The following is a 56221-nucleotide window of genomic DNA, read 5'->3' as shown; positions in this document are numbered from 1 at the left end:
CCGCCACCGCTCTCTCACGGGGCATGCACACGATGCGCGCTGCCGGACAGAGACAACGAGAACGCGGGGAACTAGCGCATCCAACACCGTTCGGAATGCGCGCAGTTCCAGGACACGGGTCCAGGACTCACTCCTGCACACTGAGCCTCTTCGAGTTGGCCACCGATCGGGTGACGGGTCGTGAAGCGCAACGAGCGTGGCCCCCGAGCTGTTGATCGAGATGTCTGACGTCTCAATCACTCTGCTCGGGGGCCTCGTTGGTCATCCATCCTGCCGCACTCGACCTGCCGCACGCACTCGTGGAATGGGTGACCATGCTGATCGTCACCCGTGAGGGCAACTGGCGCTGCAAGCTCCGCCCATCACAGCGCGCGATGGTGGCACTGGTGTNTGAGCCTCTTCGAGTTGGCCACCGATCGGGTGACGGGTCGTGAAGCGCAACGAGCGTGGCCCCCGAGCTGTTGATCGAGATGTCTGACGTCTCAATCACTCTGCTCGGGGGCCTCGTTGGTCATCCATCCTGCCGCACTCGACCTGCCGCACGCACTCGTGGAATGGGTGACCATGCTGATCGTCACCCGTGAGGGCAACTGGCGCTGCAAGCTCCGCCCATCACAGCGCGCGATGGTGGCACTGGTGTACCTGCGCGAACACACCACTCTGGCGAAGATCGCTGCCGCGTTCGGGATCAGCGAGTCCACCGCGCATGCCTACACCACCGCGGTCGTGGACCTGCTCGCCGCCCGTGCACCGGGCCTGCTGAAGACGCTGCGTGAGCACGACCCCGACTTTGTCCTGCTCGACGGGACGCTCGCCGAATGCGACCGGGTCGGCGACGGCCGGGCGGACTACTCCCACAAGCACCGACGCCACGGCGTGAACGTACAGGTCCTCACCGATCCCGACGGCCGGCTGCTGTGGCTCTCGCCCGCCCTGCCGGGCCGCACCCACGACCTGACCGCCGCCCGCACCCGTCGGATCATCCGGATCTACGAGCGCCAGGAAGCGCCGATCGTGGCCGATCTCGCCTACCAGGCCTACCAGGGTGCCGGCCCGTGGCTGACCACGGGCATCAAAAACAGACCCCTACGGGAACTCACCACCACCGAGAAGACCCGCAACCGAGCTCTGGACGCAGCACGCGCACCCGTCGAACGCGGCGTCGCCCGCCTGAAGTCCTGGCGCATCTTCCGCAGGTCCCGCTGCAGCCCCAACCGCATAACGTCAATCGCCAAGGCCACGCGGTCCCATGGCGGGAAGTCGGCCGGCACCGCCCGCCACTTGATCCCGTTGTCCACCAGATAGCGGATCGCGTCCAGTATCGCCCGGTGGCAGTACGCCTCCGTTTGCCCGCCCCGGCCTCGCATCCAGCCCGGCACCGGCAGGAGTGGCCGGACCACGGCCCACTCCGCGTCCGTCATGTCCGAGGGATACCGCCGAACACGCTCCGGATGGTCGGCCGCATTCCCGAACCGGTGGGCGACGCAATCACACGACGGAGCAGCCGAGTTGAACTCCACCGGCGTGAGCACGTACAACTGCGGCAACAGGGTCTCCTGGATCTCGGTTGGCTTCGCAACCCCGAGCTACCAAGAGGCCCTGCCTTCATGCCCACGGCCGGCCGCGATCACCCGATCGAGACTCCCGTTCGATGCCCACCCCTCAAGGTCGGAACGACAACAGCTACTTAAGGCTCTGCGTGGCCTGGTTCAGACCTGTCACGGACAGGGCGGTTGCCGTTTCCTTGACCACAAAAGGGGGAGGGGCCCCGCGCAGTCGATGGCGGCAGGGACATCGCCCCCGGGAGGGGGAGGCCCGGGCCGGCTGCTGGAGGGGCGCATCCGGCCAGGTCGAGATCTCAGCCCTCGGGGATACGCATGCTTCAGCGAATGGCTGTAGGGGGTGACCCGAGGCCACGCCCTACCTACGGTCTGGCGCAGCTTCTGGGCGGCCCGTGGCACAGCTGCATCGTGCTTGAAAACGTCGAGGTTCGCTCTGCCCGTGTGGCGTCTGGGGCAGCTGCGCTACATCAGCAGCGGCCAGCGTTCTGGGGAGTCTTGTGCGCCGACCTCAGGTGCGCGGTGCCTGTACAGCGAGACGGGCTCTGGGGTGTTTTGAGATCGGGAAAAGACGTTTTGGGGCTCCGAAGCCTGCGCCCGTGACCTGCGGTTTTGGGATTTTAGACAGATCCCNCTGGGCGGCCCGTGGCACAGCTGCATCGTGCTTGAAAACGTCGAGGTTCGCTCTGCCCGTGTGGCGTCTGGGGCAGCTGCGCTACATCAGCAGCGGCCAGCGTTCTGGGGAGTCTTGTGCGCCGACCTCAGGTGCGCGGTGCCTGTACAGCGAGACGGGCTCTGGGGTGTTTTGAGATCGGGAAAAGACGTTTTGGGGCTCCGAAGCCTGCGCCCGTGACCTGCGGTTTTGGGATTTTAGACAGATCCCCCTCATGCGTTACAAGGGCAAGGGCTGTACTTGCTCCCACGACCTCTACGTCGCCGAAGGCAGAGTCTGCAAACGCCAACTAACCGATGACGGGAGGACGCACTACACCCCTCTGCTTGTCGAGGAACTCGAGTGCAGGGCGGGAAAGAAGATCCGCTTTTACCACCGCATCACCGTCGACTGCCCCGAGAAGACTCACACATTCCGGATCCGCGTCGACGAGACCGATGAAGATCGGCAGATCGACCCGAAGACGGGAAGACAGCGCTTCAATCGCACCGAGCACCTCCGCCAGGTACCCCCCGGAACCCCCGCCGCTCGTCGCCTCAAAGGCTTCCGCCAGGACAGCGAGTCCATCCACTCCCGCTTCGACCAGGCATACCCCCACGAGCGAGTCCCGGCATACGGCGCCCGGGGAGCGCTGCTGATCTACCTCGGCTACGCCTGGGTGGGCAACTCCATCACGCGCGCACTGAACGCGTTCCACTCCTGACGACCCCAGCAGGTCACCTAGAACGGCCACCCCAGCACCACAGCCCGAGAACCCCAGCAGGCCATACCCACCGTGCGACAAGCTCGTCACCCGCTACACTGGCGGCGGTGAGCAGCCCTCGATGGGCTGATCACTAACATGTCCCAAACACGTCAAAGACGGGCTGCTTGCGAGACACCGTTTTAGACACGTTTGTAGACAGATCCCCGCCTTCGTAGCTCAGGGGATAGAGCACCGCTCTCCTAAAGCGGGTGTCGCAGGTTCGAATCCTGCCGGGGGCACAACGCGTTACCACTCTGACCTGGGGTTTCTCTCCCCGGGCGGGGTGATCCTTTCGGCCTCGGACTCCCCGTCCGGGGCCGTTCGCGTGAGCGGTGGCGCGGGTGGCGTTGAGCACTGGAACCGACGTCAGGCGCCGTCCACGATCTCCCCGATCACGTGCGCCGCGATCCGGGCCATCACCGGATTCGACTCCCGGTAGTGGGCCAGCTCCAGCAGGGCGATGGACAGTGCCCAGCCCCTCCCCCGCGTCCAGGTGGCGTCGTCGGCCGCCACCGCCGTGCGGAACGTCTCCCTGGCTCCCGCCGTCAGCAGGTACCAGGCCGCGATCAGGTCGACGGCCGGGTCGGCCAGGCCTGTGCAGCCGAAGTCGATGACCGCGGTGAGGCGGCCGTCCGCGACCAGGACGTTGCCCGGCTGGAGGTCGCCGTGGACCCAGACGGGGGCGGCCGTGAAGGGTGGGGCGGTCAGGGAGTCCTTCCAAGCCGCGGCGACCGCCTCCGCGTCCACCACCCCGGCCAGGGCCGCCAGCGCCTCCCACGTCGCCGCGTCTCGGGAGGCCAGGGGTTCGCTGCGGTACGCGGGCGGGGCGTCCTCCGGGGCGGTCCGGCGGAGCGCCAGCACGCATTCCGCCAGGTCCGCCGCCAGGAGGTCGGAGGATGAAGAGGCGTCGCCGGGACGCGGGTTCGTGCCGTCCAGCCAGGTGCAGACCGACCAGGGGCGGGGGAACGCCTTGTCCGGGGTCCCCTGGGCGAGCGGGAGCGGTACGGGGAACGGCAGTTGCTCGGCCAGTCGTGGCAGCCAGCGGTGTTCCGTCGCCACATCCGCCGCGCTGCCCTCGGTACGGGGCAGCCGTACGGCCTTGTCCGCGCCCAGGCGGTAGATCGCGTTCGCCGTCCCGCTCGCGTCGACCGCCTCCACGGGCAGATCCGCCCAGTGCGGGAACTGGGCGGCGATCAGGCCGCGTACGAGCGACGGTTCAATGATCATGCGGCGATCGAAGCAGGTCGCCACCGGGCCGCACAACACATATCGCCCGCGGCTCTCCTCCCGCACCTCCTCGTCGCACGCCCGCCTGGGCCACCCCGCCCGAAATTCGGTGCGGTGCCGCGTATCCGTACGAGAGGATCTGCGGCCATGACATGTCCATCGCGAACCCTCATCCTCCCGCCCCAACTCACCGCCTCCGCAAGGCGGTTACGCACCACCGCGCTGCGGCGCGGGCTGCGGATCGTGGAGGCGACAGCCTCCGCCGTGTCGGAGGGGGCAGGGAGACCGGGGTGGGCGGCGGGCTCCGAGGGTGAAGCGCCCTCCGTGCATCTGCATGCCGGGCCCTCCTTCGCCGACGTCGTCGCCCCCGCGCTCGGCATCGCCCTCCTGGAAGCTCCCGCCGACTGGCTCGCCCGGCTCCCCCGAGCACTCACCCAGCGGGAGATCCGGGCGATGCCCATCGGCGAGGCGTACCGGCTGCGCCGACCCGCCTTCGTCAAGTCGCCGAACGACAAGAGCATTTCGGCGCTCGTGTACGCGGACGGGTCCCGGCTGCCCGGACCGGACGCCGTGGACCCGGCCACCGTGGTCCTGGTCAGCGACGTGATGACCTTCGCCGTCGAGTACCGGCTGTTCCTCCTCGACGGGGCCGTCCATACGGCCGCCCAGTACGCCGAGGCCGGCCGCCTCCGGCTCGGGCCGCCGGACCTTGCCGCGCTCGCCTTCGGGCGCGAAGTGCTCGCGGCCGCCGGGGACGGTCTGCCCTCGGCGATCGTCGTCGACGTCGGCCGGGACGACGAGGGGCGATGGGCGGTCATCGAGGCCAACGCGGCCTGGGCCAGCGGGTGTTACGAGGCCGACCCGGACCGCACCCTCGACACCGTCCTCCGCGCCGCCGGACCCGCCACGGACCTGTCGCCGCGCGACCGTGCCTTCGTCCGGTAGGCCCCCACGAGCCCGCACGCCCCGCACAGCCGTGCGCCCTCACGCCTGCGAGCCCGCACGCCCCTGCCCACGCGCACCCGTGCGGCCGCCCCCGCCCCCACCTCAGTTACACGACGCCCTCATCTGCGCCGCCGCATGATGCGCGCCGACCCGTCGCGCGTCGCCCCAGTCCCGGCCCCGGTCGATGAGCTGGACCGCGAAGACGTCCCCCTTGACCGGGTAGCTGCGTACCGGCACCTCGCTCCCCCGGTGTTCCGTCTGGAGCACCGCGAAACCCGTGTACGCGGAGTCCGCGTCGTCCGGGTCCGAAAGCACCCGGTAGACGGTCGGCTCCCCTGCCGCGTCGCGCGGGCGGCCGCTGTCGGGGACGAAGACGGTCAGCGCGCACTCGTTGAAGCCCCGGCCCAGGTGCCAGGACCAGGTGGCCGTGGAGCCCCGGTCCTCCGTCGGGCTGCCCGACATCGGGATCGCGCTGAACCGGCCGTCGCAGCCGTCGCCGTCGAAGCCGCCGTTCTCGACCGTGTACCAGCCGGCGTCCCCGCTCTCGAAGCGGCCGCGCTCCTTGTACGTACCCGTCGCACAGCCGGGGCCCGCCCACTGCGTGAAGCGGCCGCCGTCCGGTGCGGGATCCGACGAGGGGGCGTCCGGGGTGCCGGGGGCGTCCGTGCCCGGGCCGGGCACGATCCTCGTGGGGGCCGCGCCGCCGATCCGGTCCGGGACCGCGCCCGCCCGGCCCGCCGCGTCCGTACGGCTGCCGCCGCCGGCCGGGACCAGCAGTGAGGCGACGGTGACCAGGCCTCCGGCCGCCACCACGACGCCCGCCGCGAGCAACGCCTTGCGCCGGCGCGGCAGTGTGGAGAAGCGGCCCGCCAGCGTCTCGCGCGCGACCCAGGAACCGTCCGCCCCCGCCGTGCTGGAGGCCCCCGCCCCGCAGCCGGGGCAGATCATTCCGGGCAGCGGTCCCCGGCGCCCGCCGCCGCAGTGTTGGCACCTCGTGGACTTCATGGCAGAACACCTTGCCAGGGCGCCGCCCGCAGAGGGAGATCCCGCACCCGATGGCCCGTACACGAGATGGGCACAAACGGACGGACGAGGACCGGTCAGCTCAGCTCTTCGGGGCAGGGCGTGCCCGGCTGGAGCTGGTACGGGGCCGCCAGCCGGTACACGCCCGGGCGCGGCGCGAGCAGTTCGGTCCACTCGTCGCCGTACGGGCCCTCCTCGACCTTGTTCAGGCAGCCGTGGATGTTGAGGTACGTCTTCGGCGCGGTGTCGTCCAGCTGCGACCGCTCCTTCGACTCCTCGGTCTCCAGCGGGCGCTCCACGCTCTTGCCGTCCTCGTCGACGAGCGCGAGCCAGCGCGTGTACGGGATCCGGATCAGCACCCGGCCCGCCGACTTCACCGTGATCGTCAGCTCGTCCGCGCCCGCCCGCTCCACCGTCGCCGGCGGGTCGGCCAGCGGCACCGGGTCCAGTACCCGGAAGAGCTTCCAGTTCGCGTCGCCCCAGATCTGGCGCAGGTACGGCTGCCCCTGCTCGACCAGCTCCGCCTCCTGGACCGCCCCGTTGTCCGGCCGGTCCTTGGGCAGCACCACGTAGTGCACGGCCCAGCGGTCCAGCCACTCCCGGTAGTTCACCGGGTCGAGCGTGTCGTCGTAGAAGAGCGGGTTGCGCTTCATGTCCGCCTGGCGGTTCCAGCCGCGCGCCAGGTTGACGTACGGGGCGAGCGCCGATGACTCGCGGTGACTGCTCGCGGGCACCACCTCGACCCGGCCGCGCTCCGCCTCCACCTGCTGGAGCTGGTTGATCAGCGGGGCCAGTTCGCGGTTCCAGGACGCGGCGGGCGCGGTGCGGACGATGTCGTCGACGCCCTTGAAGCCGATCCAGAAGTTGAGGCCCACGAAGGCCAGGACCAGGGCGTACCAGCGGCGGCTGCGCGGCGCGGTGTACGGCAGGGCGGCGAGCAGCGCCACCCCGGCGAACAGCATCGCCATGCGCGTGATGTTCGACCCGATCTGCGAGTCGATGACGTACGTGAGCAGCGTCCCGAGCCCGTACACGGCGGCGGCGGTGCGGACCGTGCTCCAGTCGCGGGGTACGAGGACGAAGACCAGCACCGCGAAGAGGAACGGCAGCGACAGCGTCCCGAGCGACATCGGCTGCGTACCCGAGAAGGGGAACAGCCAGGCGGAGAGCCCCACCACGGCGACCGGCGCGAGGCCGATGGCGTACGCGCCGGGGCGTCGTTTGTGCAGGAACAGCGCCGCCGCGACGACGCCCAGGAAGAGTCCGGCGACCGGGCTGGACGCGGTCGCGAGCGCGGCGAGCGGGGCGGCGACGGCGGCCTTGGCCCACCGCTTGTACCGCCACCGGTAGGGCCAGCAGAACACCGCGGCGACCGCGCCGACCGCGAACATCATGCCGAGCCCGAACGTCACCCGGCCCGACAGCGCGTTGCACAGGAACGCGAAGACCCCGGCGAGCGAGCAGGCCAGCGGATTGCGGACGGCCGGGACCCGCACCAGGATCAGCGCGGTCAGCGCGGAGGAGACCGTGCCGACGATCATCATCGTCGTACGGACGCCGAGCAGCGACATCAGGTAGGGCGAGACCACGCTGTACGAGACGGGGTGCATGCCCCCGTACCAGGCCAGGTTGTACGCCGTGCCGGGGTGCCGGCCCACGAACTCGGCCCAGGCGTCCTGCGCGGCGATGTCGCCGCCGGTGTTGGCGAAGAAGAAGAACCAGAGGAGATGGAGCACGGCCGCGGCCGCCGTCGCGATGGTGACGGGGTGGCGCAGCAGCCTGCGGGCCCGGGCGCGCGGGGTCTCGGCTGAGTTCCCGCGCTCGCTCTCGGACGTGGTCGCGGCGGCGGCACCCTCGGCGGGAGGCTCGGGAACGCGGGGCGACGGCACGCGCACGTGCAGGGCGTCGCCCCCGGCACCGGCGGTCCCGTCCGCCTCGCGTCCGGGCTTCGGCTCCGCGGTGGTCACTACGGCTCTCCCCGTCCTCCGCCGGCCCCGTACCTCTGCGTACCTCTTGGTACGTCCTCAAGGACGCGTCCCGGCATCCTTGAGTTGTCCGGGGACGCTAACACGTACCTTCGGCACGCTTCTCTGTCATAAGCGGTGACCGGAGCGGTGGGTGCGGGGACCGCCCCCACCGCTCCGGTGGCCCTGCTTCCCGGCTCTCAGCCGATCCTGGTCAGCTTGTCGCCGAAGGCCGCCTCGGGCAGATCACTCTGGAGCACCACCGGCGCGGAGACCTTGCCGGTGCCGGTGCCCACGGTCACCGAGCCGACCTCGGTCCCGGCCTTCGCGGCGTGGGCGATGCCCTTGCCGTTGTCCGTGACCTTCAGCTCGACCTTCAGACCGGACCAGCCGACCGCCTTGAGGTTCTTGGTGGCGACCACCGGGGCCTGTCCGCCGAATCCGTTGTCCACGTACCCGACGACGTCGCCCTTCTTCACCACCGTCGCCGACGTGGCCGCCTCCTGCGTATCCTTGATCAGCTTCAGGCTGTTCTGGAGCGACAGCTCCAGGCTGTCGTAGACCCGGCCGGTCCCCGCCTGCTGGCCCATGACCGCTCCGTAGATCCACAGCATCTTGCCGTCGACCTTGGTGTTCGCGGACCAGAGCAGATTGCCGCCCGCCGGGGTGGAGGACCCGGTCTTGATGCCGCTCACGCCCGGCTGGAGCAGGAGGGTGTTGTTGTTGTAGATCTTGCCGTCTATGCCCTCGATCTCGACCTCGGGCATGTCCACGATCTCCCTGAAGACCTCGTTCCGCATGACCGCCTGCGCCAGCTTCAGCTGGTCGGTGGCGGTGGAGACGGTGGTCTTCTCCAGCCCGCTCGGGTCCGTGTACGTCGACCCCTTCATCCCGAGCTCCTCGGCCGCGTCGTTCATCTTGTCGATGAACGCGTCCTCGGAACCGGCGTCCCAGCGGGCGAGCAGCCGCGCCGCGTTGTTCCCCGAGGGGATCATCAGCAGCTGGAGCAGCTGGCGCTGGGTGAGCTCCTGCCCCTTGCTCAGCGGGGCCGTCGACTCGTCGGGCCGCTTGGACTCGTCCTCCGCCTTCTGGTCGACGGTGATCTTCTCGCCCTCCTCGTCACCCTTGAGGGGGTGTCCCTGGAGGATCACGTAGGCGGTCATGACCTTCGCGACGCTGGCGATCGGGGCCGGCTTCTGCGCACCCTCGGAGCCGAGCGACCCGACGCCGTCCACCATCACGGCCGACTGCCCCTGGCCCGGCCAGGACAGCTCCGTCCCGCCGCCCTCGAAGGTGTACGTCGGCTTCGCCGTGAGCTCCAGCGAGGGCTCCGGGAGCGGGCGCATCACCTGCACGATCGCAAAGATGATCAGCAGGAGGAGGACCAGCGGGGTCCAGATCTTGACCCGCCGGACCGCCGTACGGACCGGGGTCTCCGGCGGCGGCGGGGTGTTCGTCAGCTCGGCGAGCAGGTCGAGCGGCGGCTTCGGCGGCAGCGGCTGCTGCCGGGTCCGCTCGGCGACCGCCCAGGAGGGGGCGGCGGCGGCCGGTGAGCTTGCTTCCGGGGTGCGCGCGGGCGTCTCGGGTCCCGCCGTGGCCCCAGTCATGGACCCGGCTGTGGAACCGGCCGCGGGCTCGGGCTCCGGCTTGCGGGGCGCGGGGGCGGCGGTCCGTACGTCGTCGGAGCGCAGCGGCACGAAGGTGCTGGTGCGCTCGGCGTCACCCTCGGGCTTGGCCTCGGGCCCGCTCTTGCTCTTGCCCTTGGTCTCGTCTTCCGGGTCCGGCTTGCTCTGGGACTGGGGCTTGTCGTCGGGCTTGTCGTCGCGTCGCGGGAGCTTCAGCGCGGTCGTCGCCTGGTCGACCCGGACGGGCGGCTTGACCGCCTTGAAGATGGCGGTGGGCTGATCGATTCCTCGCAGGTCGGAGGCGTCGGAGGAGGAGGAGGAGGAGTCGGGCTCAGCGTCGGCGGCCTTGTCCGGCTCGGAGTCGGAGTCGGATTCCTTTGCGGCTTCGGGCTCGGGGTCGGGGTCGGTGTCGGGGGCCTTGTCCGGCTCGGAGTCAGCCTCCGGCTCGGCGTCGGCCTTCGGTTCGGGCTTCGACTCGTCGTCCTGGTCGGCCTCGGCCTTCGCCTCCGGCTCCTCGGCCGGCTTCGGCTCGGGCTCCGCCTTCGCGGCGGGCTCGGGCTCGGGCTCGGCGGCCTCCGCCTCCTCGGCCTCCTCCGCCTTCGGCTTGTCCTCGGCCGCGGCATCGACCCAGGCGGCCACCGCGGCACGCAGCCGGCCGTCCCCGTCCTCTTCCCCGGCCTCCGGCTTCCCGCCGGCCTCCGGCTCGTCCGCGGGAGCCTCGGACGCCTCCACGTCCGCGTCCGGGCCTGTGCGCCCCCCGGTGGCTCCCGCGCCCTCCGAAGGCGCGTCGGCGTCTCCAGAGGCCGCAGAGGCCGTCACAGACGCGCTCTCGGACTCGGTGTCGCTCTTGGCTTCGGGCTCGACGTCACTCTCAGACTCAGCATCGGCCTCGGGCTCGGGCTCACTCCCGGCAGCGTCCTCCGGCAGCCGGGGACGGAACACCGCGGTCGCCGTGTCCGACATGCCCCCCGAGTCCGCACCCGTACCCGAACCCGACCCCGTACGGGCATCCGCATCCGCACCGGAGTCCGCATCCGCACCCGTGTCCGCGCCGGGGTCACGGAACACGGCGAAGCGCGGGTCGCGTTCCTCCGCAGCCGTCCCCGACGACTTCCGCTGCTCCGTTTTGTCGGGGGACTCGCCCGCCACCGATGCCTCCTGATGCACTGCGGGGGCAACCCCCGCGCTGTCCGAACCATCTACCAGTGTCCTGTGTGAACCCCTGGCCGAGCTGCTAGACGAGAACGACATACCTACTGGTTCCCGCACAAAGCGACCAGGCGCTCTCGACAGATGAATGTGAGAGGGGTCACCCTGTCAGACATCCACGCGGGGAGGCATGGATGGGCAGGAGCCGCAGAACAATCCCGGAGGAGCTTCTGTTGCTCGCTCTGGACCCGACCACGGGTACCACAGCGCAGCCGCAGTCGCTCGACCTCGGCCTGGCCGGGGCACAGCTAGTGGAGCTGGCTCTGGCAGGACGGATAGCCCCTGACGGGGATCGTATCGCCGTGGTGATGCCACGGCCGACAGGAGATCCGACTCTGGACTCCGCACTGGAGCTGCTGCGCCGTCGTGGCAGCCCGGTCCGGGCGGTCCACTGGATCGGCGGGCCCCGGCTGGGGCTGCGTCAGATCTATCTCGCTCATCTGGAGCGGTGCGGCATGGTGCATGCCGTGGCGGGCCAGATGTGCGGGGTGCTGCCGACGACTCGCTACCAGGCGACGGACACGGCGATCAGCCGGGACATCAGGAACCGGCTGGACAGTGCGATCCGCACCGGCGTACCGCCGGACCCGCGGACCGCGGCGCTCGCCGCGCTGGCCCACGCGGTCGGACTCGGCAAGCACCTGTACCCCGGGAACGAGGGGCGCTCGTCGCGCTCCCGGCTCCGGGACCTGATCAGGCACGACCCGATGGGCGGACTCGTGGCGCACGCCGTGATGGACGTCCAGAACGGAGTGGCGGTCCAGCCACGCCGTTCGCAGCAGGCAGCGGGCGTTCCGTTGCAGCCGCAAGCACAGGCCCGGCGCGGGAGCATGGCGCACACCGCCGCGAGCTGACCGCACGGACCTGGGAACAGCACAGAACAGCACACCGCCGTACCGTCGTCAGTCGTCACCGACCCGGTCCGGGAGCCGCACCACGCACGGGGCAGCCGGTAGTCACCACCACCGGCTGCCCCGTGCGCTTGCGCGCCGCCCCGCGCACCGATGCGTACGCCCCCTGCCCCGCGTGTGGCCATTTCCCAGCGCGGCCGGGGCAAGGGGTGGCAATCTGCTGAGCAGTAGATACGCACAGCTACATAGCCGGAGGTGCCGTTTCCGTGCCGTCCAACGTCAATCCCACTGTCAGGCGACGCAGGTTGGGCCAGGAATTGCGCCGCCTGCGCGAACTCAAAGGCATGACGGCCGAGGAAGTGGCGGAGCGACTGCTGGTCTCGCAGTCGAAGATCAGCCGCCTGGAGAACGGCCGCCGCTCCATCAGCCAGCGCGATGTGCGCGACCTCTGCGGGGTCTACGAGGTCGAGGACCACCGCATCGTCGACTCGCTCATGCAGATGGCGAAGGACTCGCGCCAGCAGGGCTGGTGGCACGCCTTCGGCGACATCCCGTACAGCGTCTACATCGGCCTGGAGACCGACGCGGAGTCGCTGCGGGTGTACGAACCCCAGATGGTTCCGGGGCTGCTCCAGACCCGGGCGTACGCCGAGGCGCTGATCAGCGGCGCGCTGCCGGAGGCCCCGCCGTCGGACATCGAGAAGCGCGTCAACGTACGGTCGCGGCGGCAGGACCGGGTCAACGCGCCGGAGAATCCGCTGCGGCTGTGGGCCGTGATCGACGAGTCGGCGCTGCGCCGGGTGGTCGGCGACAAGCAGGTGATGATCGACCAGCTGGAACACCTCGTCGAGCAGTCGCATCTGCCGCATGTCACCGTGCAGGTCCTGCCGTTCGAGATGGGCGCGCACCCGGGCATCAACGGCCAGTACGCGATCCTGGAGTTCCCGGACGCCGCGGACTCCAGCGTCGTCTACATCGAGGGCGTCACGAGCGATCTCTATCTGGAGAAGGCGAACGACGTGCAGCGCTACAGCGTGATGTACGAGCACCTGCGGGCGCAGGCGCTGAACGTCGAGCAGACCCGGGAGTTCATCAGCAAGATCGCCAAGTCCTACACCAGCTGAACGTCGTACACCAGCTGAATCCGGACAGGGAGCGGGTGGCGGCGGAATGGTACACCGCCGCCCACGCACAACAGAAGGTCTAGTGGGGAAAGACCATCCGGTCGAGTGAACGGCCATCTCATGGACGGGGCTTGGCGAGTAGCGTCGATCACGCCAATCGGAATCAGGTTGGTGCGACTCCCCCAACTCTCTGAACCAACTCTCTGAACCGGAGTGAACATGGCAATTCTTCAGGGTGCTACGGACCAGTGGACGAAGTCGTCGTACTCCGGGGGCAACGGCGCGTGCGTCGAGGTCAAGTCCCCGGTCGCTCTGTCCATCGCCGTACGTGACTCGAAGGCCCCCGAGGGCCCCTCGCTCACCTTCGTCCCCGGTGCGTGGAACGCGTTCGTGCGCGATGTCGCCACGGGCTCGATCAACGCCTGATCAGCCGACACCGTTCACGTACCACCAACGTTCACGCACCACAGCGCCACCTGCACCACCTGCACCACCTGATGGAGCCCTCTCGACCGGTTCGCCGTCCTGGCCGAGGGGGCTCGGCACGATCCGGACGATCCGGTGTCACCGCAGCCGGTCGACGTAACGGTCCGTCCCCGGCACGGTCGGCACGAACGGGGCGACCAGCTCGACCCGCCCGAGGCCGGCCTCCGCGACCGCCGCGTCGAGGCCGGCGAAGCGGCTCGCCCAGCAGCTCCGCGGGTCCTCCTGGAGGAACCACAGCAGCGTCAGCCGGGTGTCGACCCCCTCGACCTGCTTCACGTACGTCATCCGGTCACCGGGCAGCGGCGTCGGCCGGAACACCGTGACCATGGCCGCGGGCGACCCCTTCAGCCGCTTCGGGAGATGGCGCGAACGCAGCCACTCCAGCAACTCCCCCCGTTGCTCGGGCCCTTCGGCGTCGACGACCTGGAGGACGAGGCCCGCGTACGGGTGGTCGAGAGCGTGGAAGTCCCGGGGGCCGGCGGCCCCGTCGCGGTAGACGGTGGCCTCATGGTCCTGGAAGGCCGTGAAGACGTGGGTCCGGTCCTGGTAGACGCGGCCGTCCCGGTTGAGCCGCTTGTTGATGGCAACGGTCCACTTCATGTGGTCGTCGTAGCGCCCCTCCGTCACCCAGTACGTCGACAGATAGCACCCCGCGCCCACCGGCTGGGCGACCGCCGACTTCTCCGGATAGCGCAGCTCCTGGAGGTCCTTGGTGGCCACCCAGCGGCGTCCGGCGAACATCCACGGCATGGCGGTCGCGCCCGCGTAGTAGTGGTCGTCCTCGTACCAGCGGTTGTACGCGTACTCATGGCCCGGATGCGGTTCGACCAGGGTGATCAGCGCGTGCCCGGGCCGGACCCCGTACGGCCCCGTCCCCGCCAGCTCCGCATACCGCTCACTTCCCGTTCCGGCGTCTTCGCCACCCGTTCCGGCGTTTTGGCTCATCAGGTCTCCCTTCCCCTTCCATCGACTCGCGGCCCCCTCTACCCTGACGGACCGTCAGATGAACTGCCAGAGCCGGGAGGCGTCGATGTTGCTCGCGGGGAAGACCGTCATCGTCTCGGGCGTCGGGCCGGGGCTCGGGCACCGGGTCGCGGAGACGGTCGTCCGGGACGGCGGGTGCGCGGTGCTCGGCGCGCGTACGGCGGCGAATCTGGCCAAGTCGGCGGCCGGGGTCGATCCGGAGGGCGGCCGCACGGCCTTCCTGCCCACCGACATCACGGACGAGGCGCAGTGCGAGGCGCTGGCCGCGCTGGCGGTGGAGCGGTTCGGGAGGATCGACGCGGTGGTCCATGTCGCCGCCTGGGACAGCTACTTCGGCGGGCTCCAGGACGCGGACTTCGCCACCTGGCAGTCGGTCATCGACGTGAACCTTCTCGGTACGCTCCGGATGACCCGGGCCTGCCTGCCCGCACTCAAGGAGCGGGGCGGCTCGGTGGTGGTGATCGGCACACAGTCGGCGGTGGCCGCACCCTCACAGGTGTGGCAGGCGGCGTACGCGGCGTCCAAGGGGGCGCTCACCTCGGCGATGTACTCGCTGGCGCGGGAGCTGGGCCCGGACCGGATCCGGGTCAACACGGTACTGCCGGGCTGGATGTGGGGGCCGCCGGTGCAGGCGTACGTCCGGTTCGCCGCCGACTCCGAAGGCGTACCGGAGTCCGAGGTGCTGGCCCGGCTCACCGGGCGGATGGCGCTGCCCGAGCTGGCCACGGACGGGGACGTGGCGGAGGCGGTTGCCTTCCTGGCCTCCGACCGGGCCCGGGCGATCACCGGTCAGTCACTGCTGGTCAACGCGGGCGAGCTGATGCGCTGACGTACTCGTACTCGTATACGGACACGAGGCACCCTCCCTCTCGACTTCTCGGCCGCACGGGACCCGCATCCCGTGCGGCCTTCGCGCATCGCCGCGCGCTCCCTGACTTCTCCGGCTTCTCCGGCTTCTCCGGACTTCTCTTCCGCACAGCCTGACGAAGTGCCCGCCCATCGTGTGGCCGCGGTCACGTCGGCGACAACGCCCCACAAGGTCAAGAACAAGTAAAATCGTTCGTCTTACTGACCTACGTTCACATCCATGACTAACCGACAGCCTTGACCGAGCCCTGCCGGAAGGGGTTCAATCCCCGAAGTCCCCGCTCCCGCAAGGGGACGCCGCTGAACGGCCGTACCGACGAAGTGCGTTCCCGTTCACAAGGCGGACCCCTGGAGGGGGACATGAACAGTCTCGACTGGGCTGTACTCATCGGCTACTTCGGCGTGATGGTCGCGATCGGACTCTGGTCGCACAAACGCGTGGACAACGTCAGCGACTTCTTCACGGCCGGCGGCAAGATGCCGTGGTGGCTGTCGGGCATCTCGCACCACATGTCCGGCTACAGCGCGGTGATGTTCACCGGTTACGCCGGCATCGCGTACCAGTACGGGGTCACGTCCTTCGTGACCTGGTCGCTGCCGATCGCCATCGGCATCTTCATCGGCGCGAAGCTCTTCGCGCCCCGGCTGAACCGGCTGCGCTCGCGACTCCGGGTCGCCTCGCCGCTGGAGTACCTCAAGAACCGCTACGACATCCGGACCCAACAGGCGCTCGCCTGGTCGGGGTTGCTGCTGAAGATCGTGGACGTCGGCGCCAAGTGGGCGGCCATCGCCACCCTGTTGTCCGTCTTCACCGGCCTCTCCATCTCCCAGGGCATCCTGATCACCGGGGTCGTCACCGGGATCTACTGCACGGTCGGCGGTCTGTGGGCGGACGCGCTCACCGAACTGGGCCAGTTCATCATCCAGTTGTTCGCCGGACTGGCGATGCTCTTCGCCGTGATGAGCAAGCTCGACGGCTTCTCCACCCTGTGGACGGTCTGGGACAAGCTCCCCGACGGGCACGCGGAGCCGACCGCCGGACCGTACACGGTGACGTTCCTGCTGGCGTTCCTGTTCATCAAGACCTTCGAGTACAACGGCGGCATGTGGAACCAGGCCCAGCGGTACATGGCGACCGACTCCGCTGCCTCCGCGACCCGTTCGGCGCGGCTCTCGGCGGTGCTGTGGTTCGTCTGGCCGCTGGTGCTGTTCTTCCCGATGTGGTGCGCGCCGCTGCTGGTCGACGCACAGAAGCCGGACGCCTCCGACAGCTACGCCCTGATGACCGAACAGCTGCTGCCGCACGGCCTGTTGGGCCTGGTCATCGTCGGCTTCTTCTCCCACACGATGGCCATGTGCTCATCGGACGCCAACGCCATCGCCGCTGTCTTCACCCGGGACATCGCCCCGGTCCTCTCGAAGACGGCGCGCGGCTGGAGCGAGCGGGCCGGGCTGATCGCGGCCCGCTGGACCACGGTGACCTTCCTGGCGCTGTCGATGGCGATCGCGACCCAGGTCAACTCGCCGACGTTCAAGGACATCATCACCGTCGTGATCAAGTGGGTCGCCGGGCTGATGGGCCCGATCGCGATCCCGTTCATGCTGGGCCTGCTGCGCCCGTTCCGGAAGTCCGGCCCGACGGCGGCGCTGATCAGCTGGGCGGCGGGCCTGATCGCGTTCTGGCTGGTCAACTACCCGGTCAACTGGGCCGTCGAGGGCGGGGTGCCGCTCCAGTACCAGGTGTCCGTACCGCTGGCGGTCTCGCTCGTGCTGTACGTCCTGATCGGCTTCGTGAAGCCGGAGGACACCCCGGAGCGGGACGCGGTGCTGGCGCGGATCAACGAGGGCGAAGGGGATGGGTACGGGGACGGGGAAGGCGGGGGCGGTACGGGGGCGGCCGCGACCGTCCCCGCCCAGGACGGCGGCCCGACGCCGGCGCCTCGGCCGCGCGGGTGAACCCGCCGACCCCCGCGCCCCGGCCGCGCGGCTAGCGGGCGGACCAGGGGGCCGGGCGGACCAGGGGCGGACCGGGAGGGCCAGGGGCGGACCGGGAGGGCCGGGAGGTCGGCAGGCCGCCCCTCAGCCCCGCGGGTAGCGGGCCAGCCAGCCCGGGGCGACGGCGGCCGGGCTGTGCAGGGCGGGGCCCTGGGTCATCTCCATCGCGAAGTCGTCGGCCAGTTCGAGGAGGGTGGCCCGCCCCTCCAGCTCCGCGAGCCAGGCCGGCGGCAGCGCGGTCTCCCCGTGCAGCGCGCCCAGCAGCGCCCCGCAGACCGACCCGGTGGCGCGGGAGGGCCCGCTGTGGTTCACCGCGAGCCGCAGCCCGTGCCGGATGTCCTCGCTGACCAGCGCGCAGTACACGGCGACCGCGAGGACCTCCTCGGCGGCGTCGCTCGCGCCCAGCGCCTCGATCAGGGCCGGCCCCGGGATGCCCTGGCGTACCGAGCCCAGCGCCTGCCGCAGCGCCTCGGTCACCGGCTCGTGCCCGGGGCGTTCGGCGAGCAGGGCCAGCGTGTGCTGCACGGCACCGTCCAGGCTCTCGCCGCGCGCGAGACCGTGTACGAGTACGGCGAAGGCTCCGGCGGACAGCTGGGCGGCGGGGTGGCCGTGGGACTGGGCAGCGCACTCGACGGCCAGTTGGAGCACGAGCCCCGGCTCCCAGCCGACGAGGAGCCCGAAGGGGGCGGACCGGGTGAGCGCGCCCGCGTCCCGGGCGGCGGGGTTCTTCGGCCGGTCGAGGGTGCCCATGACGGTGTCGCCGAAGCCGGCGAGGCATTCCCGGGCGGGGTCGCGGCGGGCGTAGAGCCATTCCTCGGCGGCCAGCCAGCCGTTGTCCTCACGCCGTTCGTCGGGCCCCCAGTCGTGCTGGGTGGCGGCCCAGCGCAGATGGGCCCGGTGCACATCGGTGGGCGGGTGCCAGGCGCCGGTGTCGCGGCGGACCTGGGCACGGATCAGACCGTCGACGGTGAACAGGGTGAGCTGGGTGAGGGCGGTGACGGCGCCGCGTCTGCCGTACGCGGGGACGTAGTCGGCGAGCCCTTCGACCCCGTGGGCGGCGCGGATCTCCTCCAGCACGAGCCCGCTGACCCCGGCCCCGAGCGCGTCCCCGACGGCCCCGCCGAGCAGGGCCCCGCGGACCCGGCTGCGGAAGTCCTGCTGCTCGGCCCGGCCCCAGACCGCCGTGGTCCCTGTGCTCACCCCGCCCCCTTCCCGTCACCGCTCCCGGCACCACGTGCGTCGGTGCGGGCCCTTTACGGGCGACCGCGCAAGCACTTTGACATGCACCCTGGCTTGGAGGCCAGGGATTCCGGCCTGGGTCGGCTGACCCTTCCGGTGGCTTCCTGCTTCATCGCGCTGTGCCGGGGCTTTCGCCCCGGTCCTACCGGCGCTCCACGAGGCGTTTAGCGTCTCCGCCTGTCCGGCGGCAACGATTCGGCGTCCTTCGAAGAGGACGTTGCAGGCTGCGTTGTGGTCGCGGTCGTGCACAGTGCCGCACTCACCACATGTCCACACGCGGACGTGCAGAGGCTTGGGCCCGTCCCTGAATCCGCAGACCGAGCAGATCTGTGAGGACGGGAAAGCACGGGCCACCTTGGCAAAGGTTCGGCCGTGCTTGACCGCCTTGTACTCCAGCATGCCGACGAACGCGGACCATCCAGCGTCGTGTACGGACTTGGCGAGCCGGGTGCGACCGAGACCGGACACCGCGAGGTCTTCCACATACACCGCTTGGTTGTCGCGAATGATCTGCGTGGACACCTTGTGATGCCAGTCCCGGCGCCGGTCCGCCACCTTGGCGTGCTGGCGAGCGACCTTGATACGGGCCTTGGCCCGGTTCTTCGACCCCTTGGCCTTACGGGACAGTTCCCGCTGAAGGCGCCTCAGCTTCTTCTCAGCCCTGCGCAGGAAGCGCGGGCTGTCGATCTTCGTCCCGTCGGACAGGACCGCGAAGGCGGAAAGCCCGAGGTCGATACCGGACTCCACCTCCACCAGATCGGGGAGGACATCCGGCTGGGTGTCCACGACGAAGCTGAGGAAGTACCTGCCGGAGCTGTCCTTGGTGACGGTCAGGGACGTGGGCGCGGCCGGGAGCGGACGGGACCACTTCACCTTGAGGTTGCCGATCTTGGCCACGTACACCGCGCCGTTCTCCGTCAAGGAGAAGGCGTTGGTGTTGAGGCGGATGGACTGCCGGGTGTCCTTCTTCGACTTGTAGCGGGGCGGACCGGCCCTCCGGCCCTGCCGCTTGCCGTTGAGGCTGTCGAAGAAGTTCTTGTAGGCGGTATCCAGATCCCGCAGGGACTGTTGGAGGACGACCGCTGATACGTCGGTGAGCCAGGCGCGTGACTCGGTGCGCTTGGCCTCAGTGATGCGAAGCCGAGACAGATCTGCCGACTTCACATAGGGCAGCCCGGCCGCGTGCGCTTCCTTCCGGTCGCGCAGGCAGTCGTTCCACACCACTCGGGCGCATCCGAACGCCTGGGCCAGCGCACGGCGCTGCGGGGCGTCCGGATAGGCCCGATAGTTGTAGCGGAGCTGCACAACCAAGATCCTACTGCGATTGGCCTTATGGGTGATCAGAACAACTACAGGCCTGGCAGGCGCGTGATCTCGGCGATGCATGTGCACTTGGTCTTCGTGACGAAGTATCGATACGGAGTCCTCGACGACGAGATACTGACTCGCTGCGAAAAGATCATGCGCAAGGTCTGTGCGGACTTCGAGGCGGAGCTGATGAAGTTCAGCGGCGAACACGATCATGTCCGCCTGCTGGTGCACTACCCGCCGAAGGTCGCCGTCTCGAAACTGGTCAACAGCCTCAAGGGCGTCTCTGCCCGCCGGATACGGCAGGAGTACACCGACCGAATCAGCCCCGCCGTGACCCGGGTACGTACGGGTATGTCGACGGACGTCCCGCAGGTCTTTTTGGGGCGGTGAGCGGTCAGCGGCCGGGGCGCTCCTGAAGACCGACTGCCGCCAGCACAGCGTCCGCCAGTTCCGCGACGGTACGCCCTCCGACGTCGACCCGGTCCAGGCCGAGCGCGTCGACGGCGTCCACCATCAGCGCCTGGTAGCGATCGGTACGGGCCAGGAACCGGTCGATGAGCAGCCGCTCCTCCTCCGTCGCTTCCTCGTACCGCCCCGCCGCCCGCACCCGGTCGCGTACGACCGTGTCGTCGGCGGTCAGCCACACAGCGGCCGTTCGGGGCACGGTCAGCCGGGCGAGCCGCTCGGGCCACAGCGCCGAGCCCTCCAGGACCAGGCCCGGTGCCCCGCCCCGCGCGCGGTCGGTGATCAGCTCCTCGATACGCGGCCAGAGCCGTTCGTAGTGGGCGAGGACGGAGGCGATGAGCTCGTCGGTGGTCAACGTCCCGTAGTGCTCGGCGACATGCGGCGGTACCTCGTGCTCCGGGGTCCGCCAGGGCCGTCCCGGGTGCCGGGCCAGACCGTCCGTGGAGCGGTGCTCGAACCCGAGCCGATCCGCCACCGCCTCGGCGACGGTCGACTTCCCGGTGTTCGAGGTCCCGCCGATCAGCACCACTCGCACATCGCGCATACCCGCGAACCTACTGCCCCGTGCGGGCCTCCAGCCGCTCCCGCTGCGCCCGGGCCCACGCGTACCCCGGGTCCAGCTCCAGCGCCCGGTCCAGGTCCGCCCGGGCCTCCGGCAACCGGCCCAGGGCCTCCAGGGCGAGGGCCCTGCTGCCGTGGGCCCAGGCGTAGTCGGGGTCCAGGGCGATCGCCCGGTCGTAGCAGGCCACGGCCTCCTCGTACCGGCCCGTCGCCCGGTACACCTCGCCCCGCTCCCCCTCCGTCCCGGCCCGCCCGGGGTTCAGCTCCTCGGCCCGGTCCAGGTCGGCGAGGGCGCCCACCGGGTCGCCCAGGACCGTGCGGACCCGGGACCGCCGCACCAGCGCCCAGGCGTACTCCGGCCACAGGGCGATCGCCCGGTCGAAGTCGTCGAGCGCCTGCTCGTGCCGGCCCAGGGCGTGGCGGACCAGGCCCCGGCTGCCCAGCGGCACGGCGTCGGACGGGTCCAGGGCGTGCGCCCGGTCCAGGACGGTCAGGGCCTCCTCCAGGCGGCCCATCTGCCGGTACGTCTCGCCCCGCTCCCGCACCGCCCAGGCCCAGGCGGGGGCGATCTCCTCGGCCCGGTCCAGGTCGGCGAGGGCTTCCTCGTGGCGGCCGAGGGAGCGCAGGATCACCGCCCGGCCCTGGTGGGCGCGTTCGCTGCGCGGGTCCACGGCGATGGCCCGCCCGTGGTCGGAGAGCGCGGCGTCCAGCTCCCCGGCCCGGAACCGGTCCCAGGCCCGCGCCACGAGGGCGGCCGCCCGGTCCCGGTCGGTCAGCTCGGCCCGGGTCAGCAGGAGCCCGAGGGCTGCGGTCGGTCGGGGGCCGTGGTCGGTTATGGCGGCGAGCAGGTCCCGGCCCCACTCCCGCAGTACGGCGTTGTCGGCATCCTCGCCCGCGTCCACCAAGGTCCGGGCCCAGTGCCGGGCGCGGGACGGCCGTTGGGCGAAGAGTTCGATCCCGGCGCGCAGGGCCTCGGGCAGCGCGGTGCGGGGTCGGGCGCACAGCCGGTGGTACAGCACGTCCAGGGCCGCCCGGCGCCAGGGCTGCGAGGCCCAGAGGCGTTCCGGGTCGATGCCCTCGGCCGCCGCGTCCCGGCGGGCGGCGAAGGCCTCGGCCAGCCGGTCGTGCGCCGCCTTCCACCGCCGCGGGGACCCGGTGCGCTGGAGGCGGAGCATGGGGGCCCGGACGACGGCGTGATAGCGGGAGCGCCCGCTGTACGGCTCGGCGACGAAGGGCAGTTCGAGCAGCCAGTCGTAGAGCCCGGGCACGGTGTGCGGCCCGTCCTGCGGTACGGCGACGGCGACCAGGTCCTCGTCGAACCGGCGGGGCAGCGCGCAGGCGAGCGCCGCCGCCCGGCGGGCCGGGTCGCTCTCCCCGGCCAGGAAGCGTTCGACGGCGGTCGCGTTGGCCTCACCGGCCGCGCCGGGGTTGGCGGCGAGCGTCGACACCAGGACCGGCAGCCCGCCGGAGAGCCGGAGCACTTCCCGTACGACGGGCTCCGCCACCACGCCGCGTTCATGCAGGAGTTGACGCGCCTCCTCCTCCGTGAACGGCCCCAGCGGCACGTCGGCGACGAGCCGGCCCCGGTCGCCCCAGTGCGCGGGGTCGAGGCGGCGCTGGCCGGCCAGGGTGAGGACGAGGTTGGCGGGCAGTTCGCCGTACCGCCCGGGGGTGAACAGGTCGGCCAGCCACCGGTCCAGCTGGGGTGCGGTGCGCTCGTAGGTGTCCAGGAACAGGGCGATCCAGGGCACGGCGTCCGCGACCCGGTCAAGCTCGGCGACGAACACCGGGGTGAGCACCTGGACCGGTTCCGCCAGCAGCCGGGCCTCCTCCAACTGCCGGGCCCGCCCGCCGAACACCGCCCGCAGCCCGCCCGCGCCCCGCGCCACGACCGCCGGGTCGATGCCCCCGGCCAGCGCCCCGACGACCGGTATCGCCCCGGCCGCGAGCAGCCCGGCCTGCGCGGCGGCGAGCGCCCCGGGCGAAGGCCCCGCACCCTCGTTGTCCGCCGCAAGCCGGCCGGCCATGTCGTGGAGTGCCCGCCGGTACGTGCCGAGCAGCCGGTCCAGCGCCTTGAGCGGATGCCCCTGCTCGGCGAACTGCGCGGCGAACGCGGCGAGTACGTCCGGTACGGAGTCGGCACTCTCGTCGGCCGACGCGGTCAGCGCCCCGAACTCCCCTGCGGCCTGGCGCCATTCCCGTACGAGCGAGGTCTTGCCGACCCCGGCGTTGCCCCGCACATGAAAGACGAACCGGTGCCGGGGATCTTCGGGCGGCAGCGTGAAGTTGGCGCGGAACAGCCCGAGTTCGGCCTCCCGTCCGACGAAGGCGGCACGACGCCGGCTTTCGACGATCTGCTGGAGGGAGAGGCGGCGGGGGCTGGACGGAGGCATGGGGCCAGTCTGTCAGCGGCCGTCGCCCTACGGGAGCCACCGCCGTCCGTCATCGGCCGTCGGCGTCCGGCAGCCGCAGCCCCCGGCTGTGCGCGACGAGCAGCACGTCCCGCAGGGACAGGACGGCCTGCGTCAGCGCGAACCGTACGGCGACCTCACCGGCCGCCTGGTCCGCCAGCACTTCCTGCGCGCCTTCCAGCACGACGTTGCCGCACTCGATCTGCTCCTCCTCCATGTCGTCGGCGAGCCGGGAGAGCCTGCTGTTCGGGTCGCCGGTGCTGAGGTAGCAGGGCTTGCCTTCGACGGACCTCCAGGGGAGGAGGCAGAGTTGCGTGGGGTCGGTCATGTCGGCGTCCTTTGAGCGTGAGGGGGGGTGCGTGACCCTGACGGGTGGCAGTTACCGTTCGTGCCTCCATCGTCACGGCCGCCGCCCTACGCTCGACAGAGGCACGCGATTGCCTGTGCACAGGACAACGGCGAGGGGTCGGGGATGACCGAAGTCGCGGAAGTGGAAGTGGAAGCGGAGTCGGGGCGCGCGGCGCTGGGGCGCGCTCTGAAGTACTTACGGGAGAAGGCGGGGCTGTCGCTCGGCCAGCTCGCGGAGAAGACCCGCTACGACAAGAGCTACCTGTCACGCCTGGAGTCGGGGAAACGGCTGTCCAAGCTGGCGGTGATGGAGGACCTGGACCGGTTCTACGAGACGGGCGGGCTGCTGGTCGAGCTGTGGAAGGTGGCGCGGCGGGAGGTCTTCAAGGACAAGTACAAGGAGTTCATGCGGCTGGAGTTCACGGCCCGCATCATGCACAAGTACGCCCTCGGCATTCCTGGTCTTTTGCAGACCGAGGACGTGGCGAGGGCGCTGTTGTCCGGCGACCAGGAAACGGAGAGCGAGGCAGAGTCGGTCGAGGAGCAGGTGATAGCGCGCCTGGGCCGTCAGCAACTACTCTTCCGTAATCCGGCTCCGACCGTCCGCATCATCATGGACGAGTACGGGTTGCGCCGTCAGGTGGGCGACGCGAAGGTGTGGGAAGCCCAGTTGGAGCATCTGATCAAGATCGCAGAACTGCCGATGGTCACACTTCAGGTGCTGCCATTCTCGTCCGGGGCCCATCACCTGATGAATGGCTCCCTTACGCTCCTGTGGCAGGAGGACGGGAGTGCCGTTGCCTACGTGGAAGGCAACCAGTGCTCCGAGTTGCTGGAAGATCCGGCCGACGTCACGCGCGCCCGGCTGTCCTACGATCGGGCACGGGATCGGTCGCTGCCCCCGCCCGACTCCATCGCGTTCATCAGGGGCGTCCTGAAGGAGTTCAGAGGATCATGAAGCGTACGCCCGACCTCTCCACCGCGACTTGGCGCAAGTCCAGCTTCAGCGACGGCGGCGACAACAACTGCATCGAGGTCGCCGACGGCTACCCCGGCGTCGTTCCCGTACGCGACAGCAAGACCCCCGCAGGCCCCGCACTCCTCATCACCGCCCCCGCCTGGACGGCCTTCGTGGAGTTCGCGGCGGAGCGCTGACCTCACCCCCGTACACCACAGGGCCCGCGCCCACGTCCTCACCGGACAGGGGCGCGGGCCCTCGTGCCTACTCAACCGCCCCTGAGTACCGGCGCTCATGATCACGCGCCGACCGCTCCCTAGCGTGGCCGGCATGGACACGGAAGAAGCAGCCGCCACCGCAACAGACGCCTCGCCCGTCGCGAGCGCGCGGGGGTTCTACGGCTGCACGATCGCCCTGATCGCCTTCTTCACGCTGATCGCGCTGGGAGCTCATGCGTTGGCCGAGTTCGAGAAGGGCCTCGACGGCGACGGGCAGTTGGAGCAGCCCGGCCTTTCGGGCAGCGTGTCCCAGCCGCTCGGTCCCGGTACGACGGCCCGGTACGAGGACGGGCTGCGGGTCACGGTCAGCCGCCCCGAGCGACACGACGACGGCACCTACGGCACCACCGTGACCTTCAAGAACGGCACCGGCGACCAACTGCGCCTCGACGATGAGGCGTTCTCCGGCGCGCTCGACGTCCGGCCCGGCGAGTCCGGCCAGGACTACGCCCCCGGCGACCACGTGCGCTGGCTGAACTGGAAAGAGGTCGCCTCCGCCCTCGCGCCGCCGATCCCCGAGGGCGAGGAGCGCACCGTCCCGGTCCGCCTGAAGCCGGAGCGGAAGGGTGCCCCGGTCACGCTGGAGGTCACCCCTCCGCACCCCGGCTACCGCGAGACGGCCTACTTCCAGCTCACTCTGGGCTGAGCCCTCAGGCCCTGATTTCGCGTCTCGCCCCAGGCACTTGAGGGTCCGGATGCGCGGACGGCGGCGGAGGGCGTGCCTTCCCGCGTACGCTGCCCCGGTGAACAGCACCGGAGGGAACGGGCGGCCGGCGGTGACTGGCCGTCCGTTCCGGCATACGGGGGCGACCGCCGCCGCAGCCGCCTCCCGATCCATCGGCGACGAGCACCTGCTCGCCCTCACCCGGAACCTCACGTCGGAATCGGCGAAGGACCGGGAGCGGGCGTGCGAGACGATCTGCGACTGGGTGCGGTCCTTCGACCGCCGGGAGGCCCGGACCCTGGCCTCGCTCCTCGCCTCGGCCGCCGCCCTGGAGCAAGACGCGGACTGCCTGGAGAGCGAGCTGAACGCCCTGGGCGAGCTCTCGGCAACGGGTCTCTTCGACGCCGAGGACATTGCCGCCCTGCGCCGCCTGCCGCGCGAGTCCATACGCCCGGCGGACGTCGAGCACCTGGACTACCTGATGGAGGAGTACTTCCCGCAGCAGCGCGAGGACCCCACCACGGTCACGCGCCGCCCACCCCCTTCCTCAGGACCTCGATGACGCTCGCGTAGCTGCTGGATCCGTGGCCCGCGTCCCGGGTGCGTTCCATGGTGGCCTTGAGGAGTTCGGGCAGGGCGTTGTCGAGGCCGAGCAGCGCGGCGTCGTAGAGGGAGGCCAGGCCGGGCTCGGTGCCCAGGTGCAGGGGGCCTCCCAAGGCCTCCAGGGCCGGGCGGTGGGCGTAGAGGACGGTCCGCGAGCCGCTGTAGAGGAACATCATCTCGGGGCTGCCGACGCCCGGCGGAGTGGTCATGATCGCGCCGTCGAGGTAGTCGACGGAGTGCGAACGGGCCCACGCGGCGGCTTCCTGGGCATGCCCGGGGGAGCCGGAGGTGAGGTTCACCAGGGACTTGCCCGCGAGGGAGTCCGCGACGGCGTCGAGGGTGGCGTGCAGGGCGTCGTGGTCCAGTACGCACACGATGATCGGGGGGGCAGGCCGCGACGGCCTCCTCGGGTATCGCGGCCTGCCGCGCGCTCCGGTTGACCAGCGGCGCCTTGTCGGCCGAACGGTGGTCGGGTGGCCCCGCTCCAGCAGGGTGGCGGCCAGCGCCGATCCCATCTGCCCCAGGTCGCCAGGATCGGCGGGCTGAGCGGCCTCGGCACCGCGAACAACCTCCGCCACCGCCTCCTCAAGCAGGCCGGGGTGTCGCCGAGCGACTACCGACGCGCTTTCCCACCCGCGTAACGGCCCTTCTGCAACCTTCACGCCCAGGGATCGAAGGGGATCCCGGCGGGCTTGGAGTTGTTGAGGAGGTTGCGGAACCGGTCGTCCTTGTCGGTGACCTTGATGGTCGCGGCCCCGAAGTCCGCGTTCATGAGCTTGTCACGCAACTCCGTGCTCGGGAAGCCGTTCCAGTCGACGATCGGCGGGTAGCGCCAGTTGCCGTAGTGGTTCTCCGGCGGCTCGTCGTTGCCGTTGGCGAGGCGGAAGAAGTGCGTGCTCAGACCGTCCTTGTGGTAGACGGCCTTGGGGTGCGAGCCGTCGAACCGCACCTGCGAGCGCGGGTAGGTCTTGACGGTGCTGTGCTGGGTGGTCGAGACGTAATCCACTTGGTTGGACGCCTGGTTGACCCAGGAGATGACGTGCTCGAAGTCGTGCCGGTGCCCGCCGAGCCCACTGCCGTGGACGGCCTGGTCCTTCTCGAAGTAGCTCGCGTACACGATGCCGCACCAGCCGTTGTTGCACTTCGAGCGGGCGTACGTCTGGGAGTTGTCCAGGTCCCACTGGTCCCGGCAACTGCCGTTGATCGCGCCGGTCGTCTTGAGCCCCGGAGCGAGGGTGCCGTCCGGGCCGATGGCGGGGGTGGCGTAGCAGCCGTCACCGTCGTAGTCGTAGGCGGGCGAGAAGGTCTGCTCGTAACCACCGGCGTTCTGGGGGAGACTGCCCGGCGGGTCGGCGTGGGCGGCGGATGCGGTGCCCAGCACGAGGATGCCTGCGGCGGCGAGGACGGTGGCGGTGCGGGGGAAATCCGGCATCGGCGGAGTTCGCATGACTTGTATCGCTCCTGACTCGGCAGCACGTCACGACAGGTGTGACTCCCGCAAGAATTGCCCGGGCCATGACAGAAAGAAACGGAAGACCGTCCCCCACCAGAACGGCGCAGGCGGCACGCTTGCCATCGAGTGCGCTCGAAGTCCTACAGTGCGCGCACGGATCCGGATCCGGTCCCACCCACCCGCACCCACCAGGGAGCTCGACCATGCTCTACCGCACACTCGGCGGCACCGGCATCGAGGTCAGCGCGCACTGTCTCGGCACGATGATGTTCGGCTCGGTCGGCAACCCCGATCACGCCGACTCCGTACGCGTCATCCACGCCGCCCTCGACGCGGGCATCAACTTCGTCGACACCGCGGACATGTACTCCGCCGGTGAGTCCGAGACCATCGTCGGCAAGGCGCTGAAGGGGCGTCGCGACGACGTCGTCCTCGCCACCAAGGTCCACTTCCCGATGGGCGAAGGGCCCAACCGGGGCGGGAACTCCCGGCGTTGGATCGTCAAGGAGGTCGAGGAGAGCCTGCGCCGCCTCGGCACCGACTGGATCGACCTCTACCAGGTCCACCGCCCCGACCACGCCACGGACATCGAGGAGACCCTCTCCGCGCTGACCGACCTCGTGCGGGCGGGGAAGATCCGCGCCTTCGGCTGTTCTACGTTCCCGGCCGAGGAGATCGTGGAGTCGCACGTCGTCGCCGAGCGGCGCGGCCTCGGGCGGTTCCGGACCGAGCAGCCGCCGTACTCGATCCTCGCGCGGGGCATCGAGCGGGCCGTCCTGCCGACCTGCCGGCGGTACGGGATGGGCGTGCTGACCTGGTCCCCGCTGGCCTCCGGCTTCCTGACCGGCAAGTACCGCAAGGGCGGGGCCATCGACCTGACCAGCGGACGGGCGGCTCTGCACCCGCAACGGTTCGACCCGGACGCCCCGCTGACCGCCGCCAAGCTGGACGTCGTCGAACAGCTCGTCGCCGTGGCCGACAGCATCGGGGCCACCCTGCCCGAGCTGGCGGTCGCCTTCCCGCTCGCCCACCCCGCCGTCACCTCGGTCATCATCGGCCCGCGCACGATGGAGCAGTTGGAGGGGCTACTGAAGGGCGCCTCGCTCACGCTGGACGACGAGACACTCGACCGTATCGACGCGATCGTCGCACCGGGCACCAACGTCTACCCGCCGGACGGGGTGTGGACCCCGCCCTCCCTCACCGATGTCGGCCTGCGCAGGCGGCCGGTGGGCGAACGCGCGGCGGCGTAGGCCCAGCTGGAACCACGACGTCTACGGGGCCTCGGCGGTGGCCGGCTTTCTCGCCAGGAAGCCGGCCACCGGCCGCTTCTCGCCCACATCCGGCGCTTGCAGCGTCTGCGCCGTGATCGCGAAGCCCACCCGCTCCAGCAGCCCGGCGATCCGGTCCGCGGGCAGCCGGTAGCTGTCGAAGGGGGCAGGGTCGCCGTCGCCGTAGCCGTACGTACGCCGCTGGTGCTCCTCCTCACCGACCCGGGTGACGAGGAGCAGGTGCCCGCCGGGTGCCAGGGCGCGGTAGAACTCCCCGTACACCTGCGGCAGTTCAGCCGGGGGCAGGTGATGGGTGGAATAGAACGCCAGGATGCCGCCGAGTTCGCCGTCGCCGGCCGCCAGTGCGGACATCGGACCGACGTCGAAGCGCAGGTCCGGGTGGGCTGCATGGGCCAGTTCGATCATCTTCGGTGACAGGTCGACCCCGAAGGCGGAGACGCCGAGTCCGGTCAGGTACGCGGTCACCTTGCCCGGTCCGCAGCCCACGTCCGCCGTCGGGCCGAGACCGGACGACGTCACGAGCTCGGCGAAGGCCGACAGGACGGCGCGCGACACCGGGTCCAGCGAGCCGGGGTCCTTCACGAAGCGGGCGTAGTCGGCGGCGACGGTGTCGTAGGACTGCCGGATCGCCGCCAGGTGCGCGCCCGTACCCTCATCCAGGGGAGTGTGGTTCATCACCCCCTGACGTTACGTCGGCCACGGGGCGGGCGGCTACGGTGACTTGGTCGTCCACATGCAGAACCGCCTTCCCATCGCGGCCCGCCTCTCCCTCGCCGTCCTCCTCCTCGCCTGCGTCTCGGCCTGCGGGGGTGCGGAGGAGTACACCGTCCCGAGCAAGGCCTGCGGCCGGGACGTCAGCAAGGACGAGCTGGGAGCCCTCTTGCCCAGCGGCGCGGAGCTGCGCGAGAAGCCTTCGGTGTCCGACAAGTCGTTCTCCTGCCAGATCTACGTCGATGGCCTGATGCAATTCGCCTTCACCGAGCATTCCGGGCAACGGGAGTTCGACGTGCCGGCGTACGCGAAGAGCGGGAGGCTCGGGGGCTTCGACCAGCTCAGGGCCTCGGACGTCAGTGACAACGCCGTGGTCTCCCACACGCGGTCCGTGGTGATGGCCCCGTGCCCGAAGGCCGGGAGGAGCTACATCCTCGACCTGGAGCTGCCAGGCGCCGAGGATGACCACAGCCGCGACATCGAGCGGTTCATCCGGTCTTACCTGCCGACCGGGCTCGCCGCCATGGGCTGCTGAGCGGGGAGGGGGCCGGGTCGCCCCGCCCCCTCCCCTCCCTCAGGTCGGCAGCACCGGCAGCAGCTCCGGCAGGTGGCCGTCCGACGCCGTGGCCGCCGCGACGCGTTCGGCCGGGACCTCGCCGTAGAGCGTCGTACGGGGGCGGGACGGGCGGCCCGCCAGGTCGGCGATGGCCTTCAGGTCCTGGATCGAGCGGTACGAGCCGTAACTCGACCCGGCCATCCGGGAGATGGTCTCCTCCATCAGCGTGCCGCCCAGGTCGTTCGCGCCCGAGCGGAGCATCTCCGCCGCGCCCTCCGTACCCAACTTCACCCAGCTCGTCTGGATGTTGGTGATGTGCGGGTGGAGGAGGAGCCGCGCCATCGCCGTCACCGCACGGTTGTCGCGGTCCGTCGGGCCGGGGCGGGCGATGCCGGCCAGGTAGACCGGGGCGTTGGTGTGGATGAAGGGGAGCGTGACGAATTCCGTCAAGCCGCCTGTTTCCTGCTGGAGTTGAGCCAGCGTGCGGAAGTGGCCGAGCCAGTGGCGGGGCTGGTCGACATGCCCGTACATCATCGTCGAGGACGAGCGCAGGCCCACCTCGTGCGCCGTCCTGATGACCTCCAGCCAGGTGGCCGTGGGCAGTTTGCCCTTCGTGAGGACCCAGCGGACCTCGTCGTCCAGGATCTCCGCCGCCGTACCGGGGATCGAGTCAAGTCCCGCTTCCTTGGCGGCCGTCAGCCAGTCGCGGATCGACATGCCGGTGCGGGTCGCGCCGTTGACGACCTCCATGGGCGAGAAGGCGTGGACGTGCATGCCGGGCGTCCGCTCCTTCACCGCCCTCGCGATGTCGAAGTACGCCGTGCCGGGCAGGTCCGGGTGGATACCGCCCTGCATGCAGACCTCGACCGCGCCGACGTCCCACGCCTGCGCCGCCCGGTCCGCGACCTGGTCCAGGGAGAGGGTGTACGCGTCGGCGTCCGTACGCCGCTGGGCGAAGGCGCAGAAGCGGCAGCCGGTGTAGCAGACGTTGGTGAAGTTGATGTTCCGCGTGACGATGTACGTGACGTCGTCGCCGACCACGTCCCGGCGCAGCGCGTCCGCGATCCGGCACAGCTCGTCCAGCGCCGGGCCGTCCGCGTGGAGCAGGGCGAGAGCCTGGTCGTCGGTGAGCTTCGTCGGGTCGTCGGCGGCCTGGCTCAGCGCCTGGCGTACGTCGGCGTCGAGGCGGGACGGGACCATGCCGGGGGCCGCCGCCTCGCGGAGCGCCTCCCAGTCGCCGTACACCTCGTCGAAGTCGTTGCGGCGGTCGCCCGTGCGGCCCTCGGTGTCGATGGTGGCGTGCAGGTCGGTGCGGCCGGAGGAGGTGAAGCCCTCGTCCGGCTCCTGCCAGGGCAGGCCGGTGGGGCTGGCCCCCTCGCGGGCGAGGCCCGTCTCCGGGTCGGCCAAGGCGCGGACGTGCGGGAGGAGCCGGGGGTCGAGCCAGGGCTCGCCGCGCTGGATGAACTCCGGGTAGATGGTGAGGCGTTCGCGGAGCTGGAAGCCCGAGTCCGCCGTCTTCTGCGCCAGTTCGTCGATGTGCGGCCAGGGGCGCTCCGGGTTGACGTGGTCGGGGGTCAGCGGCGACACCCCGCCCCAGTCGTCGATGCCCGCGCCGATGAGCAGCGCGTACTCGGCGTCCACCAGGTTCGGCGGGGCCTGGATCCGGGCGGACGGGCCGAGGATGTGCCGGGCCACCGCGATGGCGGCCGCCAGCTCCTCCAGCTCCGCGTCGGGCATGCCGCGCATCGCCGTGTCCGGCTTGGCGCGGAAGTTCTGCACGATGACTTCCTGGATGCCGTGGTAGGCGCGGGCCGTCTTCCGCAGCTCGAAGAGGGAGTCGGCGCGCTCCTCGTACGACTCGCCGATCCCGATCAGGATGCCGGTGGTGAAGGGGACGTTGGAGCGCCCCGCGTCCTCCAGGACCCGCAGCCGTACGGCCGGTTCCTTGTCCGGGGAGCCGTGGTGCGGGCCGCCCGGCTCGGACCACAGGCGGGTCGCCGTCGTCTCCAGCATCATCCCCATCGAGGGGGCGACGGGCTTCAGCCGCTGGAGGTCGGTCCAGGTCATGACGCCCGGGTTGAGGTGGGGCAGCAGGCCCGTCTCCTCCAGGACCCGGATCGCCATGGCGCGTACGTATGCGAGCGTGTCGTCGTACCCCTCCGCCTCCAGCCACTCCCGCGCCTCCGGCCACCGGTCCTCGGGGCGGTCGCCGAGCGTGAACAGGGCCTCCTTGCAGCCCATCGCCGCACCCTCGCGGGCGATCTTCAGCACCTCGTCGGGGGAGAGGAACATCCCGTGGCCCGCGCGGCGCAGCTTTCCGGGGACGGTGACGAAGGTGCAGTAGTGGCACCGGTCGCGGCAGAGGCGGGTGAGCGGGATGAAGACCTTGCGGGAGTACGTGATCACGCCCGGCCGGCCCGCCGCCTCCAGGCCCGCGTTCCGGACCCGGGCGGCGGACGCGGCCAGATCCTTCAGATCGTCGCCGCGCGCCTGGAGCAGGACGGCGGCCTCGGTCACATCGAGGGCGACACCGTCACGGGCCCGTTTGAGCGCGCGCCGCATGGCGTTGGAGGTGGGACGTCCGCGCTGAGGATCGGGATCGGGATCGGTCATGAACCGAGCATACGAGCGAGGCGCGCGTCCCGGACCAGGGCCCGGGACCTGTATGCGCAGGCCGCGGGGTGCTCCTGGTCACTCGTGCGGGCCGACTCACCCGGACGTTCCCCCGTTGACGGGGTCCGCGCGCCTAAGGTCGGAACGATGATGGAAACGATCGTCCTCGACATCGGCGAAACCCTCGTACGCGACGACCGGCACTGGGCGTCCTGGGCCGACTGGCTCGGCGTACCGCCGCACACGCTCGGCGCGCTGGTGGGCGCGGCCGTCGCCCAGGGCCGCGAGGCCACGGACGCGCTGCGGATCCTGCGGCCCGGCATGGACGTCGAGGAGGCCTACCGCGCGCGGGTCGCCGCCGGGCGCGGTGAGCACCTCGACGAGTCGGACCTCTACCAGGATGTCCGGCCCGCGCTGGGCGAACTGCGGGCCGCGGGCGTGCGGGTCGTGGTGGCGGGCGACGGGACGGTCCGGGCCGGGGAGCTGCTGCGGGCGCTGGACCTGCCCGCCGATCTGGTGGTCACCTCGGACGAGTGGGGCGTACGGAAGCCGGACCCGGAGTTCTTCGCGCGGGTGGCCGAGGCGTCGGGCTCGGCCCCGGAGGCGACGCTGTACGTGGGCGACCACCCGGCCGACGACCTGTTCCCGGCCGCCGCGGCGGGGCTGCGGACGGCGCATCTGCGGCGGGGGCCGTACGGGCACTGGTGGGCGGACCACCCGGACGTGGTGGAGACGGCGGACTTCCGTATCGACGCGTTGACGGAACTGGTGGGGTTGGTGGCCTCTTCCGCCTCCGCCGCCTCCGCCGCCGGTGTCGCGTCCGAGGCGGAGGCGACGGGGGTGCGGCGGGGGGCGTTGCGGTCGGTGCGATGACCCCGCCCAGCCTGGCCGGCGGGACCTCCCGCGTCACGGGGGCGTCCACCTGCCCGTCCGGGGTCACCACCAGCCTGTCCGGCGTTTGAGGACGGGACCCTTGCCTGGGAGGGCGTGAGGACAGACAGGGGCCTGGGGCTCGGCACCCCGTTGCGTCACCCAGGCCCACCTGGACGGTTCCGTCCTCAAACGCCGGACGGGCTGGGGTGGCCGCCCGACGGTTCCGTCCTCAAACGCCGGACGGGCTGGGGTGGTCGCCCCGGACGAGTTGGAAAGGGTCGCCCCGGAAGAGGCTCACCCGGACGGGCTGGGGTGGTCGCCCTGGAAGAGGGTCTCCTCTCGGCGGGCCAGTAGCGTCATCAGGACCGCCGCCCCCGCGCACACCGCCCCCACCACCCACACCGTCACGTACCCGCCCTCGCTCGGCTCCCCCGTGGCGCCCCCGGCGAACGCGCCCAGGAGTGAGGCGAAGACGCCGCCCGCCACCGCGCCGCCCAGGGTCTTCACGTTGTTGTAGAGCGCGGCGGCGATCCCCGTGCGCGCGGGCTCCGTGGCCTCCACGATCACCGTCGGCATGGCCCCCAGCGCCAGCCCGATGCCGAGGCCCAGGAAGGCCGAGCCCACCGCCATCTGCCCCACCGAGCCGTGCAGCACCGCGAACTGGAGGAAGCTCAGCGCCACCAGGCCGAACGCGCCCATCAACGTGGGGCGGTAGCCGATCCGGCGGGCGACCGCGGCCGTGCCCAGGGAACCGATGACGCTGCCGACCGACGCGGGCAGCAGGACCAGGGAGATCGCCAGCGCGCCGAGCCCGAACCCGTACCCCGTCACGTCCGGATCCGCCGCGTAGAACGTGGAGTTGGGGGCCTGGCTGCCGAAGAAGAAGACGCCGAAGAGGAAAGCCGCCGCGTAGAACGGGGCCGTACGGCGGTCGGCCAACGCCCGGACGTCGACCAGCGGTTCCGCGCTGCGCAGTTCCACCAGCACCCACACCACCAGGAGCGCCGCCCCGAGCAGGACCGGGCCCAGCACTCGCGCCGTGAGCCAGGAGCCGCCCTCCGCGCCGCCGACCCCGCCGAGCAGGGAGAGCATCGCGGCGCTGAGCAGTGTCACGCCCGCCCAGTCGACCCGGCCGCCGGCCCGGCCCTCCGACTCCGGTACGGCGATGAAGGAGATCGGCACGCAGACCACCGCGAGCACCGCCGGGACCAGGAGCGTCAGGCGCAGATCGCCGAACGCGGAGTCGACGAGGCCCATGACCACGCCCCCGGCCATCGCGCCCAGCGTCAGCGCCCCGACCAGGCGGGCGATCGCCCGGCGCGCGTCGGCGACCGGGAGCCGGTCCCGTACGAGGGCGATCTCCAGGGGCAGCAGAGCGGCGATCGGGCCCTGGAGCAGCCGGCCCAGGAGCAGCACCTCGTAACCGGGGGCGAGGGCGACCACCACCGTGCCGGCCGCGATCAGCGCCAGCGCGATCCGGAGCATCCGGCGGTGCCCGTACAGGTCGCCGAGCCGGCCGAACAGCGGGACGCACACGGCGGCGGCCAACAGCTGGACGGAGACCACCCAGTTGAGGTCGGCCGAGCCGATGCCCAGATGGTCGGCGAGGTCCGGCAGCAGCGGGGCCAGGCCGACCTGGAGGAAGCCGCTCATCACCTCGAAGAAGATCAGCAGACCGACGACGGCGGTGACGGAACGGGGCGCGGCGGGCGGCGGGGCGGAGGCGGCCGGCCCGGGGGCGGGGGCGGTGGCGGTCATGGGCGGGCGGGCTCCTCTTCGGTCAGCGGTGTGGGCAGCGGTACGGGCGGGGAGACTGCGGCCAGGCGGCGCAGGGCCGGGCCCGCGAGCAGGGCCGCCGCGTGGGGCAGCGCGCCGTCGTCGTACACCGCCTGCGGGGAGTGGTTCATCGGGGCGGTGGCCGGGTCGGTGCCCGGCGGGCAAGCGCCGAGCCCGACGAACGCGCCGGGCACCTCGCGCAGCACGAAGGAGAAGTCCTCGGACCCGGCCATCGGCTTCGGGGCCTCGAAGGCGTGGTCGGCGCCGAGGATGTCGCGGGCGGTGGCGAGGGCGAAGGCGGCCTCGTCCGTGTGGTTGACAGTCGGCGGGTACTGCTCGACGTAGTCGATCTCCGCGCGCACCCCGTGGGCAGCGGCCACCCCGTGCACGGTCCGCTCGAAGGCGGCGCGGACGGTGGCGTGGGAGGTGTCGGAGAAGGTACGGACCGTCGCGTCGAAATGCGCGGTGGCGGGGATGACGTTGGCGGCGGTGCCCGCGTGGAGCCGGCCCACGGTGACGACGGCCGGGTCGAAGATGTCGATCTCGCGGGTGACGAGGGTCTGGAGCGCGGTGACCATGGCGCACATCGCGGGCACCGGGTCGGTCGCGGAGTGCGGGGACGAACCGTGCCCGCCCCGGCCGTGCACGGTGACGTGGACCGCGTCGGAGGCGGCGAGCATCGGGCCGGGGCGGGTGGCGGCGAAGCCGGTCGGGGCCCCGGTGGCGACGACGTGCAGGGCGTACGCGGCGACGACCCGCTCCCTCGCCGCGTCGAGGACCCCCTCGTCGATCATGATCTTCGCGCCGCCCTGGCCCTCCTCGCCGGGCTGGAACATGAACACCACGTCCCCGGCCAGCTCCTCGCGCCGGGCCGCCAGCAGCCGGGCGGCGCCGACGAGGCCGGTGGTGTGGAGGTCGTGGCCGCAGGCGTGCATACGGCCGTCGAGGACGGAGGCGTACGGCAGTCCGGTCTCCTCCTGGACGGGCAGCGCGTCCATGTCGCCGCGCAGCAGGACGGCGGGGCCCGGGCGGCCGCCGCGCAGCACGGCGGTGACGGAGCTCAGGCCCGTACCGAGGGTGATCTCCAGGCCGAGGCCCTCCAGGGCGGCGAGGACCTTGGCCTGCGTACGGGGGAGATCGAGGCCGAGTTCCGGCTCGCGGTGCAGGGCGTGGCGCAGGACGGTGAGGGCGGGGGCGAGAGCGTGGGCGTCGTGCAGCAAGGACATGGGCGTATGGTGCGGAGCACCCCCCTCACCTCATGATCGTCCGCAGGGAAGGTGCACGGATGGCACGCTCGGCGCAGGAATCCGCCATCGAGGCCGCCGCTGCCGGTGGTCCGGAGCCCGTTCTCGACGAGCTGGACTACCTCCTCATCACCGCGCTCCAGACCTCGCCCCGCGCGGAGTGGCAGCAGATCGGGAAGGTCCTCGGGGTCGACGCCTCGACCGCCGCCCGCCGCTGGAACCGGCTCACCGAGGCCGGGCACGCCTGGCTGAGCTGCTACACGGTGGCGGTGGGGCCCGCCGTGCCGATCGTCGCGTTCATCGAGGTGGACTGCGCGGCGGGCGCCCTGCACGATGTGGCGGTCGAGATCGCGGACGATCCGCACCTGATCACCGTCGACCATGTCACCGGCTCCCGGGACCTGATCCTCACGGCGGCCTTCCCCGACCAGGCCGCCCTCGCCCGGTACGTCGGCTTCCGGCTCGACACGCTGCCCGGGGTCGCCGCCACCCGCTCCCAGATCGCGACCGCCGTCCACGCGGAGGGCAGCCGGTGGCGGCTCGACCGGCTGGACCCGGACGGCCGGTCCGAGCTGACCCGGGGCCGCCCGCACCCGGCGCCCCGGCGCGGTCTGCCGTCGCCGGACGAGCTGGACACCCGGCTGTGCATGCTGCTCGCCGAGGACTGCCGTCAGCCGGCCGCCCGCCTCGCGGAACGTACGGGGGTGAGCGCGAGCACGGTCCGGCGGCGGCTGGAACGCATGCACCGCGAGGACGCCCTCGTCTACCGCTGCGAGGTCGCCCGCTACCTCTCCGGCTGGCCGGTCTCCGTCACGATGTGGGGCATCGCCCCGCCCGGGGAGACCGCCCGGATCGCCTCGCAGCTGATCGGCCTGCGCGAGATGCGGCTGTGCGCCTCGCTGTCGGGCCCGTACAACCTGCTGCTCACAGTCTGGCTGCGGTCGGCGGAGGACATCGCGACGTTCGAGGCCCGGCTCGGCGCCCGGTTCCCCGAACTCGCCATCGCCGACCGGGCGGTGACCCTGTGGCCGCTGAAGCTGGCGGGCCAGATCCTGGATCCGAAGGGCCGCCACCTGCGGGGCGTACCGGTGCGGTTCTGGGAGGACCCGGTGGCGGAGCGGGCGGAGGGGGAGCTGCTGGAGCGGCTGCGCGGCCCTTCCGGTCGACCGCACAACCCTTCCAGCCCGTCCGCCGCTTGAGGACGGAACCGTCCAGGTGGCCCTGGGTGACATAGCGGGGTGCCGAGCCCCAGGACCCTGTGAGCTTCACGCCCTCCGGGGCAAGGGTTCCGTCCTCAAACGCCGGACGGGCTGAAGTGGGCGCCCCCTAATCCCCCAGCACCGCTTGCATCACACTCTTCGCGATCGGGGCGCCCAGCCGGCCGCCCGAGATGTCCGAGCGGGAGATGTCCATGTCCGTCGGGTCGATGAACACGGCGACCGCGACCGAGCGGCCGTCGTCCTTCTTGCCGTAGCTGACGAACCAGCCGTACGGGACCTCGTCGCGGACGTTCACGCCGCGCTGGGCGGTGCCCGTCTTGCCGCCGACCGTGACACCGTCGATCAGGGCGCGCTGGGCGCTGCCCTCCTTCGCGGTGTGCTCCATCATCTCCTGGACCTTCTTCGCCGTCTCCGGCGAGACGGCCTGGCTCATCTCCATCGGCTCGTTCTTCTCCAGCGTGGAGAGGTCCGGGCCGCGCAGCTCGTCGACGATGTAGGGCTGCATCAGCTTGCCGTCGTTGGCGAGGGCCGCCGTGACCATCGCCATCTGCATCGGGGTGCTGGTCAGGCTGCCCTGGCCCATGCCGGTGAGGGCCGTGCCGGGCTTGTCGAGCTTCGGCGGGTAGAGGCTCTTCGTGGCGAGCATGTCGCCGAACTCCTCCGCGTACACGTCCTCGTTGAAGCCGAACTTCTCCGCCGTCTCCCGCATCCGGTCCTCGCCCAGCTCGGCGGCCGCGTCGAGGAAGACGTTGTTGCAGGAGTACTGCATGGCGGTCTTCATCGACGCCTTGCTGCACACCGCGTCGCCCGCCTCGCTGCCGATCTTGTTCGTGGAGAGCGGCAGCGGGTACGGCGAGACGGCGTCCGTCCTGGCGTCCACGTCGGTGACGACACCGTGCTCCAGCGCCGCCGCGGCCGTGAGGATCTTGAAGGTCGAGCCGGGCGGGTACGTCTCACGCAGCGGGCGGTTGGCCAGCGGCTTGGCCTTCTTCTTCTCCAGTGCCGTGAAGCGGTCGCTCTCCTTGAACGAGATACCGGCGAAGACCTCGGGGTTGTACGAGGGCGTCGAGACCAGGGCCAGCACCTTCCCCGTGCTCGGATCCAGGGCGACGACCGCGCCCCGGGCGCCCAGGTCGGTCAGCCCCTGGTAGCCGGCCTTCTGCGCCTTGGCGTCGATCGTCGTGATCACGTCGCCGCCGCGCCGGGGCTGCCCCGTCAGGACGTCCTTGGCGTGCCGGAAGGCGAACCGGTCGTCCTGGCCGCTGAGGATGCTGTCGTACGTCCGCTCCAGCAGCGAGGTGCCCCGGGCCTGGGAGGCGTACCCGGTGACGGGCGCGTACATCGGACCGTCCTTGTAGGTCCGGCGGAACGCGTAGTCGCGGCTGTCGGTCTCCTTCGAGCCGGTGACCGCCTTGCCGCCGACGATGATGTCGCCGCGCGGGGTGGAGAACCGCTCGAACCGCACCCGGGCGTTGTGCTCGTGCTGGGCCAGCTCCTGACGGTCGACGTGCTGGAGCCAGTTCGCCCGCAGGAGCAGGGCCAGCACCAGCAGCCCGCAGAAGATGGCTATGTGCCGCAACGGCCTGTTCATTCGACTCCCCACCCGGGCGGGCCTCCGGCCCGCGTTGTGCGATCCCCGGTGAGTAAGGATGCCTTGTCCGCGGGTCCGGTTGCACCGATGGCCCCGGAGGGCCCCTTCTCAGAGGTACGCGGCGTACGCGTCCAGGGTCCGCAGCACCTCCGGTTCGTCCGCCGGGGGCAGCTGGAGCACGACCTCCTCGATGCCCAGCTCCGCGTAGTGGGCGAGCTTCCCGGGGCTCGGCTGAACCGCGTACGGCACCACCTGGAGGCTCTTCGGATCGCGCCCGGCCTCCTCCCACGCCGCCCGCAGCTTCGGCAGGGACTCCGTGAGACCCCCGCCCCCGATGGGCAGCCAGCCGTCCGCGTACTCCGCGATGTGCGCGAACAGCTTCGGGCCCGCCCCGCCGCCGATCAGCGTGCGCGGGCCGTTGACCGGGCCGCGCGGCCGCTGGAACGGCTTCGGGTGCGCCTCGCTCGCCTGCACCGACCCGAACGCGCCCGCGTACCCGGCCGGCTCGTCCGCCCACAGGGCCCGCATCAGCGCCATCCGGTCCCGGACCCGGTCCCGGCGCGTCGCCCACTCCACCCCGTGGTCGGCGGCCTCCTCGACGTTCCAGCCGTAGCCGACGCCGAGCGTGAACCGGCCGCCGGAGAGATGGTCCAGGGTGGCCGCCTGCTTGGCCAGGTCGATCGGGTCGTGCTGGGCGACCAGCGTGATGCCGGTGCCCAGGGCCAGGCGCTCGGTGACGGCGGCGGCCTGGCCGAGGGCGACGAACGGGTCCAGCGTGCGGCCGTACTCGCGGGGCAGGTCACCGCCCATCGGGTACGGCGTGCGGCGGCTCACCGGGATGTGCGTGTGCTCGGGCAGATACAGCCCGCCGAACCCCCGCTGCTCCAGCTCGCGGGCGAGCCTGACCGGGGTCACCGTCTCGTCGGTGAGGAAGATCGTGGTGGAAATCCGCATCGAAGCCACCTCCGTGACACCTCCGTGGTCGCCGTCGTTCCTACGGCGTCTTGTTACGTCGTCCTTCTGTACGTCGTCCGTGCGAAGCGCCAACGTAAGCCGTATGTCGGCGAAATCCGAGACCGTGACGGCCATGAACACCTCGACGAACACCGCGATGAACACCGCGATGAACACCGCCATGAACCGGCGCGGCCTCCTCGCCGCGACCGCCGCCACCGGCTTAACGTTGGCCCCCGTGAGCTTCGCCCGAGCCGAGGACCGCCCCGGGTCCGGCCCCGACGGCCCCCACCGCACCCGGACCGTACGCGGGACCCTGCCCGTCGGATCGCCCGACTATGTGTACCTTCCGGTCGAAGTCCCGCGCGGCGTGGCCGAGTTCGCCGTCTCCTACGCGTACGGCAAACCGCCCGTCCCGCCCGGCACGCAGGGCAACGCGCTCGACATCGGCCTCTTCGACGAACGCGGTACGGCCCTGGGCGGGCGCGGTTTCCGGGGCTGGTCCGGCGGGGCGCGCACCTCGTTCTTCGTCCGGGCCGACGACGCGACCCCCGGCTATCTCCCCGGCCCCGTACGCCCCGGAACCTGGCACATCGCCCTGGCCCCCTACACCGTCGCCCCCGAGGGCCTCCCGTACGAGGTGACCGTCACCCTCCGCTTCGGCGAACCGGCCCCCGCCCGCACCCCGGTCCACCCGCCCGAGCGGGCCAAGGGGCGCGGCCGGGCCTGGTACCGGGGCGACTGCCACGTCCACTCCGTCCACTCCGACGGGCGGCGCACCCCGGCCGAGGTCGCCGCCGCGGCGCGGGCCGCCGGGCTCGACTTCATCAACAGCAGCGAGCACAACACCACCTCCGCGCACGCCGCGTGGGAGGGGCTGTGGGGCGACGACCTGCTGATCCTGACCGGCGAGGAGATCACCACCCGCAACGGGCACGTCCTGGCCGTCGGCACCGACCCGGGCGTCTTCGTCGACTGGCGCTACCGGGCCCGCGACCACCGCTTCGGCCGGTACGCGCACCAGGTGCGGCGGGCCGGCGGGCTCGTCGTGCCCGCCCATCCGCACGCTACCTGCATCGGCTGCAACTGGAAGTTCGGCCTCGCGGAGGCGGACGCGGTCGAGGTGTGGAACGGGCCCTGGACCCCGGACGACGAGGTCGCCCTCGCCGAGTGGGACAACGCGCTGGTGACCGCCGTACGGAACGCGGACGACGGCGGCGACCGGCCGGGGCGCTGGCTCCCCGCGATGGGCAACAGCGACGCCCACCGCGAGCCGGACCAGGTCGGCCACCCGCAGACCGTCGTCCTGGCCGAGTCCCTGTCGCGGCGGGCGATCCTCGCGGGCATCCGGGCGGGCCGCTCCTACCTCGCCGAGTCCGCCGCCCTGACCCTGTCCTTCGCGGTGACGGACGGGCGGGGCGGGCACGCGGGCATCGGCGAGCGGCTGCGGGCGGCGGCGGACGCTCCCGTGACCGTACGGCTGGAGGTGTCGGGTGCGTCCGCCGACTGCACGGTGCGCCTGGTCACCGATCAGGGGGTCCTGCTGACCACCCCGCTGCCCGCGGCGGGCGCGGGCGTGGTGGAGTGGCGTACGACTCCCGCCCACGCGGCGTACGTGCGCGCCGAGGTCCGGCACGCACCGGCCGTTCCCGGGCTGCCGGGCGCGTTCGCGGCGCTCACCAATCCGGTCTTCCTCGACGCGAAGGCCGGTACGGCGGGCTGAGAGGCGGGAAGGGACGAAGCGCGCTCGGCGGGAGAGGCCGGGCGAAGAGGCCGGTGGAGAGGAGCGGGCATGGGACCGGGAGTGGGGCCGGGGCTGGGGTACTTCCTGCTGCCGGCGGGCGGCGCGCTGAGCCTGACCGGGGTGTTCACCGGCAACGGCACGCTGATCAGCCTGAGCTGGATCATGTGGGTGCTCGGGATCCTGCTGGTCCTGGGGAACCGTTACCGCCGCCCCGCCGATCCGCGCGCGCTGGCGGCCGCGGCCGCCGCCGGGGACGCGCGGGCGGTACGGGGGCTGCGGACGCTGGCCCTGACCGCGCGGGCCGAGGGGCGCCCCGACACGGCCGAGCGGCTGCTGCGGCAGGCCGTGAAGGCCGGTGACGTGGAGTCGATGTGGGAGCTGGGCCGCCTGGTCGAGCAGCGCGAGGGCCTGGCGGCGGCGGAGCCGTGGTTCCGGATGGCGGCGGAGCGCGGGCACGCGGTGGCCAAGCGGCTGTTCCGCCCGGGCGGCGCGCTGCACCCGGACGGGGCGGACCCGGCTCCGTAACTCCGTTGCGCCAGAACGACGTTACGCCGTTACGCCGTTACGCCGACGACTCCGTTACGCCAGTCCCAGCGCCGTCCTCGTCAGGAACGCGAGCCGGGCCGTCTTCTCCGGCTTCTGGATCTCCGGGCCCAGCTCGAACCCGATCCGGACCATCCGGGCGATCGCCTTCTCGTTGCGGGCGTCGGGCTCCACGATGACCCGCAGGTGGGCCGGGTCGCTGAAGACGTAGGCGATGAACGCGGTGAGCAGGGCCTCCGTGTACCCCTTCACCTCCCCTTCGCCCTCGGCGGGCCCGATCAGCAGGTGGACGCCGAAGTCCCCGGGCTGTACGTCGTAGCACTCGCCGACCGGGTCGGCGTCCGGCTCGTACGTCTGGAAGAGCGCGGCCGGGACCCCGTCGAGCAGAGCGAGGTAGGCGTGGTGCGTGGGCAGCGAGTCGACGAACTCGTAGATCTCGCGGACCTGTTCGCGGGTGTGGTCGGCCATGCCCCAGAAGCGGGACCGCTCTTCGGTGACCCAGCCGTGCAGCAGCTCGGCGTCGGCCGCCGGGACGACCGGGACCAGGCGGACGGTCCCGAAGCCCTCGATCTTCTGCTCGTGAACGGCCGGGCGGAGTGCGGGGGCGATGGGTTCGTCAGTGGTCATGGCGGGGTTCTCCTCGGGATGGTGCGTCGTGCGGTGAAGCGTCGTGCGGTGCAGCAGGTTCCAGTCCGTGACGACCGGGGCGAGTTCGCCGCGTACCCACAGGGGCGTCTGGTCGCGGTGGTGGGCGGACCCGGGGATGCCGGACGCGCCGAACGGGACCGCCCACCGGCTGTCCTCGCGGCGGGCCAGGTCCCAGACATACCGGGCGGCCGGGCCCCGGGCGAACAGGTCGGTGACGCCGGGGACGCTGGAGGTGGACAGCACGCAGTCGTGGTCGCCCGCGACGCCCGGCCGGATCGCCTCCTCGTCGGGCGTGACGCCCGGAAGGGCCTGCCAGGGGGACAGCCGGTGCAGCTCGCCCCACGGGGCGGGCGGGGTCTCCTCGGCCGCCGCCGCGACGGCCTCGGCCGAGGCGGCGACGAGCGCCAACCGGTCCTCGTACGGCAGGAGTCCGACGGTGAGCAGGCTCTCCAGGGCGTAGCCGATCCGGGGGACGGCGGCGAGCCAGGGGCGGAAGAGGGCGGGGTAGGCGGCCGAACGCCAGGGGTCGTCCTCGCCCGTGACGCCCTTCAGCGCGGGGTGGGCGGCCAGCCGGTGGACGACGTCGGTGCGCAGGCGGGCGTAGAGGGTCGCGTCGGTGCTGTCCGCGTCCATGTGGCGGTCCCAGCGCAGCAGCCGGTCCCGGAGACGTTCGGCGGCGGGGCCGAGGCCGGGGGCCCAGGCGAGCAGGGACAGCAGTCGGCGGGAAGAGGCGAGGCGGGTGTCGGTGTGGACGGCGGCCTGGGCGTCGGGGGTCCAGCCGGTGCCCGCGCCGAGCAACTCCCGTATCCGGCGGGCCCGGTGAGGGGGTGCGAACTCGACGCCGAGCGGGGCGGCGAGGCCGCGCTCGTTGGCCATGACCGCGATTCCGCCCGAGCCGTCGGAGCCGTCCACCTCGGTACGGGGCAGGGGGACGGCCTCGCCCTCGCGCCAGGCGTACGCCGGGTCCTCGGCGGGAACGACCCGCAGCCGGTTGGCGTACGGGCGCACGGGGACGTACCCGGCGACCCGGTGGAGGGTGTCCCCGGCGGTGTCGGCGGCCAGGACCACGTTGACGGGTTCGACCCAGCGGTCGAGGGCGGTGTCGACGTCGCCGACCGTACGGGCCCGGAGCAGCGCGGGCAGCACGTCGAAGCCGAGCTCGCCGGTGACACGGGGCGGGTAGCGGAGGCTGATGAAAGGGCCGTCAGCGGCCTCGCCGGGCCGGGAGCGGGTGCCATCGGCCGACAGGAGCGCACGGGCCGCCTCACCGTCGGCCACGTCCCCGATGATCACCGGCCCCCGGTCCGTCTCGATCACCTCGACCCGCTCCGGCTCCGCCCCCGCCACCTCGATCGTCTCGGTGTGGGCGTGGGCCCGGTACCAGCCGTCCGGGCCGAGCGCCTCCACTCCGCCGTCCGGCGTGCGGTGCAACCGCTCCCGGTAGAGGTCCTGGTAGTCGGCCATGGCGTTGGTGATCGCCCAGGCGACATGGCCGGTGTGGCCGAAGTGGGCGATGCCGGGGATGCCCGGGACGGCGAGGCCGACGACGTCGAACTCGGGGCAGGCGAGGCGGATCTGCTGGTAGACGCCGGGGTTCTCGATGAAGCGGTGCGGGTCGCCCGCGACGAGCGGGGCTCCGGTGGCGGTGCGGGCGCCGGTGAGCAGCCAGCCGTTGCTGCCCGCCGTGCCGGGGCCGTCGGTGGCGAAGAGGGTCATCCGGTCCTCGCCGAGCCGGCGGGCCACCTCTTCGCGCCAGAGTTTGGTCGGGAACCCCGCGAACAGGATGTGGGTGGAGAGCCAGACGCCCAGCGGGGTCCAGGGCTCCCAGCGGCCGGGCGCGAGGCCCACGGCGGCGAACTCGGGTGCCCGCTCGGCCCCTTCGGCAAGGCCCTCGTTGACGCCGTCGACGTACGCCGTCACCCAGGCGGCGGTCTCCGGCGCGAGGTGGTCGAAGCAGCGGCGGGCGGTGTCGGCGATCCGGGCCCGCCGGACGAACCGGTCCCAGTCGACGGCTTCCGCGCCGAGGTGGGAGGCGCTGGTACCGAGCACCCGGTGCCGTTCGGTCTCCAGCTGCCAGGCCCGGTCGAGGGCGGTGGCGTGACCCTGGGCGCGGGCCAGCGCGAGGGCGTCGGCGGCCCGCAGATGGGGGATTCCCCAGTCGTCCCGGAAGAGTTCGTAGCCCACGGCCCCCTGCGCCCGATCGGGTCTCTCGCCAGGTCTCTCGCTGTCGACGTCAGCGGTCATCGCTCTGCCCATCCCCTGTTCCCGGTGGTTTTCAGCCACTCCCCAGCCCCCGAGATTTAGGTTAGCCTAACCTAAAGAGACCCTTTGGGCAGTGGGCCGGGGCGGCAGGAGAGGGTGGGGAGCACCGTGGGACATGGCTGGGAAGGCGTCGTTCTCAAACTGTTCCGGGGACGGGATTTCACGTTCACCGTGACCGGTGCCGAGCAAGTCACCGACCGCTTCCGCCGGGTGCACCTGACGGACGGCGGGCTGCTCGCCGCGACCGGCGGGGCGCACCCCACGATGTGGGTGCGGCTCTGGTTCGAGAAGTCCGGCAAACCGCATCAGCGCGCCTACACCCTCGTCGACCCGGACCCCGAGGCCGGAACCTTCAGTCTGGAATTCGCCCTTCACGAGGGCCCCGCCTGCGACTGGGCGAAGACGGCCGAGGCGGGCGACACGATCGACGCGACGCTCCAGGGCACCGGCTTCACGCTGCCCGACCCCGCGCCGAAGCGGCTCTTCGTGATCGGTGACGCGGCGGCGCTGCCCGCGATCAACTCCCTGCTCGACGCGATCCCGTCGACCCCGGCGACGATCTGGTTCGAGACCGCGCACGAGGAGGACCGGAAACTGCCGTTCCGCCTCGACGAGGCCCACCACACCCTGCACCACGTGGAGCGCCGCGAGGCGGGCGCACACCTGGTCGCCGAGGTGAAGGCGGCCCTGCCGGAGGCGCTGGGCGCGGACCACTCGGACGCGTACGTCTGGGTCGCCTGCGACACGTCGACGACCCGGACCCTGTCGACGTACCTCCGCAAGGAGCTGGGCCTGCCCAAGGACCGGGTGAACGCGCTGGGTTACTGGCGGCCGTAAGACCCGGGAGGCCACCACGGAGCGGCCCCGGCGAGCAAGAACGCCGGGGCCTTTGCGCACCCGTGAACCGCAGCGACTACGCGTCCGTGGACCGCAGCGACCTGCGCAGCAGCACCCCGCCGATCCCCACCAGGCTCGGGAAGCCGCTCTTCGGCATGGCGACCGTGCCCACCGCGCCGACGGCGGCCAGGACGACGCCCGCCGCGCGCTGGGCCGGCAGGTCCCCGTGCTCCTCGGCCGAGCGCAGCAGCCGGCCGCCGAGCCACAGCGTGGGGGTGGCGGCCAGAAACCAGAAAGCGGCGGCCCGGTCGCCCCGGTCGGGGACGGAGCCGAGGACGGGCCCCCGCCCGATGTCGGCGAACACATCGCGGTAGATCACCGCCCCGATCGCGCCATGAGCGATTCCGACCACCTGGAGCAGGCGTCCCGCCGAAGCTCGTGTCATGACCTCATCGTACGAGCGGACCGCCCGCGACCGAGGCCCCGCCCCGCCGCGCCCTCAGTCCTCGACCACCAGCGCCGGGGTCTCCTTCGTCAGTACCTCGCCCCGGAAGAACGCCGGGCTGCGGCGCTCCATCGCGACCATCAGGACCACGCCGAGGAGCAGCAGCCCCACCCCGATGACGAACACCGAGCCGACGCCGAACACCGAGGAGCCGGAGCCGTACGCCGGGTCCCACATGTCGTAGAGGGTCTTGGCGAAGACGGCGGCGAGCAGGATGCCGCCGAGCAGCGGGAAGAGGCCCTTGAAGACCAGGTCCCGGGCGGAGCGGGTCAGTTCGGCCCGGAAGTACCAGGCGCAGGCGAAGGCGGTCAGCGCGTAGTAGAAGCAGATCATGAGGCCGAGCGCGTAGATGGTGTCGATCAGCACGTGCTCGCTGACCAGCGTCATCACGGTGTAGAAGACGCCGGTGCCGATGCCCGCCACGACCGTCGCCCGGCCGGGCGTCTTGAAGCGGGGGTGGACCTTGGCGTACGAGGCCGGCATCGCCTCGTACGTCGACATCGCGAGGACCGTGCGGGCGACCGGGATGAACGTGGTCTGGAGGCTGGCGGCGGCCGAGGCGAGGACGGCGACGAAGAGCAGCACGCCGAGCCCGGAGCCCATGACCGGCCCGGCGAGCGCGGCGAAGACGTTCTCGCCGGTGCCCGGGTTGGCGAGGCCGAGCCCGGTGGTGCCGGAGCCGACGGCCATCTGGGCGGCGACGGCGGTGGCCAGGTAGGAGCCGACCAGGACGACCATGGCGATGAGCGCGGCGCGGCCGGGGGTCCTGTCGCTGCCGGTGGTCTCCTCGTTGGCGGTCAGACAGGTGTCCCAGCCCCAGAACATGAAGATGGAGAGGGAGAGTCCGGCCGTGAAGGCGGCGAAGGACTGGACGGCGAACGGGTTGAGCCAGGACCAGGAGAAGTCGAGCGAGGTGGCGAAGTCCGCGCCGCCGCTGCCGGCCTTGTCCAGGGCCATCGTCACGAACAGCGCGAGGACGGCGAGCTGGAGGGCGACCAGGGTGTACTGGATGCCCTTGGTGGCGGTCATCCCCCGGTAGCTGATCGCGGTGGCGGCGGCGATCAGGGCGAGGCAGGTGCCGATGTGGACGAGCTTGTTGTCGTCCAGGGCGGCGATCGCGGGGCTGCCCGTGACCTCGCCCGCCAGCAGCCAGAAGAACGAGGTGGCGACGCCCGCCAGGTTGGACAGCACGATGATCGTCGCGATGACGAGGCCCCAGCCGCACATCCAGCCGACGCGCGGGCCGAACGCCTTCACCGTCCAGGTGAAGGAGGTGCCGCAGTCGGGCATCGCCTTGTTCAGCTCGCGGTAGGCGAACGCGACGAGCAGCATCGGCAGGAACCCGGCCAGGAAGACGGCGGGCATCTGTACGCCGACCTCGCCGGCGGTGGAGCCGAGCGTGGAGGTCAGGCAGTAGACGGGGGCGACGGTGGAGATGCCGATGACGGCACTGCCCGTCAGCCCGACGGAGTTCCCGCCGAGCCCTTTGCCGCGTACGCCGCCGCTGCCCGTGCCACCGTCGGCCGGGGCGCTTCCCCGTACCGTGTCTCCGGCCCGTGGCCGCGCGTCCAGCTGAGTCATGAGAAGGACGCTATGCGCTGCGATATCCACATCCGGAGCGTGAGACTCCAACGTCTCACCCTTGGATACAGTAGCCAATCCCCCGTGAACACCTCATCAATTCAAGGTCACATTCGCGTGAAACCTTGCAATGCATGACGCTTGGCCGAGCGCGACGACGTACGGTAACCGTAGCCCTGTCCGTTTTGGGCGGGTTCAAAATTTTCCCGCGCCCCTTCGAAGCAGCTTCGCCGCCGCTCCTCCACAGGCTCAGCCGGGCCAGACGATCGCCTGTGTCTCGCTGTAGGCGTGCAGGGCGTACGAGCCCACGTCCCGCCCCACCCCGCTCTTCTTGAACCCGCCGAACGGGGCCTCCATGTTCCGCCCGACCGTGTTGACGCCGACCCCGCCCGCCCGCAGCCGCCGGGCGACGCGGAAGGCGCGGGCGACATCGCCGGACCAGACGTAGTCGATGAGGCCGTAGTCGCTGTCGTTGGCCAGCGCGATGCCTTCCTCCTCGTCGTCGAAGGGGACGACCACGACGACCGGGCCGAAGATCTCCTCGCGGACGACCCGCATGTCAGGGGTGCAGTCGGTGAGGAGGGTGGGGGCCACGTAGAAGCCCCGGTCCAGGTGGGCGGGGCGGGCGCCGCCCGCGACGACCCGCGCGCCTTCCTTCCGGCCCAGCTCCACGTATGCCTCGACGCGGTCGCGGTGGGCGGCGGAGATGACCGGGCCGACGACCGTGGCCCGGTCGGCGGGGTCCCCGACGGTGAGTGCGTTGGCGTACGCGGCGAGCCGGGCGATCAGCTCGTCGTGCCGGGACCGGTGGACCAGGACGCGGGTCGGAGCCGTACAGATCTGTCCGCTGTAGAAGGAGAAGGTGGTCCCGATCCCCGCGACCGCCGAGTCCAGGTCGGCGTCCTCCAGGACCAGCGCGGCACCCTTCCCGCCCAGCTCCATCAGCTGCCGCTTCATCCCACGCCCGCACACCTCCGCGATGCGCTGCCCGACGGCGGTGGAGCCGGTGAAGCTGACCATGTCGACGTCCGGTGAGTCGACGGCCGCCTCACCGGCCGCCGCTCCCGACCCGGTGACGACGTTGACCACCCCCGGCGGAACACCTGCCTCCGCGAGGGCGGCGGCCATCCGGAGGACGGAGAGCGGGTCCTGCGGGGCCGGCTTCACGACGACCGTGTTGCCCATCGCGAGCGCGGGCGCGATCTTGCCCGCCGGGTTGGCCCAGGGGTTGTTGTACGAGGTGATGCAGGTGACCACGCCGACCGGCTGGCGGACGGCCAGCGCCCCGAAGATCCCGGCCCGCCCCATCGGGCCGGCCTCGTTGACCTGGGGTGCGACGGCCTCCTCGACCGGCTCCAGCGCGCCGCGCGCGTACCGCCGGAAGCGGGCGATGCCCACCCCCACCTGCATCCCCCGGGCGGTGGAGGCGGTGGCTCCGCTCTCCCGCCGGGCGATGTCGGCGTGGGCGGCGAAGTCGCGCCGGACGATGTCGGCCGTACGGTCCAGGATCGCGGCGCGCTCCTCGGGCCGGGTCCGCGACCAGGCCGGGAAGGCCGCTTTCGCCGCGGCCGCGGCCTCGTACACCTGGGCGCGGCTCGCCTCGGGGGCGAGGCCGACGACCTCCTCGGTGGCGGGGTCGACGACTTCGTAGTGCCCGTCGGCGGGCTCGGCCCACTCCCCGCCGATGAACAGCCGCTCGGGCGCCTGGCTCACGCGGTCCTCACCGTCCGGGTGTCGCGGCCCGAGCGCAGCACCGTCCCCGGCACGGCACCCGTCACCTTGTCGTCGCGCAGGGTCTCGACGCCGTTGACGCGTACGGAGACGATCCCGATGGCCTTGGAGTCCAGGCGCGGGCTGTCCCCCGGCAGGTCGTGGACGAGGGTGGCGGGTCCGGCGTCGATGCGTTCGGGGTCGAAGAGGACGAGGTCGGCGTGGAAGCCCTCCTCGATCCGGCCGCGTTCGCGCAGCCCGAAGAGCCGGGCGGGGTCGTCGGTGAGCATCTTGACGGCGGCGGCCAGCGGGACGAGCTTGCGCCCGCGCAGACAGTCGCCGAGGAAGCGGGTGGTGTACGGGGCCCCGCACATCCGGTCCAGGTGCGCGCCCGCGTCGGAGCCGCCGAGCATGACGTCCTCGTGCTCCCAGGTGCGTTGGCGCAGCGCCCAGGAGTCGGGGTCGTTGTCGGTGGGCATCGGCCACAGGACCGTACGCAGGTCGTCGGCGGCGCAGATCTCCACCAGGCAGTGGAACGGGTCCTGGCCGCGCTCGGCCGCGATGTCGTCGACGACGCGCCCGCTGAGCCCTTCGTTGGCGGCGCTGTAGGTGTCCCCGATGACGTACCGCCCGAAGTTCGCCAGCCGCCGGAAGACCCCGGCCTCCTTGCTGTCGGCGCGGCGCAGCATCTCGGCGCGGGTGGCGGGGTCCCGGAGGCGTTCGATGCGCTCGGGGACGGGGAGGGCGAGGATGTCGCCCCAGCCGGGGATGAGGTTGAGGGCGCAGAAGGTGCCGAGCGACATGTTCATGGGCGTGAGGATCGGCATGGTGAGCGCCACGATCCGGCCGCCGGCCGCGCGGGCGCGTTCGCTCGGTATCAGCTGGCGCGGTACGCGTTCGGGGACGGCGGCGTCGATGGTGAGGACGTTCCAGTTGAGCGGGCGTCCGGCGGCGGCGGTCATGTCGACGAGGAGGTCGATCTCCTCGTCGGAGAACTGGTCCAGGCACCCGGCGACGATCGCTTCGAGCTGCGTCCCCTCGTGCTCGCCGACCGCGCGGGACAGGGCGAGCAGTTCCTCGGGGCGGGCGTGCCGGGAGGCGACGGGTTCGCCGTCGCCGTCGGAGTGGGTGGCGGACTGGGTGGTGGAGAGCCCCCAGGCCCCGGCGTCCATCGCGTCGTGGAAGAGCACGAGCATGGCGTCCAGTTGGGCGGGGGTCGGCTGCCCGCCGACGGCGTCCGCGCCCATGACGTGTCGCCGCAGGGCGCAGTGCCCGACCATGAACCCGGCGTTGACGGCGATGCGCCCTTCGAGGGCGTCGAGGTATTCGCGGAAGGTGGACCAGGTCCAGTCGACGCCCTCCTCCAGGGCTTTGAGGGCCATCCCCTCCACCCGCGACATCATCCGCCGCGTGTAGTCGGCGTCCTCGGGCCGGTCGGGGTGCAGGGGCGCGAGGGTGAAGCCGCAGTTGCCGCCCGCGACGGTGGTGACGCCGTGGTTCATGGAGGGGGTGGCGTAGGGGTCCCAGAAGAGCTGGGCGTCGTAGTGGGTGTGCGGGTCGACGAACCCGGGGGCGAGGACGAGCCCGTCGGCGTCCTCGCTGGTGACGGCCTCTTCGGTGATCGTCCCCGGCTCGGCGATGACGGCGATGCGGCCGCCGCGGATGCCGACGTCGGCGGTGTACGCGGGCCCGCCGGTGCCGTCCACGACGGTCGCGCGGCGGATGAGGTGGTCGAGCATGACGGAGTCCCTTCTCGTGGGCTACTTCTCCGGGTGGGACAGCCGGGGTACGCACGCTTTCGGCCGCGGTACGTACCCCGGCTCACAGGGCGACGGTCCGGGAAGACGCCGCCCGGCTCATCGGCGGGGGCTCCGCCCCACACCCCCGCTCCTCAATCGCCGGAGGGGCTGGGTGGTCAAGCCCCTCCGGCTTGGAGCGGGGCAAATCCAGCCCGGCCGGGGGAAGACCCAGCCTCGCCGGCGTTTGAGGCGGATCTTTCAGCCCCTCCGGCGATTGAGGAGCGGGGTCCGGGGCAGAGCCCCGAATCAGTTCGCGGCCGCAGCCCGGAACCGCGAGGTCCGATGCACGGGATCCGTATCGATCCGCGGAATCACATGCTCCCCGATCAGCCGGATCGTCGTCATCGTGTCCTCCGGACTGATCCCGATCGGCAGCCCGAAGCTCAACTGATCCGCCCCCGCCCGATCCCACCGCCGGCACTGCTTCAGCACCTCATCCGGATCACCGCAGATCATCAGCTCCTCCGCGATGAGCAGCTCCACGATCTCCTCGGTGTACTCGGGAAGAAGCTCCGGCCACTCCGGAATCCCCTCCGGCCGCGGAAACGTGTCGTGGTAGCGGAACAGCAGCGACTGGAGGTAGTTCAGCCCCCCGCCCACCGCGATCTCCACCGCCTTCGCGTGCGTCTCGGCGCAGATCGCCGTCGACGTCACCATCACGTTGTCGTTGACGAACGCCCCCACCGGCTCCGCGTCCTTGACCGCGTTCTTGTAGGACTCGACGACCCACTCCATGTCGGAGACCTTCTGCACGCTGAAGCCCAGCACGCCGAGCCCCTTCTTCCCCGCCATGGCGTACGAGGACGGCGACCCGGCCGCGTACCACATGGCCGGGTGCGCACCCCCGTACGGCTTCGGCAGGACCTTGCGCGGCGGCAGCGACCAGTGCTTGCCCTGGAAGCCGACGTACTCGTCCTGGAGCCACATCCTGGGGAACTCGGCGATCGTCTCCTCCCACAGCTCCTTCGTGTGGTTCATGTCGGTGATGCCCGGCATGAACCCGAGGATCTCGTGGCTGCCCGCACCCCGCCCGGTGCCGAACTCGAAGCGCCCTTCGGAGAGATGGTCGAGCATCGCGACCTTCTCGGCGACCTTCACCGGGTGGTTGACGGGCGCGAGCGGGTTGAAGATGCCGGAGCCGAGATGAATGCGCTCGGTGGCGTGCGCGAGATAGCCGAGGTACACGTCGTTGGCGGAGAGGTGCGAGTACTCCTCCAGGAAGTGGTGCTCGGAGGCCCAGGCGTACTTGAAGCCGGACTTGTCCGCCTGGATGACGTACTCGGTCTCCTCGATCAGCGCCTTGTGCTCTGCCTCGGGGTCCACCTTGGCACGCGCGGCGGGCACGTACCCCTGGACAAAGAGCCCGAATTCCACGGAGGTTCACCGTCCTCAAGTTTTCCCGACGACTTATCTGACGATCCGTCAGATAGCGATGCGACCGACTGTTCCACCACGGCCGCGCCCCGTCAATAGCTGACGCCCAGTCAGGCAGGTTGCTTCGGAGTGGTCAGAAAGGACTGACGCCCGCCAGCCACCCCCCGTCCACGACGAACGGCTGACCGGTGATGTACGAGGAGTCGTCGCAGGTCAGGAACAGCACCAGCGCGGCGACCTCCTCGGGCCGCCCGATCCGGCCCATCGGGAGGAGCTCGCGGTAGTACGCCTCCAAGGCCGTGCTCGACGCGGTCAGGTCGGCGTCCGGGTCCAGCAGGGCCGGGTTGCTCATCGCGGTGTCGACGGCCCCCGGACAGACGGCGTTGACCCGGACCCCCTTGCCCGCGAGCTCCATGGCGGCGACCTTGGTGAGCCCCAGCACCGCGTGCTTGGTCGCGGCGTACGCGCCGACCAGCGGCATCCCGGTCAGACCGGTGTACGAGGACGTGTTGACGATCGTCCCGCCGCCCGCGGCCTCGATCTCCGGCGCGACGGCCCGGATCCCGAGGAAGGCTCCGGTCATGTTGACCCGCACCACCTGCTCGAACTCCGCCAGCGGGGTGTTGACCAGTTCGTTGAAGCGCAGGATGCCCGCGTTGTTGACCAGCCCGTCGATCTTCCCGAAGGTGTCCTTGGACGCGGAGACGGCGGCGGCCCAGTCCTCCTCGTCGCCGACGTCCAGCCGCACGAACCGAGCGACGTCCGCCCCGGCTTCCTCCCTCAACTCCTTGGCGAGTGCCTCCCCTTGCTCGACCAGCACATCGGCGACGACGACCCGCGCCCCCTCGGCCGCGAAGAGCCGCGCCTCCTGCTCGCCCTGTCCGCGCGCCGCCCCGGTGACGAGGACGACCCGCCCGTCCAGCTTGCCCATGGCGCTCTCCCCTACCTGTCGAGGTGCGGGGCCACGTCCGTACCGAACGCCGCCATCTGGTCGGTCAGTTCGTCCACGCTCCGGCTCCGGAAGCGCACCTGGATCTGGTGCACGCCGATGGCCGCGTACTCCCGCAGCGACTCCGCGAGCGCTTCTGGCTTCCCGGCGAGCGTGCGCCGCCCCACGGACCACCCGGGCTCACCGACGTACAGCGGCTCGGTGATCGCACCGACGACGATCGGCGCCTCGACGCCCGCCTCCTCCCGCAGGGCGTGCAGCCGGGCGATCTGCGCGGGCAGCCGGTCCCGGGGGTCGCCCTGCGGCAGCCACCCGTCGCCGCGTACGGCGGCCCGGCGCACGGCGGCGGGCGACGAGCCGCCCACCCAGACGGGCACCCGCTCCTGGGCGGGCCGGGGCAGCTGCCCGAGCCCGCCGAACGAGAACCGCTCCCCCGCGAACTCCGGATACTCCTCGGGCCCGAGCGCGGCCCGCAGCGCGTCGATGCTCTCGTCGAGGACACCGCCGCGCCCGTCGAAGTCGGCCCCGACCGCCTCGAACTCCTCCCGTACGTGCCCGGCCCCGACCCCGAGGATCAGCCGGCCGCCGCTGAGGTGGTCGAGGGTGGCGTACTGCTTGGCGGTGATCAGCGGATGCCGCAGCCCGACGACGGCGACATGGCTCATAAGCAGCACGCGCTCGGTGACCCCGGCGAGAAAGGAGAGCGTGGCGACGGGGTCGTACCAGACGGTGCTCATGCCCTCCGCGAGCCGCCGCGGAATGGCGACATGGTCGCAGCCGGCGATGTAGGCGAAGCCCGCGCGATCGGCGGCGCGGGCGACGCGGACGAGATCGGCGGGGGTCGCCGCCGCCTCCCAGGGTTCCGCGTAGATGACGCTCTGTGACTGGACCGGCAGCTGCATCCCGTACGAGAGCGGCCCGTTGGGCTGTATCGGCAGACCGGGCGATACCGGCACGGCGGCCTCCTTCCCCTCCGCCCCGGGGCGCTCCCGCCCCGGGTGACGGCCGCCATCGTCATACCTGACGGACCATCAGACAAGGGGTACGGCCCATCGGGCGCATCCGGCGGCGGACACCGATGAGTTTCACGTCCGGGGACGGTCATGACTGGTACGCAGGACAGAACGAGCGCCCGGGGCGCCCCCGGCGCACACCGCACAGCGACCGGGGCGACCCGGCACACACGGCACACAGAGCGAGGGATCAGCCATGACAGCACCCACCGACGGCAGCGACACCACGGGCGTCACCGGCCTCGGGGTCATCCTCGGCAGCACGGACAGCGAAGCCCTGATCTCCTGGTACCGCGCCGCACTGGAGCCGCTCGGCGCCCGCTGGGCGGAGCACCTTCTGATCGTCGGCCCCGGGGCGATCATCGGCTTCGACGAGCGGGACGACGTCGCGGACAAGGCGGTCGAGCCGGGCCGGCAGATGATCAACATCACCGTGCGCGACGTCCGGGCCGCCGAGAGGCACCTCAACACCCTCGGGGTCACGTGGGTGCGCCCGGTCGAGGAGGTCGGGGGCGGCTGGTTCTTCTCCACGATCGTGGACCCGGTGGGCAACTACCTCCAGATCCTCCAGGGCCCTGAATCGCCCTGACGCCCCCTGGATTCCCCCTAGATTGTCAAGCACATCCGAACGAGGGGGAGTTCAGGAACCATGCCATCGACGACGTTCCGTATCGGCGGGGACCTGCCCGTGGGCCGGCTGGGCTTCGGTGCGATGCACCTGCCCACCGAGAAGCCCGAGGACCGGCCGTCGGCCATCGCGGTGGCCCGCCGGGCGGTCGAGCTGGGCATCACGCTGATCGACACGGCCCACATGTACGGGAACGGGGCCAACGAGGAGGTCCTGGCCGAGGCGCTCCA

At 71.5% G+C, this 56221-nt stretch carries 48 protein-coding genes, 1 tRNA gene and 4 pseudogenes (2 of these 53 running past the window's edge); 26 read left to right on the top strand and 27 right to left on the bottom strand.

The genetic code is table 11. From position 1 onward, the window contains the following. The 3 genes and pseudogenes from A3Q37_RS37930 to A3Q37_RS21635 form a co-directional block, all read left to right on the top strand. A pseudogene (locus A3Q37_RS37930) lies at window positions 1-184 on the top strand (IS200/IS605 family accessory protein TnpB-related protein) (its annotated part extends 449 nt beyond the left edge of the window); the annotation flags it as partial. Window positions 185-257: 73 nt separating this feature from the next. After that, window positions 258-389 (top strand): annotated as a pseudogene (locus A3Q37_RS36520) (IS5/IS1182 family transposase); the annotation flags it as partial. 118 nt (window positions 390-507) lie between these two features. Beyond that, window positions 508-1305 (top strand): transposase, encoded by a 798-nt coding sequence (locus A3Q37_RS21635; RefSeq protein WP_255311893.1) that lies wholly within the window; start codon window positions 508-510, stop codon window positions 1303-1305. Here A3Q37_RS21635 and A3Q37_RS37925 read toward each other — a convergent pair. Next, window positions 1299-1367, bottom strand: a pseudogene (locus A3Q37_RS37925) (hypothetical protein); the annotation flags it as partial. The gene A3Q37_RS21635 and the pseudogene A3Q37_RS37925 sit on opposite strands and share 7 nt — an antisense overlap. A gap of 1079 nt (window positions 1368-2446) precedes the next feature. On the opposite strand from A3Q37_RS37925, the gene A3Q37_RS21630 reads away from it, so the two are divergent. Together A3Q37_RS21630 and A3Q37_RS21625 are read left to right on the top strand one after the other, a co-directional pair. Beyond that, the gene (locus A3Q37_RS21630; protein ID WP_255311892.1) at window positions 2447-2935 is read left to right on the top strand and encodes a hypothetical protein; all 489 of its coding nucleotides are present in this window, start codon (window positions 2447-2449) and stop codon (window positions 2933-2935) included. 208 nt (window positions 2936-3143) lie between these two features. Then, window positions 3144-3216, top strand: a tRNA-Arg gene (locus A3Q37_RS21625). 127 nt (window positions 3217-3343) lie between these two features. On the opposite strand, the gene A3Q37_RS21620 is transcribed toward A3Q37_RS21625, so the two are convergent. Continuing rightward, window positions 3344-4204 carry an aminoglycoside phosphotransferase family protein gene (locus A3Q37_RS21620; RefSeq protein ID WP_065487409.1) on the bottom strand — a complete coding sequence of 287 codons (861 nt, stop codon included), beginning with the start codon at window positions 4202-4204 and terminating at the stop codon, window positions 3344-3346. A gap of 147 nt (window positions 4205-4351) precedes the next feature. On the opposite strand from A3Q37_RS21620, the gene A3Q37_RS21615 reads away from it, so the two are divergent. Further along, window positions 4352-5149, top strand: a complete 798-nt coding sequence (locus A3Q37_RS21615; protein ID WP_065487175.1) for an ATP-grasp domain-containing protein — start codon at window positions 4352-4354, stop codon at window positions 5147-5149. Between the two features lie 102 nt (window positions 5150-5251). On the opposite strand, the gene A3Q37_RS21610 is transcribed toward A3Q37_RS21615, so the two are convergent. From A3Q37_RS21610 to A3Q37_RS21600, 3 genes are all read right to left on the bottom strand, one after another. Then, window positions 5252-6097, bottom strand: coding sequence for an adhesin (locus A3Q37_RS21610; RefSeq protein WP_065487173.1), 846 nt, complete (start codon window positions 6095-6097; stop codon window positions 5252-5254). Between the two features lie 152 nt (window positions 6098-6249). Next, window positions 6250-8139, bottom strand: a complete 1890-nt coding sequence (locus tag A3Q37_RS21605; RefSeq protein WP_065487171.1) for a hypothetical protein — start codon at window positions 8137-8139, stop codon at window positions 6250-6252. Window positions 8140-8336: 197 nt separating this feature from the next. Beyond that, window positions 8337-10910 (bottom strand): serine hydrolase, encoded by a 2574-nt coding sequence (locus A3Q37_RS21600; protein ID WP_065487169.1) that lies wholly within the window; start codon window positions 10908-10910, stop codon window positions 8337-8339. A gap of 194 nt (window positions 10911-11104) precedes the next feature. On the opposite strand from A3Q37_RS21600, the gene A3Q37_RS21595 reads away from it, so the two are divergent. The 3 genes from A3Q37_RS21595 (at window position 11105) to A3Q37_RS21585 (ending at window position 13371) form a co-directional block, all read left to right on the top strand. Beyond that, complete coding sequence (locus A3Q37_RS21595; protein ID WP_032766805.1) at window positions 11105-11824, top strand: GPP34 family phosphoprotein; 720 nt, start codon at window positions 11105-11107, stop codon at window positions 11822-11824. Between the two features lie 263 nt (window positions 11825-12087). Beyond that, entirely contained in the window at window positions 12088-12945 is an 858-nt protein-coding gene (locus A3Q37_RS21590) for a helix-turn-helix transcriptional regulator (protein WP_065487167.1), read from the top strand. Between the two features lie 219 nt (window positions 12946-13164). Beyond that, window positions 13165-13371 (top strand): DUF397 domain-containing protein, encoded by a 207-nt coding sequence (locus tag A3Q37_RS21585; protein WP_006125325.1) that lies wholly within the window; start codon window positions 13165-13167, stop codon window positions 13369-13371. A gap of 138 nt (window positions 13372-13509) precedes the next feature. Here the strand turns inward: A3Q37_RS21585 and A3Q37_RS21580 are convergent, their stop codons facing one another. After that, on the bottom strand, window positions 13510-14376 hold the full coding sequence (locus A3Q37_RS21580; protein WP_065487165.1) for a hypothetical protein: 867 nt from the start codon (window positions 14374-14376) through the stop codon (window positions 13510-13512). A gap of 85 nt (window positions 14377-14461) precedes the next feature. Here A3Q37_RS21580 and A3Q37_RS21575 point away from each other — a divergent pair, with 85 nt between their 5' ends. Further along, window positions 14462-15244, top strand: coding sequence for an SDR family oxidoreductase (locus A3Q37_RS21575; protein ID WP_065487408.1), 783 nt, complete (start codon window positions 14462-14464; stop codon window positions 15242-15244). 398 nt (window positions 15245-15642) lie between these two features. Continuing rightward, window positions 15643-17238, top strand: a complete 1596-nt coding sequence (locus A3Q37_RS21570; protein WP_065487163.1) for a sodium:solute symporter family protein — start codon at window positions 15643-15645, stop codon at window positions 17236-17238. 123 nt (window positions 17239-17361) lie between these two features. Here the strand turns inward: A3Q37_RS21570 and A3Q37_RS21565 are convergent, their stop codons facing one another. Both A3Q37_RS21565 and A3Q37_RS21560 read right to left on the bottom strand, forming a co-directional pair. Beyond that, window positions 17362-18477 carry an ADP-ribosylglycohydrolase family protein gene (locus A3Q37_RS21565; RefSeq protein WP_065487161.1) on the bottom strand — a complete coding sequence of 372 codons (1116 nt, stop codon included), beginning with the start codon at window positions 18475-18477 and terminating at the stop codon, window positions 17362-17364. Window positions 18478-18492: 15 nt separating this feature from the next. Next, a complete protein-coding gene (locus tag A3Q37_RS21560) occupies window positions 18493-19821 on the bottom strand; it encodes an RNA-guided endonuclease TnpB family protein (protein ID WP_065487159.1) in 1329 nt (442 codons plus the stop codon). Window positions 19822-19848: 27 nt separating this feature from the next. On the opposite strand from A3Q37_RS21560, the pseudogene tnpA reads away from it, so the two are divergent. After that, a pseudogene (tnpA, locus tag A3Q37_RS21555) lies at window positions 19849-20151 on the top strand (IS200/IS605 family transposase); the annotation flags it as partial. A 70-nt stretch (window positions 20152-20221) separates the two neighbouring features. Here the strand turns inward: tnpA and A3Q37_RS21550 are convergent. From A3Q37_RS21550 to A3Q37_RS21540, 3 genes are read right to left on the bottom strand one after another with little or no spacing between them, the layout of a single operon-like run. Further along, complete coding sequence (locus A3Q37_RS21550) at window positions 20222-20836, bottom strand: AAA family ATPase (protein ID WP_176711476.1); 615 nt, start codon at window positions 20834-20836, stop codon at window positions 20222-20224. A 10-nt stretch (window positions 20837-20846) separates the two neighbouring features. Continuing rightward, window positions 20847-23246, bottom strand: coding sequence for a tetratricopeptide repeat protein (locus A3Q37_RS21545; RefSeq protein WP_065487154.1), 2400 nt, complete (start codon window positions 23244-23246; stop codon window positions 20847-20849). Between the two features lie 49 nt (window positions 23247-23295). Further along, the gene (locus A3Q37_RS21540; RefSeq protein WP_065487152.1) at window positions 23296-23592 is read right to left on the bottom strand and encodes a sulfatase; all 297 of its coding nucleotides are present in this window, start codon (window positions 23590-23592) and stop codon (window positions 23296-23298) included. 144 nt (window positions 23593-23736) lie between these two features. On the opposite strand from A3Q37_RS21540, the gene A3Q37_RS21535 reads away from it, so the two are divergent. From A3Q37_RS21535 to A3Q37_RS21520, 4 genes are all read left to right on the top strand, one after another. Continuing rightward, window positions 23737-24570, top strand: coding sequence for a helix-turn-helix transcriptional regulator (locus tag A3Q37_RS21535; protein WP_065487150.1), 834 nt, complete (start codon window positions 23737-23739; stop codon window positions 24568-24570). After that, window positions 24567-24767: a DUF397 domain-containing protein gene (locus A3Q37_RS21530; protein ID WP_065487147.1), complete on the top strand. Its 201-nt coding sequence runs from the start codon at window positions 24567-24569 to the stop codon at window positions 24765-24767. The genes A3Q37_RS21535 and A3Q37_RS21530 overlap by 4 nt, the downstream gene beginning before the upstream one ends. 133 nt (window positions 24768-24900) lie before the next feature. Then, window positions 24901-25494 carry a hypothetical protein gene (locus A3Q37_RS21525; protein ID WP_255311891.1) on the top strand — a complete coding sequence of 198 codons (594 nt, stop codon included), beginning with the start codon at window positions 24901-24903 and terminating at the stop codon, window positions 25492-25494. 97 nt (window positions 25495-25591) lie between these two features. Then, the gene (locus A3Q37_RS21520; RefSeq protein ID WP_255311890.1) at window positions 25592-26074 is read left to right on the top strand and encodes a hypothetical protein; all 483 of its coding nucleotides are present in this window, start codon (window positions 25592-25594) and stop codon (window positions 26072-26074) included. Here the strand turns inward: A3Q37_RS21520 and A3Q37_RS21515 are convergent. Continuing rightward, window positions 26037-26630 carry an NAD(P)-binding domain-containing protein gene (locus A3Q37_RS21515; protein ID WP_079137923.1) on the bottom strand — a complete coding sequence of 198 codons (594 nt, stop codon included), beginning with the start codon at window positions 26628-26630 and terminating at the stop codon, window positions 26037-26039. The two genes, A3Q37_RS21520 and A3Q37_RS21515, sit on opposite strands and share 38 nt — an antisense overlap. Here A3Q37_RS21515 and A3Q37_RS37295 point away from each other — a divergent pair. Continuing rightward, window positions 26589-26756 (top strand): hypothetical protein, encoded by a 168-nt coding sequence (locus A3Q37_RS37295; protein ID WP_176711472.1) that lies wholly within the window; start codon window positions 26589-26591, stop codon window positions 26754-26756. The genes A3Q37_RS21515 and A3Q37_RS37295 overlap by 42 nt on opposite strands. A gap of 17 nt (window positions 26757-26773) precedes the next feature. Here A3Q37_RS37295 and A3Q37_RS21510 read toward each other — a convergent pair whose 3' ends face one another. Continuing rightward, on the bottom strand, window positions 26774-27562 hold the full coding sequence (locus A3Q37_RS21510; RefSeq protein ID WP_107471575.1) for an NPP1 family protein: 789 nt from the start codon (window positions 27560-27562) through the stop codon (window positions 26774-26776). Between the two features lie 209 nt (window positions 27563-27771). On the opposite strand from A3Q37_RS21510, the gene A3Q37_RS21505 reads away from it, so the two are divergent. Continuing rightward, window positions 27772-28821, top strand: coding sequence for an aldo/keto reductase (locus A3Q37_RS21505; protein ID WP_065487143.1), 1050 nt, complete (start codon window positions 27772-27774; stop codon window positions 28819-28821). A gap of 21 nt (window positions 28822-28842) precedes the next feature. On the opposite strand, the gene A3Q37_RS21500 is transcribed toward A3Q37_RS21505, so the two are convergent. Then, on the bottom strand, window positions 28843-29535 hold the full coding sequence (locus A3Q37_RS21500; RefSeq protein WP_065487141.1) for a class I SAM-dependent methyltransferase: 693 nt from the start codon (window positions 29533-29535) through the stop codon (window positions 28843-28845). Between the two features lie 58 nt (window positions 29536-29593). Between A3Q37_RS21500 and A3Q37_RS21495 the strand changes: the two genes are divergently transcribed. After that, the gene (locus A3Q37_RS21495) at window positions 29594-30106 is read left to right on the top strand and encodes a hypothetical protein (protein WP_065487139.1); all 513 of its coding nucleotides are present in this window, start codon (window positions 29594-29596) and stop codon (window positions 30104-30106) included. A 39-nt stretch (window positions 30107-30145) separates the two neighbouring features. Here the strand turns inward: A3Q37_RS21495 and A3Q37_RS21490 are convergent, their stop codons facing one another. Further along, window positions 30146-32740, bottom strand: a complete 2595-nt coding sequence (locus A3Q37_RS21490) for a bifunctional FO biosynthesis protein CofGH (protein WP_065487136.1) — start codon at window positions 32738-32740, stop codon at window positions 30146-30148. Window positions 32741-32890: 150 nt separating this feature from the next. Here A3Q37_RS21490 and A3Q37_RS21485 point away from each other — a divergent pair, with 150 nt between their 5' ends. Continuing rightward, entirely contained in the window at window positions 32891-33613 is a 723-nt protein-coding gene (locus A3Q37_RS21485) for an HAD family hydrolase (protein ID WP_065487134.1), read from the top strand. 294 nt (window positions 33614-33907) lie between these two features. Here A3Q37_RS21485 and A3Q37_RS21480 read toward each other — a convergent pair whose 3' ends face one another. Together A3Q37_RS21480 and A3Q37_RS21475 are read right to left on the bottom strand one after the other, a co-directional pair. Beyond that, a complete protein-coding gene (locus A3Q37_RS21480) occupies window positions 33908-35371 on the bottom strand; it encodes an MFS transporter (RefSeq protein WP_065487132.1) in 1464 nt (487 codons plus the stop codon). Beyond that, window positions 35368-36615: a M20 family metallopeptidase gene (locus tag A3Q37_RS21475; RefSeq protein ID WP_065487130.1), complete on the bottom strand. Its 1248-nt coding sequence runs from the start codon at window positions 36613-36615 to the stop codon at window positions 35368-35370. Before A3Q37_RS21475 ends, A3Q37_RS21480 begins: the two co-directional genes overlap by 4 nt. A 59-nt stretch (window positions 36616-36674) precedes the next feature. Here A3Q37_RS21475 and A3Q37_RS21470 point away from each other — a divergent pair, with 59 nt between their 5' ends. Next, complete coding sequence (locus A3Q37_RS21470; RefSeq protein ID WP_065487128.1) at window positions 36675-37832, top strand: Lrp/AsnC family transcriptional regulator; 1158 nt, start codon at window positions 36675-36677, stop codon at window positions 37830-37832. Window positions 37833-37959: 127 nt separating this feature from the next. On the opposite strand, the gene A3Q37_RS21465 is transcribed toward A3Q37_RS21470, so the two are convergent. Continuing rightward, complete coding sequence (locus A3Q37_RS21465; RefSeq protein ID WP_065487126.1) at window positions 37960-39444, bottom strand: penicillin-binding protein 2; 1485 nt, start codon at window positions 39442-39444, stop codon at window positions 37960-37962. A 108-nt stretch (window positions 39445-39552) separates the two neighbouring features. After that, on the bottom strand, window positions 39553-40398 hold the full coding sequence (locus A3Q37_RS21460; RefSeq protein ID WP_065487406.1) for an LLM class F420-dependent oxidoreductase: 846 nt from the start codon (window positions 40396-40398) through the stop codon (window positions 39553-39555). A 169-nt stretch (window positions 40399-40567) separates the two neighbouring features. Here A3Q37_RS21460 and A3Q37_RS21455 point away from each other — a divergent pair, with 169 nt between their 5' ends. After that, complete coding sequence (locus tag A3Q37_RS21455) at window positions 40568-42121, top strand: CehA/McbA family metallohydrolase (protein WP_107471574.1); 1554 nt, start codon at window positions 40568-40570, stop codon at window positions 42119-42121. A 69-nt stretch (window positions 42122-42190) separates the two neighbouring features. Continuing rightward, window positions 42191-42667, top strand: coding sequence for a sel1 repeat family protein (locus A3Q37_RS21450; protein ID WP_065487122.1), 477 nt, complete (start codon window positions 42191-42193; stop codon window positions 42665-42667). A gap of 54 nt (window positions 42668-42721) precedes the next feature. On the opposite strand, the gene A3Q37_RS21445 is transcribed toward A3Q37_RS21450, so the two are convergent. Further along, window positions 42722-45577: a GNAT family N-acetyltransferase gene (locus A3Q37_RS21445; protein ID WP_079137912.1), complete on the bottom strand. Its 2856-nt coding sequence runs from the start codon at window positions 45575-45577 to the stop codon at window positions 42722-42724. A gap of 126 nt (window positions 45578-45703) precedes the next feature. On the opposite strand from A3Q37_RS21445, the gene A3Q37_RS21440 reads away from it, so the two are divergent. Then, window positions 45704-46432, top strand: coding sequence for a siderophore-interacting protein (locus tag A3Q37_RS21440; RefSeq protein WP_065487405.1), 729 nt, complete (start codon window positions 45704-45706; stop codon window positions 46430-46432). A gap of 76 nt (window positions 46433-46508) precedes the next feature. On the opposite strand, the gene A3Q37_RS21435 is transcribed toward A3Q37_RS21440, so the two are convergent. The 7 genes from A3Q37_RS21435 to A3Q37_RS21405 form a co-directional block, all read right to left on the bottom strand. Further along, window positions 46509-46877: a DUF6463 family protein gene (locus A3Q37_RS21435; protein ID WP_065487118.1), complete on the bottom strand. Its 369-nt coding sequence runs from the start codon at window positions 46875-46877 to the stop codon at window positions 46509-46511. A gap of 54 nt (window positions 46878-46931) precedes the next feature. After that, entirely contained in the window at window positions 46932-48518 is a 1587-nt protein-coding gene (locus A3Q37_RS21430) for an APC family permease (protein WP_065487112.1), read from the bottom strand. Between the two features lie 249 nt (window positions 48519-48767). Continuing rightward, complete coding sequence (locus A3Q37_RS21425) at window positions 48768-50231, bottom strand: aldehyde dehydrogenase family protein (RefSeq protein WP_065487107.1); 1464 nt, start codon at window positions 50229-50231, stop codon at window positions 48768-48770. Beyond that, on the bottom strand, window positions 50228-51967 hold the full coding sequence (locus tag A3Q37_RS21420; RefSeq protein WP_065487103.1) for an amidohydrolase family protein: 1740 nt from the start codon (window positions 51965-51967) through the stop codon (window positions 50228-50230). The genes A3Q37_RS21425 and A3Q37_RS21420 overlap by 4 nt, the downstream gene beginning before the upstream one ends. A 306-nt stretch (window positions 51968-52273) precedes the next feature. After that, complete coding sequence (locus A3Q37_RS21415) at window positions 52274-53401, bottom strand: LLM class flavin-dependent oxidoreductase (RefSeq protein WP_065487100.1); 1128 nt, start codon at window positions 53399-53401, stop codon at window positions 52274-52276. A gap of 133 nt (window positions 53402-53534) precedes the next feature. Further along, window positions 53535-54332, bottom strand: a complete 798-nt coding sequence (locus A3Q37_RS21410; protein WP_065487098.1) for an SDR family NAD(P)-dependent oxidoreductase — start codon at window positions 54330-54332, stop codon at window positions 53535-53537. 11 nt (window positions 54333-54343) lie between these two features. After that, window positions 54344-55288 carry an LLM class F420-dependent oxidoreductase gene (locus tag A3Q37_RS21405; RefSeq protein ID WP_065487404.1) on the bottom strand — a complete coding sequence of 315 codons (945 nt, stop codon included), beginning with the start codon at window positions 55286-55288 and terminating at the stop codon, window positions 54344-54346. 271 nt (window positions 55289-55559) lie between these two features. On the opposite strand from A3Q37_RS21405, the gene A3Q37_RS21400 reads away from it, so the two are divergent. Both A3Q37_RS21400 and A3Q37_RS21395 read left to right on the top strand, forming a co-directional pair. Beyond that, entirely contained in the window at window positions 55560-55952 is a 393-nt protein-coding gene (locus A3Q37_RS21400; RefSeq protein WP_065487096.1) for a VOC family protein, read from the top strand. A gap of 60 nt (window positions 55953-56012) precedes the next feature. Further along, window positions 56013-56221: the beginning of an aldo/keto reductase gene (locus tag A3Q37_RS21395; protein WP_065487094.1), read on the top strand. It continues 631 nt past the right edge of the window; the window shows 209 of its 840 coding nt (coding positions 1-209); its start codon is at window positions 56013-56015; its stop codon lies beyond the right edge, outside the window.

It is taken from the genome of Streptomyces sp. PTY087I2 (assembly GCF_001687325.1).
Taxonomy (GTDB): domain Bacteria; phylum Actinomycetota; class Actinomycetes; order Streptomycetales; family Streptomycetaceae; genus Streptomyces.
This window is presented reverse-complemented; position numbering and strand designations above follow the sequence as displayed.

Bases quoted from the DNA above. Each gene is read 5' to 3' on its own strand.
- A3Q37_RS21580 (WP_065487165.1), bottom strand. From the start codon at position 14,376: ATGAGCCAAAACGCCGGAACGGGTGGCGAAGACGCCGGAACGGGAAGT.
- A3Q37_RS21570 (WP_065487163.1), top strand. From the start codon at position 15,643: ATGAACAGTCTCGACTGGGCTGTACTCATCGGCTACTTCGGCGTGATG.
- A3Q37_RS21515 (WP_079137923.1), bottom strand. From the start codon at position 26,630: ATGGGATCGGCGCTGGCCGCCACCCTGCTGGAGCGGGGCCACCCGACC.
- A3Q37_RS21535 (WP_065487150.1), top strand. From the start codon at position 23,737: ATGACCGAAGTCGCGGAAGTGGAAGTGGAAGCGGAGTCGGGGCGCGCG.
- A3Q37_RS21420 (WP_065487103.1), bottom strand. From the start codon at position 51,967: ATGCTCGACCACCTCATCCGCCGCGCGACCGTCGTGGACGGCACCGGC.
- A3Q37_RS21530 (WP_065487147.1), top strand. From the start codon at position 24,567: ATGAAGCGTACGCCCGACCTCTCCACCGCGACTTGGCGCAAGTCCAGC.
- A3Q37_RS21620 (WP_065487409.1), bottom strand. From the start codon at position 4,204: ATGATCATTGAACCGTCGCTCGTACGCGGCCTGATCGCCGCCCAGTTC.
- A3Q37_RS21500 (WP_065487141.1), bottom strand. From the start codon at position 29,535: ATGAACCACACTCCCCTGGATGAGGGTACGGGCGCGCACCTGGCGGCG.
- A3Q37_RS21615 (WP_065487175.1), top strand. From the start codon at position 4,352: ATGACATGTCCATCGCGAACCCTCATCCTCCCGCCCCAACTCACCGCC.
- A3Q37_RS21400 (WP_065487096.1), top strand. From the start codon at position 55,560: ATGACAGCACCCACCGACGGCAGCGACACCACGGGCGTCACCGGCCTC.
- A3Q37_RS21575 (WP_065487408.1), top strand. From the start codon at position 14,462: ATGTTGCTCGCGGGGAAGACCGTCATCGTCTCGGGCGTCGGGCCGGGG.
- A3Q37_RS21435 (WP_065487118.1), bottom strand. From the start codon at position 46,877: ATGACACGAGCTTCGGCGGGACGCCTGCTCCAGGTGGTCGGAATCGCT.
- A3Q37_RS21410 (WP_065487098.1), bottom strand. From the start codon at position 54,332: ATGGGCAAGCTGGACGGGCGGGTCGTCCTCGTCACCGGGGCGGCGCGC.
- A3Q37_RS21545 (WP_065487154.1), bottom strand. From the start codon at position 23,246: ATGCCTCCGTCCAGCCCCCGCCGCCTCTCCCTCCAGCAGATCGTCGAA.
- A3Q37_RS21510 (WP_107471575.1), bottom strand. From the start codon at position 27,562: ATGCGAACTCCGCCGATGCCGGATTTCCCCCGCACCGCCACCGTCCTC.
- A3Q37_RS21490 (WP_065487136.1), bottom strand. From the start codon at position 32,740: ATGACCGATCCCGATCCCGATCCTCAGCGCGGACGTCCCACCTCCAAC.
- A3Q37_RS21485 (WP_065487134.1), top strand. From the start codon at position 32,891: ATGGAAACGATCGTCCTCGACATCGGCGAAACCCTCGTACGCGACGAC.
- A3Q37_RS21460 (WP_065487406.1), bottom strand. From the start codon at position 40,398: ATGCGGATTTCCACCACGATCTTCCTCACCGACGAGACGGTGACCCCG.
- A3Q37_RS21475 (WP_065487130.1), bottom strand. From the start codon at position 36,615: ATGTCCTTGCTGCACGACGCCCACGCTCTCGCCCCCGCCCTCACCGTC.
- A3Q37_RS21430 (WP_065487112.1), bottom strand. From the start codon at position 48,518: ATGACTCAGCTGGACGCGCGGCCACGGGCCGGAGACACGGTACGGGGA.
- A3Q37_RS21610 (WP_065487173.1), bottom strand. From the start codon at position 6,097: ATGATCTGCCCCGGCTGCGGGGCGGGGGCCTCCAGCACGGCGGGGGCG.
- A3Q37_RS21455 (WP_107471574.1), top strand. From the start codon at position 40,568: ATGAACACCGCCATGAACCGGCGCGGCCTCCTCGCCGCGACCGCCGCC.
- A3Q37_RS21630 (WP_255311892.1), top strand. From the start codon at position 2,447: ATGCGTTACAAGGGCAAGGGCTGTACTTGCTCCCACGACCTCTACGTC.
- A3Q37_RS21480 (WP_065487132.1), bottom strand. From the start codon at position 35,371: ATGACCGCCACCGCCCCCGCCCCCGGGCCGGCCGCCTCCGCCCCGCCG.
- A3Q37_RS21470 (WP_065487128.1), top strand. From the start codon at position 36,675: ATGGCACGCTCGGCGCAGGAATCCGCCATCGAGGCCGCCGCTGCCGGT.
- A3Q37_RS21595 (WP_032766805.1), top strand. From the start codon at position 11,105: ATGGGCAGGAGCCGCAGAACAATCCCGGAGGAGCTTCTGTTGCTCGCT.
- A3Q37_RS21450 (WP_065487122.1), top strand. From the start codon at position 42,191: ATGGGACCGGGAGTGGGGCCGGGGCTGGGGTACTTCCTGCTGCCGGCG.
- A3Q37_RS21445 (WP_079137912.1), bottom strand. From the start codon at position 45,577: ATGACCGCTGACGTCGACAGCGAGAGACCTGGCGAGAGACCCGATCGG.
- A3Q37_RS21550 (WP_176711476.1), bottom strand. From the start codon at position 20,836: ATGCGCGATGTGCGAGTGGTGCTGATCGGCGGGACCTCGAACACCGGG.
- A3Q37_RS21465 (WP_065487126.1), bottom strand. From the start codon at position 39,444: ATGAACAGGCCGTTGCGGCACATAGCCATCTTCTGCGGGCTGCTGGTG.
- A3Q37_RS21495 (WP_065487139.1), top strand. From the start codon at position 29,594: ATGCAGAACCGCCTTCCCATCGCGGCCCGCCTCTCCCTCGCCGTCCTC.
- A3Q37_RS21525 (WP_255311891.1), top strand. From the start codon at position 24,901: ATGGACACGGAAGAAGCAGCCGCCACCGCAACAGACGCCTCGCCCGTC.
- A3Q37_RS21540 (WP_065487152.1), bottom strand. From the start codon at position 23,592: ATGACCGACCCCACGCAACTCTGCCTCCTCCCCTGGAGGTCCGTCGAA.
- A3Q37_RS21505 (WP_065487143.1), top strand. From the start codon at position 27,772: ATGCTCTACCGCACACTCGGCGGCACCGGCATCGAGGTCAGCGCGCAC.
- A3Q37_RS21585 (WP_006125325.1), top strand. From the start codon at position 13,165: ATGGCAATTCTTCAGGGTGCTACGGACCAGTGGACGAAGTCGTCGTAC.